Annotated in this window: 49 protein-coding genes and 1 pseudogene (2 of these 50 cut by a window edge); 27 read left to right on the plus strand and 23 right to left on the minus strand. The window is 71.0% G+C overall.

Annotated elements, in window-relative coordinates; all coding sequences use genetic code 11:
* Window positions 1-1,278, minus strand: partial view of a TAT-variant-translocated molybdopterin oxidoreductase gene (locus tag LGR69_RS04255; protein ID WP_230365282.1) — the 5' end (the start) only. It extends 1,689 nt beyond the left edge of the window; only the first 1,278 of its 2,967 coding nucleotides appear in the window; it begins with the start codon at window positions 1,276-1,278; its stop codon lies off the left edge, out of view.
* On the minus strand, window positions 1,275-1,934 hold the full coding sequence (locus tag LGR69_RS04260; protein WP_007562804.1) for a cytochrome c3 family protein: 660 nt from the start codon (window positions 1,932-1,934) through the stop codon (window positions 1,275-1,277). The genes LGR69_RS04255 and LGR69_RS04260 overlap by 4 nt, the downstream gene beginning before the upstream one ends.
* 379 nt (window positions 1,935-2,313) lie before the next feature.
* On the opposite strand from LGR69_RS04260, the gene LGR69_RS04265 reads away from it, so the two are divergent.
* The 3 genes and pseudogenes from LGR69_RS04265 (at window position 2,314) to LGR69_RS04275 (ending at window position 7,369) form a co-directional block, all read left to right on the plus strand.
* Window positions 2,314-4,902: a P-loop NTPase family protein gene (locus tag LGR69_RS04265; protein ID WP_230365283.1), complete on the plus strand. Its 2,589-nt coding sequence runs from the start codon at window positions 2,314-2,316 to the stop codon at window positions 4,900-4,902.
* A 116-nt stretch (window positions 4,903-5,018) separates the two neighbouring features.
* Window positions 5,019-6,222, plus strand: a pseudogene (locus LGR69_RS04270) (L,D-transpeptidase family protein).
* A gap of 205 nt (window positions 6,223-6,427) precedes the next feature.
* Window positions 6,428-7,369 carry an MBL fold metallo-hydrolase gene (locus LGR69_RS04275; RefSeq protein WP_007562798.1) on the plus strand — a complete coding sequence of 314 codons (942 nt, stop codon included), beginning with the start codon at window positions 6,428-6,430 and terminating at the stop codon, window positions 7,367-7,369.
* Window positions 7,370-7,378: 9 nt separating this feature from the next.
* Here the strand turns inward: LGR69_RS04275 and LGR69_RS04280 are convergent, their stop codons facing one another.
* Complete coding sequence (locus LGR69_RS04280) at window positions 7,379-7,561, minus strand: hypothetical protein (RefSeq protein WP_230365285.1); 183 nt, start codon at window positions 7,559-7,561, stop codon at window positions 7,379-7,381.
* A 257-nt stretch (window positions 7,562-7,818) separates the two neighbouring features.
* On the opposite strand from LGR69_RS04280, the gene LGR69_RS04285 reads away from it, so the two are divergent.
* Both LGR69_RS04285 and LGR69_RS04290 read left to right on the plus strand, forming a co-directional pair.
* Window positions 7,819-9,006 (plus strand): complex I NDUFA9 subunit family protein, encoded by a 1,188-nt coding sequence (locus LGR69_RS04285; RefSeq protein ID WP_039902840.1) that lies wholly within the window; start codon window positions 7,819-7,821, stop codon window positions 9,004-9,006.
* A 248-nt stretch (window positions 9,007-9,254) separates the two neighbouring features.
* On the plus strand, window positions 9,255-10,214 hold the full coding sequence (locus LGR69_RS04290) for an NAD-dependent epimerase/dehydratase family protein (protein ID WP_007562792.1): 960 nt from the start codon (window positions 9,255-9,257) through the stop codon (window positions 10,212-10,214).
* Window positions 10,215-10,221: 7 nt separating this feature from the next.
* Here the strand turns inward: LGR69_RS04290 and LGR69_RS04295 are convergent, their stop codons facing one another.
* The 4 genes from LGR69_RS04295 to LGR69_RS04310 all read right to left on the minus strand — a co-directional run bounded on the left by LGR69_RS04295 (window position 10,222) and on the right by LGR69_RS04310 (window position 14,169).
* The gene (locus LGR69_RS04295) at window positions 10,222-11,424 is read right to left on the minus strand and encodes a CaiB/BaiF CoA transferase family protein (protein ID WP_007562790.1); all 1,203 of its coding nucleotides are present in this window, start codon (window positions 11,422-11,424) and stop codon (window positions 10,222-10,224) included.
* A gap of 161 nt (window positions 11,425-11,585) precedes the next feature.
* Window positions 11,586-12,422 (minus strand): IclR family transcriptional regulator, encoded by an 837-nt coding sequence (locus LGR69_RS04300; protein WP_007563151.1) that lies wholly within the window; start codon window positions 12,420-12,422, stop codon window positions 11,586-11,588.
* Complete coding sequence (locus tag LGR69_RS04305) at window positions 12,419-13,156, minus strand: enoyl-CoA hydratase-related protein (protein WP_007563153.1); 738 nt, start codon at window positions 13,154-13,156, stop codon at window positions 12,419-12,421. The genes LGR69_RS04300 and LGR69_RS04305 overlap by 4 nt, the downstream gene beginning before the upstream one ends.
* Window positions 13,153-14,169 (minus strand): NAD(P)H-dependent flavin oxidoreductase, encoded by a 1,017-nt coding sequence (locus LGR69_RS04310; protein WP_230365286.1) that lies wholly within the window; start codon window positions 14,167-14,169, stop codon window positions 13,153-13,155. Before LGR69_RS04310 ends, LGR69_RS04305 begins: the two co-directional genes overlap by 4 nt.
* A 301-nt stretch (window positions 14,170-14,470) precedes the next feature.
* Between LGR69_RS04310 and LGR69_RS04315 the strand changes: the two genes are divergently transcribed.
* The 4 genes from LGR69_RS04315 (at window position 14,471) to LGR69_RS04330 (ending at window position 20,652) form a co-directional block, all read left to right on the plus strand.
* A complete protein-coding gene (locus LGR69_RS04315; protein ID WP_230365287.1) occupies window positions 14,471-16,543 on the plus strand; it encodes a 3-hydroxyacyl-CoA dehydrogenase NAD-binding domain-containing protein in 2,073 nt (690 codons plus the stop codon).
* A gap of 373 nt (window positions 16,544-16,916) precedes the next feature.
* The gene (locus LGR69_RS04320) at window positions 16,917-18,101 is read left to right on the plus strand and encodes an acetyl-CoA C-acyltransferase (RefSeq protein ID WP_230365288.1); all 1,185 of its coding nucleotides are present in this window, start codon (window positions 16,917-16,919) and stop codon (window positions 18,099-18,101) included.
* Between the two features lie 2 nt (window positions 18,102-18,103).
* The gene (locus tag LGR69_RS04325; protein ID WP_122160274.1) at window positions 18,104-19,300 is read left to right on the plus strand and encodes an acyl-CoA dehydrogenase family protein; all 1,197 of its coding nucleotides are present in this window, start codon (window positions 18,104-18,106) and stop codon (window positions 19,298-19,300) included.
* 197 nt (window positions 19,301-19,497) lie between these two features.
* Window positions 19,498-20,652, plus strand: a complete 1,155-nt coding sequence (locus LGR69_RS04330; RefSeq protein WP_230365289.1) for an acyl-CoA dehydrogenase family protein — start codon at window positions 19,498-19,500, stop codon at window positions 20,650-20,652.
* Window positions 20,653-20,959: 307 nt separating this feature from the next.
* On the opposite strand, the gene LGR69_RS04335 is transcribed toward LGR69_RS04330, so the two are convergent.
* The 4 genes from LGR69_RS04335 to LGR69_RS04350 all read right to left on the minus strand — a co-directional run bounded on the left by LGR69_RS04335 (window position 20,960) and on the right by LGR69_RS04350 (window position 24,151).
* Window positions 20,960-21,832 (minus strand): tetratricopeptide repeat protein, encoded by an 873-nt coding sequence (locus LGR69_RS04335; protein WP_007563163.1) that lies wholly within the window; start codon window positions 21,830-21,832, stop codon window positions 20,960-20,962.
* A gap of 281 nt (window positions 21,833-22,113) precedes the next feature.
* Window positions 22,114-23,223 carry a 5-(carboxyamino)imidazole ribonucleotide synthase gene (locus tag LGR69_RS04340; protein WP_230365290.1) on the minus strand — a complete coding sequence of 370 codons (1,110 nt, stop codon included), beginning with the start codon at window positions 23,221-23,223 and terminating at the stop codon, window positions 22,114-22,116.
* On the minus strand, window positions 23,220-23,717 hold the full coding sequence (gene purE, locus LGR69_RS04345; RefSeq protein ID WP_007563167.1) for a 5-(carboxyamino)imidazole ribonucleotide mutase: 498 nt from the start codon (window positions 23,715-23,717) through the stop codon (window positions 23,220-23,222). Before purE ends, LGR69_RS04340 begins: the two co-directional genes overlap by 4 nt.
* Window positions 23,718-23,890: 173 nt before the next feature.
* Window positions 23,891-24,151 carry a YdcH family protein gene (locus LGR69_RS04350; RefSeq protein WP_007563169.1) on the minus strand — a complete coding sequence of 87 codons (261 nt, stop codon included), beginning with the start codon at window positions 24,149-24,151 and terminating at the stop codon, window positions 23,891-23,893.
* A 131-nt stretch (window positions 24,152-24,282) separates the two neighbouring features.
* Here LGR69_RS04350 and LGR69_RS04355 point away from each other — a divergent pair, with 131 nt between their 5' ends.
* Window positions 24,283-24,465 carry a YdcH family protein gene (locus LGR69_RS04355; RefSeq protein WP_007563171.1) on the plus strand — a complete coding sequence of 61 codons (183 nt, stop codon included), beginning with the start codon at window positions 24,283-24,285 and terminating at the stop codon, window positions 24,463-24,465.
* Between the two features lie 185 nt (window positions 24,466-24,650).
* On the opposite strand, the gene LGR69_RS04360 is transcribed toward LGR69_RS04355, so the two are convergent.
* Window positions 24,651-24,971 (minus strand): GIY-YIG nuclease family protein, encoded by a 321-nt coding sequence (locus LGR69_RS04360; protein WP_230365291.1) that lies wholly within the window; start codon window positions 24,969-24,971, stop codon window positions 24,651-24,653.
* 337 nt (window positions 24,972-25,308) lie between these two features.
* Between LGR69_RS04360 and LGR69_RS04365 the strand changes: the two genes are divergently transcribed.
* From LGR69_RS04365 to LGR69_RS04375, 3 genes are all read left to right on the plus strand, one after another.
* Window positions 25,309-27,234 carry a propionyl-CoA synthetase gene (locus LGR69_RS04365; RefSeq protein ID WP_230365292.1) on the plus strand — a complete coding sequence of 642 codons (1,926 nt, stop codon included), beginning with the start codon at window positions 25,309-25,311 and terminating at the stop codon, window positions 27,232-27,234.
* Window positions 27,235-27,469: 235 nt separating this feature from the next.
* Window positions 27,470-27,889 (plus strand): hypothetical protein, encoded by a 420-nt coding sequence (locus tag LGR69_RS04370; protein ID WP_007563174.1) that lies wholly within the window; start codon window positions 27,470-27,472, stop codon window positions 27,887-27,889.
* 125 nt (window positions 27,890-28,014) lie between these two features.
* Window positions 28,015-29,265, plus strand: a complete 1,251-nt coding sequence (locus LGR69_RS04375) for an extracellular catalytic domain type 1 short-chain-length polyhydroxyalkanoate depolymerase (protein WP_370881375.1) — start codon at window positions 28,015-28,017, stop codon at window positions 29,263-29,265.
* 40 nt (window positions 29,266-29,305) lie between these two features.
* Here LGR69_RS04375 and LGR69_RS04380 read toward each other — a convergent pair whose 3' ends face one another.
* Window positions 29,306-29,788 carry a hypothetical protein gene (locus LGR69_RS04380; protein ID WP_230365294.1) on the minus strand — a complete coding sequence of 161 codons (483 nt, stop codon included), beginning with the start codon at window positions 29,786-29,788 and terminating at the stop codon, window positions 29,306-29,308.
* Window positions 29,789-29,992: 204 nt separating this feature from the next.
* On the opposite strand from LGR69_RS04380, the gene LGR69_RS04385 reads away from it, so the two are divergent.
* Entirely contained in the window at window positions 29,993-31,111 is a 1,119-nt protein-coding gene (locus tag LGR69_RS04385) for an NADH:flavin oxidoreductase/NADH oxidase (protein ID WP_230365295.1), read from the plus strand.
* A 45-nt stretch (window positions 31,112-31,156) separates the two neighbouring features.
* Here LGR69_RS04385 and LGR69_RS04390 read toward each other — a convergent pair whose 3' ends face one another.
* Together LGR69_RS04390 and LGR69_RS04395 are read right to left on the minus strand one after the other, a co-directional pair.
* The gene (locus LGR69_RS04390; protein ID WP_230365296.1) at window positions 31,157-33,256 is read right to left on the minus strand and encodes a beta-galactosidase; all 2,100 of its coding nucleotides are present in this window, start codon (window positions 33,254-33,256) and stop codon (window positions 31,157-31,159) included.
* Between the two features lie 198 nt (window positions 33,257-33,454).
* The gene (locus tag LGR69_RS04395; RefSeq protein WP_091863426.1) at window positions 33,455-34,210 is read right to left on the minus strand and encodes a phosphodiester glycosidase family protein; all 756 of its coding nucleotides are present in this window, start codon (window positions 34,208-34,210) and stop codon (window positions 33,455-33,457) included.
* A gap of 221 nt (window positions 34,211-34,431) precedes the next feature.
* Between LGR69_RS04395 and LGR69_RS04400 the strand changes: the two genes are divergently transcribed.
* The 3 genes from LGR69_RS04400 to LGR69_RS04410 all read left to right on the plus strand — a co-directional run bounded on the left by LGR69_RS04400 (window position 34,432) and on the right by LGR69_RS04410 (window position 37,268).
* Window positions 34,432-34,962, plus strand: a complete 531-nt coding sequence (locus LGR69_RS04400) for a hypothetical protein (protein ID WP_007563180.1) — start codon at window positions 34,432-34,434, stop codon at window positions 34,960-34,962.
* 129 nt (window positions 34,963-35,091) lie between these two features.
* The gene (locus LGR69_RS04405; RefSeq protein WP_007563181.1) at window positions 35,092-36,396 is read left to right on the plus strand and encodes an MFS transporter; all 1,305 of its coding nucleotides are present in this window, start codon (window positions 35,092-35,094) and stop codon (window positions 36,394-36,396) included.
* Between the two features lie 2 nt (window positions 36,397-36,398).
* Entirely contained in the window at window positions 36,399-37,268 is an 870-nt protein-coding gene (locus LGR69_RS04410; RefSeq protein ID WP_230365297.1) for an amidohydrolase family protein, read from the plus strand.
* A gap of 6 nt (window positions 37,269-37,274) precedes the next feature.
* Here LGR69_RS04410 and LGR69_RS04415 read toward each other — a convergent pair whose 3' ends face one another.
* Window positions 37,275-37,472 carry a hypothetical protein gene (locus tag LGR69_RS04415; protein ID WP_007563183.1) on the minus strand — a complete coding sequence of 66 codons (198 nt, stop codon included), beginning with the start codon at window positions 37,470-37,472 and terminating at the stop codon, window positions 37,275-37,277.
* Between the two features lie 207 nt (window positions 37,473-37,679).
* On the minus strand, window positions 37,680-38,240 hold the full coding sequence (locus LGR69_RS04420) for a cupin domain-containing protein (protein WP_007563185.1): 561 nt from the start codon (window positions 38,238-38,240) through the stop codon (window positions 37,680-37,682).
* Window positions 38,241-38,391: 151 nt separating this feature from the next.
* On the opposite strand from LGR69_RS04420, the gene aptA reads away from it, so the two are divergent.
* Window positions 38,392-39,726 (plus strand): omega-aminotransferase AptA, encoded by a 1,335-nt coding sequence (gene aptA, locus LGR69_RS04425; RefSeq protein ID WP_230365298.1) that lies wholly within the window; start codon window positions 38,392-38,394, stop codon window positions 39,724-39,726.
* 318 nt (window positions 39,727-40,044) lie between these two features.
* A complete protein-coding gene (locus LGR69_RS04430) occupies window positions 40,045-41,106 on the plus strand; it encodes an SDR family oxidoreductase (protein ID WP_230365299.1) in 1,062 nt (353 codons plus the stop codon).
* Between the two features lie 400 nt (window positions 41,107-41,506).
* Here LGR69_RS04430 and LGR69_RS04435 read toward each other — a convergent pair whose 3' ends face one another.
* Window positions 41,507-42,808 (minus strand): ArgE/DapE family deacylase, encoded by a 1,302-nt coding sequence (locus tag LGR69_RS04435; protein WP_007563188.1) that lies wholly within the window; start codon window positions 42,806-42,808, stop codon window positions 41,507-41,509.
* A 280-nt stretch (window positions 42,809-43,088) separates the two neighbouring features.
* On the opposite strand from LGR69_RS04435, the gene LGR69_RS04440 reads away from it, so the two are divergent.
* The 3 genes from LGR69_RS04440 (at window position 43,089) to LGR69_RS04450 (ending at window position 45,066) form a co-directional block, all read left to right on the plus strand.
* Window positions 43,089-43,730, plus strand: a complete 642-nt coding sequence (locus tag LGR69_RS04440) for a L,D-transpeptidase (protein ID WP_230365300.1) — start codon at window positions 43,089-43,091, stop codon at window positions 43,728-43,730.
* A 284-nt stretch (window positions 43,731-44,014) separates the two neighbouring features.
* A complete protein-coding gene (locus LGR69_RS04445; RefSeq protein WP_007563192.1) occupies window positions 44,015-44,500 on the plus strand; it encodes an SRPBCC family protein in 486 nt (161 codons plus the stop codon).
* A gap of 218 nt (window positions 44,501-44,718) precedes the next feature.
* Entirely contained in the window at window positions 44,719-45,066 is a 348-nt protein-coding gene (locus LGR69_RS04450; RefSeq protein WP_091863417.1) for a hypothetical protein, read from the plus strand.
* Between the two features lie 207 nt (window positions 45,067-45,273).
* Here the strand turns inward: LGR69_RS04450 and fdhE are convergent, their stop codons facing one another.
* The 5 genes from fdhE to LGR69_RS04475 form a co-directional block, all read right to left on the minus strand.
* The gene (gene fdhE / locus LGR69_RS04455; RefSeq protein WP_230365301.1) at window positions 45,274-46,263 is read right to left on the minus strand and encodes a formate dehydrogenase accessory protein FdhE; all 990 of its coding nucleotides are present in this window, start codon (window positions 46,261-46,263) and stop codon (window positions 45,274-45,276) included.
* A 3-nt stretch (window positions 46,264-46,266) separates the two neighbouring features.
* Window positions 46,267-46,989, minus strand: a complete 723-nt coding sequence (locus LGR69_RS04460) for a formate dehydrogenase subunit gamma (RefSeq protein ID WP_091863415.1) — start codon at window positions 46,987-46,989, stop codon at window positions 46,267-46,269.
* 258 nt (window positions 46,990-47,247) lie between these two features.
* The gene (gene fdxH, locus LGR69_RS04465; protein ID WP_007563200.1) at window positions 47,248-48,183 is read right to left on the minus strand and encodes a formate dehydrogenase subunit beta; all 936 of its coding nucleotides are present in this window, start codon (window positions 48,181-48,183) and stop codon (window positions 47,248-47,250) included.
* Between the two features lie 14 nt (window positions 48,184-48,197).
* Window positions 48,198-51,278: a formate dehydrogenase-N subunit alpha gene (gene fdnG / locus LGR69_RS04470; RefSeq protein ID WP_081496973.1), complete on the minus strand. Its 3,081-nt coding sequence runs from the start codon at window positions 51,276-51,278 to the stop codon at window positions 48,198-48,200.
* A gap of 162 nt (window positions 51,279-51,440) precedes the next feature.
* Entirely contained in the window at window positions 51,441-51,779 is a 339-nt protein-coding gene (locus tag LGR69_RS04475; RefSeq protein WP_007563207.1) for a hypothetical protein, read from the minus strand.
* A gap of 145 nt (window positions 51,780-51,924) precedes the next feature.
* Between LGR69_RS04475 and LGR69_RS04480 the strand changes: the two genes are divergently transcribed.
* The 5 genes from LGR69_RS04480 to LGR69_RS04500 all read left to right on the plus strand — a co-directional run.
* Complete coding sequence (locus tag LGR69_RS04480) at window positions 51,925-52,110, plus strand: hypothetical protein (RefSeq protein WP_007563209.1); 186 nt, start codon at window positions 51,925-51,927, stop codon at window positions 52,108-52,110.
* A gap of 320 nt (window positions 52,111-52,430) precedes the next feature.
* The gene (locus LGR69_RS04485; RefSeq protein WP_370881372.1) at window positions 52,431-53,468 is read left to right on the plus strand and encodes a sulfate ABC transporter substrate-binding protein; all 1,038 of its coding nucleotides are present in this window, start codon (window positions 52,431-52,433) and stop codon (window positions 53,466-53,468) included.
* 10 nt (window positions 53,469-53,478) lie between these two features.
* Window positions 53,479-54,333, plus strand: a complete 855-nt coding sequence (gene cysT, locus LGR69_RS04490; RefSeq protein WP_050733610.1) for a sulfate ABC transporter permease subunit CysT — start codon at window positions 53,479-53,481, stop codon at window positions 54,331-54,333.
* Window positions 54,326-55,207, plus strand: a complete 882-nt coding sequence (gene cysW, locus LGR69_RS04495) for a sulfate ABC transporter permease subunit CysW (RefSeq protein ID WP_007563215.1) — start codon at window positions 54,326-54,328, stop codon at window positions 55,205-55,207. Before cysT ends, cysW begins: the two co-directional genes overlap by 8 nt.
* A gap of 58 nt (window positions 55,208-55,265) precedes the next feature.
* Window positions 55,266-55,572: the 5' portion of a sulfate/molybdate ABC transporter ATP-binding protein gene (locus tag LGR69_RS04500; protein WP_050733640.1), read on the plus strand. It continues 677 nt past the right edge of the window; the window shows 307 of its 984 coding nt (coding positions 1-307); the start codon lies at window positions 55,266-55,268; the stop codon falls past the right edge of the window.

Below are 55,572 nucleotides of genomic sequence, written 5' to 3' on the forward strand. Positions count from 1 at the left end.
GGCGTCGTAGACCGGGTTGGCGCCGAGCACGATCAGCACCTTGACGGCGCCGCGCTCCATCGCCTCCGCCAGTTCCGCCAGCGTGCCCGCGCCGTGCTCGACGACAGGCGCCGCGTGCCGCAGGGTCGCGCCGGTATTGCCCAGCGCGCCGTTCAGACGGTGGACCAGGGCGTGCAGGTCGGGGCTCGCGGTGAGCCCGGCGGTGACGATGCCGGCGCCCCGCGCCTCGGTCAGCGCCTTGGCGGCCCCCCGGACCCAGCGGGAGACCGGATCGTCGCCCCCGGGCGCCGCGCCGCCCCCGGCCACGCCCAGAAGATCATGCGCCAGGGCTTCGAGGCGGCCCTCCGGCACGGCCACCGCGTGATCCGCCTTGGCGCTGGTCAGCGTCGGGGTCGGCGCCGCGGCATGGAGGCTGAGGAGGCGGCCCTCGGCATAGGCCGCGCGGCGGCCCGCGCTCCAGCGCCCCGACAGGCCGACCTGGCCGGGGCCGAGATCGAGGAAGTCGCCGTCCAGGGCCACGATGGTGCGCGCCCGGCCGAAATCCGGAATCGTCTCCAGCGGCCGTCCATAGGCGCGGCGCGCGCCCTCGTAGATCGCCTCGCGGCCCGCCCCGCCGCCGACGAACCAGCGCGAGGCCGGATAGGCGGCCCGCATCCGGGCGATCTGCGCCGCCACGGTGGGCGAGGTCACCGGCCCGGTCAGCACCGCGATCCCCTCGCCCCCGGCCGCGTGCCAGGCCGGCATCTGCGCCTGGAGCTCCGCCCGGAACGCCGCCCAGGAGCTCGGCTTGCCGAGATGCTGCACCGCCTGGGAGCGGAACGGATCGTAGAGGCCGAGCACCGAGGCCTGCGCCAGCACGTCGGTGCCGCCGAGGCTCCAGGGATGCTCGGGATTGCCCTCGATCTTCAGGGGCCGCCCGTTGCGGGTGGTGACCAGGATGCCGTTGCCGAACCCGTCGAACACGGCCGAGGAGGCGTAGGACAGGTCCGTGCCCGGCACGATCCGCTCGGGCTGGTTGACGTAGGGCACCTCGTAATCCCGGCTCGCGCCGCCGCCGCAGGCGGTGAGGCCGCCGAGCGCGAAGGAGGCGGCCATCAGCTTCAGGAAGCCGCGCCGCTCCGGGGAGGCCGCGAGCCGGGCCGCGGAGGGGAACTCGGCCGCGAGGTAGTCGCGGAATTCCGGGCTGTCGGCGACGGCGTCGAGGCTGCGCCAGAAGCGCGGGCCGTCGCTGCCGGCGAGCTTCTCGCGCAGGGACGCGATGTCGGATCCGCTGGTCATCGGTGGCAGATCCCGCACTCGGTCAGCCGCGAACCGCCGCGGATATGGTACTCGGCCACCAGCTTCGGCCCGAGCGTCGCCTGGTCGGCCGGCGGCTTCCAGGTCATGTTCCAGACCTGGTCGGGCGTGCGGACGTATTTCTCCGGCGCCTGATGGCAATCGAGGCAGAACTGCATCTCAAAGGCGTTGGCTCGGTAGGTCATCTGCATCGACGTGACATCGCCGTGGCAGGTCGAGCAGCCGATCCCCTTCGTCACATGCACCGAGTGGTTGTAGTAGACGTATTGCGGCAGCTTGTTCAGCCGGACCCATTCCAGCGGCTTGTCCTGCGCGTAGCTGTCGCGCACCGGCTTGAGCATGTCCGAGCCGGTCCAGATCTGCGAATGGCAGGTCATGCAGGTATGGGTCGGCGGGATGCCGGCCGAGGCCACCTTGTCGACGGTGGTGTGGCAGTAGCGGCAATCGATGCCGAGCTCGCCCGAATGGTGCTTGTGGCTGAACGGCACCGGCTGGGCCGGGGCGATGCCGACCCCCGTGACGTAGTTCGAGCGCACGATCCCGGCCGCCAGAACCGGCAGGCCGACCAGGCAGGCCACGCCGGTCATCAGGGCGAGCCGGTAGACCGCGTCCGCGCCGGGCGTGAACAGCTGCGCCATCAGGTGCGCCCGCCGGACAGGCCAGCACGCCCGGAAGGCGCGAAGGTCCGGTCGTCGGGTTCGATCTGCTCAGCCTCGCGCCGCAAGCGTCGCCCCACCATTGGTCCCGGGTTGAAGTGTGCGGTGCACCGGATCGCTCGCGCAATGCGACCAAAGCGGCCGGGCCCCGGGGCGGCCGCACCGCGACCGTCCCGGATGCCTCGCTGCCGAACCTAGAGCTTTTCCAGACGAGGGCTAGAACATGGATCAGAATGCCGGCCGCCGCGTGCGCCGGCTCCGCGCCACTTCCCGCCGGCGGCGCGAGGGCCTATGCGCTGCCTGACCAGGATCCGGCGGCCCGATCCCGCCGCCGCCCAAACCGGACTCGCCCCGGAGCCCTATGGATTCCGATCCCATCGTCCTGACCTGGCGCGCGGCCCGCCGCCTGCACGCTTCCGCGGCCGCCCTCGCGGTCGGCATCGGCGCCCCGCTCTGCGCGCTCGCCCTCCTGTGCCTGCGGGATCTGGTCGCGGTGCTGCCGCACGACGAGGCGCCGACGCTGCGGTTCCTGCGGCTCGCCCTGTCGCTGCCCGGCCGCGAGATCGTGCTGGCCCCCGGCTTCCCGATGCGCCCGGTCGACCTGGAGCTCGCCGCCTTCCTGTGCATCGCCGTCTGCGCCCTGGCCCTGGCGGGGATCGGCTGGGTCGTGGCGCGCCTGTGCTTCAAGGCCCAGAACCGGGCCGCGGACGCGGTCCGGGAGAACGTCCTGCGGGCGATCCTCGACGCGCCGGCCGGGGCCCGGGACGAGGCCCGCAGCCTGGCGCGCCTCGTCGGCGAGGTTCTGGGCCGGGGCGACCGGCTGCTCGCCGCCGGGATCGTCGTGCCGGCGATGACCCTGGCCGCCCTGCTCCTGGCGCTCGGCTTCGCGGGGCTGGCCGCGCCCCGGCTGATCCCGACCGCGGCGATCGGGCTGGCGGCGATCGGGCTCGCCTACGGGCTGGTTCTGGAGCGCGCCCGGGACCGGCAGGACCTGCGGCTGCGCACGAGCACCCGCGCCGAGACGAACCTGAACGACCTGGTGCGGCGGCTGCCGGCGGTCCGTGTCCACGGGGCCGCCGCCCTCGAGCGGACGCGCATCGCCGCCCGGGTCGCGGCGATGCGCACCAATGTGGCCCGGGCCGAGGCGCGGCTGGCCTATGCCCGGGCGCCGGCGCTGGCCCTGGCGGTGATCCTGCCGGCGATCGCCGTCGGCACGGCCCTGTGGCGCTCCGCGACGCCGGGCGCCCCGCCGGCACCGCCGGTCGATCCCGCCGCGCTCCTGGCTGCCACCGGGGCGTTCGGCCTCGCCGGCTGGCTCGCGGCGATCTGTGCCCGGCTCTGGACGGTGCGCAAATCGGTCCGCCCGCGCTTCCGGGACGTCGCGCGCATCATCGCCCAGCTGCAGGGACGGCAGGCGCGGGCGCCCCGGACCGGGGTCGCGCCGCCGCTGCCCCGCTCCGGAATCCTGGCGACCCAGGGGGTCGGCGCCTTCGATCCGGCCACGGGCGAGCGGCTGACCGGCGTCGACGTCGCCGTCACCATGCCGGGCCACGTGGCGATCACCGGCAGCCGGGGCAGCGGCGCCCGGGTGCTGGCGGCCGTGCTGGCCGGCCAGGTCGAGCCGACCGCGGGCGCCGTCACCTATGCGGGCTCCGACCTGCGCGGCTTCGACGCCGCCGAGCGCGCCCGCCGCATCGCCTTCGCGGCCGGGGAGGCGATCCTGATGGAGGGCTCGCTCCGCCAGAACCTGCTCTACGGCACCGAGCCGGCCAACGCCCCCGACGACATCGCGCTGATCGGGATCTGCCGGCTCGCGGGGCTCGACAGTTTCGTCTACGCCCGCGGCCTCACCGGCCGCCTGGACCCGGCCAGCCAGCCCCGTCTGGCGGCGGCGATCGTCGCCGCCCGCCGGACCATGCGGGCAGCCCTGGCCGCCAAGGGGGCCGAGCGGCTGGTCGAGCCGTTCGACCCGGACCGCTACAACCACCAGGCCAGCATCGGCGAGAACATCCTGTTCGGCGAGCCGGTGGGCGGCGCCTTCGCGCCCCTGCGGTTCGCCCGCCACCCCTACCTGCGGGCGGTGCTGGAGGCCGAGGAGCTGGTGCGCCCCCTCACCGAGATCGGTCTGGCGGTCGCCCGCAGCACGGTGGAGATCTTCGCCGACCTGCCCAACGACCATTCGCTCTTCGACAATTACTCGCTGTTCCAGGCCTCGGAGCGCGGCTACTTCGAAGACCTCGTCGTCCGCCTGCCGAATGCCGCGAGCCTGCGCCGCGGGCCCGCCGGCCAGCGCGATCGCACGCGGCTGATCGGCCTCGCCCTGCGCTACAGCGAATCCCGCCACCGCTTCGGGCTGATCGACGCCGCCTTCGAGCAGCGCCTCGTGCAGGCGCGCCGCTCGTTCGCCCGGATGCTGCCGCCGCATCTCGCAGGCGCCGTCGAGTTCCACGATCCCAGCCGGGTCAATCCGGCGGCGAGCCTGGAGGAGAACCTCTTGTTCGGCCGGATCAGCCTCGGCGAGGCCAATGCCGAGCCGCGGGTGCGGGCGCTGGTGCAGCGCGTTCTCGCCGACGAGGGGCTCGAAGCCTCCGTCTACAGCCTCGGCCTGGACAGCAAGGTCGAGATCCAGCCCAGCACCGGCGCGCTGACGGACGGCGCCATCAACGCCCGGGAGCGCGTCGCGATCGAGCTGGCCCGCTGCCTCGCCCGCGAGCCCGACATCCTGGTCGTCGCAGTGGCGCTCGAGGACCGCACGGTCGAGGGCGTGCGCGAGCGCCTCGCCCGGCTCCGGCAGGCGAGGGCCGGCCGCGGCTTCATCGTCTGCCTGCCCGAAGCGGGCGTGTCCGACGGGATCGAGCCGTTCGACGCGGTGATCGCGGTGGAGAACAGCGCCCTGGCCGCGCCCCCGGTCCGCGAGACGGCCGAGGAAGCGGAGCCTGCCCTCGCCTGAGCGGCGGGCCGGCGACCGCGCCGGCCTCACGACGGCCGCAATGGCCCGTCAGGTCGGGACGCCGTGCTCGACCGGCACGCCACGCCTTCGCCCGGCCGATCCAGCGCGGACGGTTCATGCCTCTCCCGATCCCGAGATCCTTCGCCGCCGGCCTCGTGCTCCTGACCGTCTGCGGCCCGGTCGCGGCGCAGGCCGGGAAGGCCGACGCGCCGATCCCGGCCGCGACGCTCGCCCTGATGGCGCAGAAGGGCACCACGGCCGCCGCCCCGGTGCTGTTCCGGGCCTACAAGAAGGAATCCGAGATCGAGGTCTGGAAGAAGGGCCCGGCCGGGTTCGTCCACATCAAGACCTTTCCGATCTGCCGCTGGTCCGGCCAGCTCGGGCCCAAGCGCAAGAGCGGCGACCGGCAGACCCCGGAGGGGTTCTACATGGTGCCCAAGCGCCAGATGAACCCGAACTCGCATTACTACCTGTCCTTCGACGTCGGCTATCCCAACGCCTACGACCGCGCCCATGGCGGCACCGGCTCGGCCGTGATGGTCCACGGCATCTGCTCGTCGATGGGCTGCTTCGCCATGACCGACGCCACGGTCGGCGAGATCTACGCCATCGCGCGCGAGGCCCTGAACGGCGGGCAGGCGGCCTTCCAGTTCCAGTCCTACCCGTTCCGGATGAGCGCCGAGAACATGGCCCGTCACCGGGCCGACCCGAACATCGCGTTCTGGCGCGAGCTGAAGGCCGGGTCCGACCGGTTCGAGGCGAGCCGGGAGGAGCTTCAGGTCTCGGTGGTCGCCGGCCGCTACGCCTTCGCGCCGTCCCGGGATCCCGCCCGGGAGGCCGCCGTCGCGACCTATCACGCCGTCGAGGAGGCGCGCATGGCCGCGCTCGCGGAAGCCGGCGAGCCGGCCGTGCGCACCACCTATTCCGACGGCGGCCAGCACGCCTTCTGGGCGGCCTACACGGCCCGGGGCGGCGCCGTCGGCGACATCAGCCGGCCGGAGGCGCTGGCCTATGCCGGCCAGGAGGTGGTGGTCGTGCCGGGCCACCGGGCGCCGCGCCCGGTGCCGGAATCCGTCTGGGCCGCCTGGGCCGCGCCGGATTCGGGGCTGGCGCTGCGGCAGATGGCCGGCTTCGTCCCGTCCTACGAGCGCGCGCCCGACCCGTTCGGGGCCCTGGCAGGGCCGCCTCCCGGCGCGCTACAGCGACGCCCTGCCGTCCCTGCTGGCGGCGGGCCTGGCCGATTCGCGCGGCGCCGTCGCCGGACACCCGATTCCCGCCGGCGCGGGGGCCGGCCTGATCGCCTCGGCCGAGCGTCTCTAGGGGTGGCGCCGCCCCGAAGCGCGGCCGGTTCGTGTGCGCGGCCGCACATCACGGCCGCCTGCGACCCCCCAATTCATTGTCAGGCAGGGGATGAGCGGTACTCCTGTCCCGTCGGCCGGCCCTATTCAGCGCTACCTTCCCGGAACGGCGACGGGGTTTCGATCGTAACGGATTGGGACCGACTGTCCGCAGATTCGTGATCGCCATGTCCAATTGTTCCGAGCCGACTATCCGTGCGGCCGACGAGGGCCTCGTCCTCCGCTTCTGGGGCGTCCGCGGCTCGACCCCGGTCAGCGGCCCGCAATACGCCGAATTCGGCGGCAGCACGCCCTGCATCGAGGTGCGCTGCGGCGAGCGGATGTTCGTGGTCGATGCCGGCTCGGGCATCTACAATCTCGGCCAGGGCCACCGCACCGATCTGCCGCGGGAAGTCGACCTGCTGTTCAGCCACCTGCACCTCGACCACACCGCGGGGCTGCCGTTCTTCAAGCCGGCGGTCCTCGATTCCGACCGGGTGATCAACACCTATTGCGGAAATCTCGGCGGCGAATCGGCCGGCCCGACCCTCGACCGCCTGTTCGCGCCGCCGCTGTTCCCGGTTACGCTCGACAAGCTGTGCTGCACCTTCAACCACCACGGCTTCGAGGCCGGCCAGACCCTGACCTTCCCGGACGGCACCCGGGTCGACACGATCCTGCTGAACCACCCGCAGGGATCGGTCGGCTACCGGTTCGAGCATGCCGGGCGGCGCCTGTGCCTGATCAGCGACATCGAGCACAGCGATCCGTGGCCGGAGCCCGAGCTGGCCCGGTTCGTCGCCGGCGCCGACCTCATGGTCTATGACGGCATGTTCACCGACGGCGAGTACCCGACCTGCCGCGGCTGGGGGCACTCCACCTGGCAGAAGGGCGTCGAGCTCGCGCAGACCGCCGGGGTCAAGGCGCTGGCGATCATCCACCTGCACCCGGCCCATTCCGACACGGCCTTGCGCGATATGGAGGCGGATCTCCAGGCCGAGATGCCCACCGCCTTCATCGCCCGGGAGCTTCAGAGCATCACGGTCGGCGCGCCGCGCTCGGTGGGCCGCCGCGCGGGCGGCCGCCCCACGGTGGCGCGCGAGGTCCGCCGCCGGATCAGGGTCGCCTGATCCCGTAGGTCAGATGGAGCGTCCGCGCCGCGTCTGGCCGAACCGGCGATAGGCGAACAGGACGAACAGCGCGACACCGACCGTCAGGATGCTCCAGCCGTAGGTGGTGACGAGCTGCGCATCGATCGGATGGCCGATCTGGCCCAGCGCGACGAGCAGGCCGAAGACGGCGATCAACGCCGAGACGAGCATCCCTAGAATCATCGTGGTCCCCGGCGCGTCCCGGCCGGCACCCCGGCCCGGCGAATTCGTCCGTGGAAATGCGCGGGACCGGCCCCCGTTCCCGGTCGCTTCCGGCGCTGCGAAGCGCTAATCGCGCCCCGACGCGCATGGGCGGCTCCCAAGGCGCCGAACTTAGGCTAAGTAGGCGCGCACGACGGCGCCCCGGGGCGCGCGAGGAGCCCGAGACCACGGCGATGACCGGCCCACAGAACACGCCTCAGGACAGCATGCCCGCAACCACCGCCGCTTCGGGCCCGCTGCGCCCGCAATCCCAGCTCGTGACCATCTTCGGTGGCTCCGGTTTCCTGGGCCGCCACGTGGTGCGGGCGCTCGCCAAGCGCGGCTACCGGATCCGCGTCGCGGTGCGCCGGCCGGACCTGGCGCTGTTCCTGCAGCCGCTGGGCAAGGTCAACCAGATCGTGGCCGTCCAGGCCAACCTCCGCTACCCCGAATCGGTGGCCCGCGCGGCCGAGCGCTCGGACGTGGTGATCAACCTCGTCGGCATCCTCCAGGAGACCGGGTCGCAGAGCTTCGCGCGGCTTCAGGTCGACGGCGCCGCGGAGATCGCCCGCGCCGCCGCCCGGCAGGGCGCCCGGATGATCCACGTCTCGGCGATCGGGGCGGACCCGGCCTCGCCGTCGCTCTACGCCCGCACCAAGGCCGAGGGTGAGGCCCGGGTCTTCGCCGCCTGCCCGGATGCCGTGGTGTTCCGGCCGTCGCTGGTCTTCGGGCCGGGCGACAGCTTCTTCAACCGCTTCGCCGGACTCGCCCGGGCGCTGCCGGTCCTGCCGCTCGCGGGCGGCCAGTCGCGCTTCCAGCCGGTCTTCGTCGGCGACGTCGCCGAGGCGATCGCCCGGGCGGTGGACGGCGTCGTGCCGGGGGGCAAGGTCTACGAGCTCGGCGGCCCCGAGGTGGCGACGCTGGAGCACCTCGTGCGCTACATGCTGAAGACGATCCAGCGCAAGCGCGCCGTGATCGACCTGCCGCTGCCCGTGGCCAAGATCCAGGCCCGGCTCCTGGAGGTCGCCGACACGCTCACCTTCGGCCTGCTGCCGGACAGCCTGAAGCTGACCCGCGACCAAGTGATCCTGCTCCAGAACGACAATGTCGTGTCCGAGGCCGCCAAGGCCGAGGGCCGGACCATCGAGGCGCTCGGGATCACCCCGACCGCCGCCGAGGCGGTGGTGCCGGGCTATCTCTGGCCGTTCCGCAAGGCCGGCCAGTTCGCCACCGACCGGGACGAGGAATACCTGGCCGAGGTGCCGGATTCGATCGCACCGACGCCCATGGCGGCGGGCTCCCAGCACAGGCCGCAGACCGCGTCCGGGCCGGCGATCGGCGCCGATGCCGGCAGCTCCCCCGGCAGCGCCCAGAGCCGCATGGGTACCCGCTGGGGCACCCGGACGATGAGCTGAAGAGTCAGGGTTTCAAAAGGTCTTCGACCTTTTGCGGGTCCAGGGCGGAGCCCTGGGTCAAGCGAAGCTCGATGCCATCGGGGCTCCGCCCCGATACCCCGCCAAAGGGCCGTGGGCCCTTTGGAAACCCGTTTCCTTGCCGGTGTGCGGCTTTATATGCCTGCGTTCTCCGAGAAGGAGACAACGCCTGACCTCGTCCGGGACTGCACGATGATGACGACCCCGTGGAACGGATCGGCAGGCTCGGCGTGAGGCGCATCCTCGTCACCGGCGCGGCGGGCTTCGTCGGCGGCCATGTCCTGCCGCTGCTGGCGGCGACAGGCGCCCGCGTGGCCGGGATCGGCCGCGGAGCGCCCCGGGGCCTGCCCGAGGGGGTGACCTACGAATCGATCGATCTCCTCGACGAAGCCGCGCTGACCGCCTTCGTGGCGCGCTTCCGGCCGACCGAGATCCTCCACCTCGCCGGCCTGGCCTCAGTGGGCCAGTCCGCCACCGGGCCGGGCCAGACCTGGCGGGTGAACGTCAACGGCCTGATGAACCTCGTGGCGGCGGTCGCGGCGGTGCCGGGCTGCACCTTGTTCTTCGTCAGCTCAGGCGAAGTCTACGGCAGCGCCTTCCTGGCCGGGCACGCGCTGACCGAGGAGGCCGAGCCCCTGCCGCGCAACACCTACGCCCGGTCGAAATGGGTCGGCGAGCAGGTGCTGCACGACCTGCTGCCCCGGATCGGGGTGAAGCTCGTGGTGCTGCGGCCGTTCAACCATATCGGCCCGGGCCAGGACGAGCGCTTCGTCGTGGCCTCCTTCGCCGGGCAGATCGCCCGGATCGAGGCCGGCCGCGCGCCGCCCGTCCTCGAGGTCGGCAATCTCTCCTCGTACCGCGATTTCCTCGATGTCGCCGACGTGGCGGGCGCTTACGTCGACCTGATCGGCCGGTCGGAATCCTTGGCGGACGGGAGCGTGTTCAACATCAGCTCCGGCGTGCCCCGCACGATCGCCAGCGTCCTCGACGGGCTGCGCGCCCGCGCCCGGGTGCCGTTCGAGATCCGCATCGCCCCCGAGCGGGTGCGCCCGAACGAGATCCCGCTGGCGGCGGGCGATGCCAGCCGCTTGCACGAAGCCACCGGCTGGCAACCCCGGGTCGCCTGGGACGACGCCCTGACCCGGGTGCTGGACGATGCCCGCGCCCGGCTGGCGCCGGCCGAGGGCTGAGCAGCCCTTACCGGACCACCCCGCTCGCCGCGAGCGCGTCCAGCGCCTCCGCCGAAACATCCAGCCGCTCGGCCAGGATCTCCCGGCTCGAATCGCCGAGGCCCGGCGGCATGCGGCGGACCGGCAGGCGGCGTCCGTCGAGGCGGTAGGGCGGGGCGATGACATGGGCGTTGCCGGGCGCCTCGACCACGAGGCCGGCCTCCCGCGCGCGGTCGCAGGTCAGCGCCTCGCGCAGGCCCATCACCTCCCCGCAGGGGATGCCCGCCGCCCGCAGGCGCGCGATCAGGGGCGCCCGCTCCCACTTGGCCAGTTCGGCATCCAGGATCGGGATGAAGGCGGCCCGGTTCTTCGAGCGGTCGAGATTGGTAGAAAAGCGCGGGTCGGCGCAGAGGTCCGGCCGCTCAAGCACCTGCTCGCAGAAGCGGCGGTACTGGGCGTTGTTGCCCACCGTGATCACCACAGGCCCGTCGCTGGCCTCGAATACCCCGTACGGCACGATCGACGGATGGGCGTTGCCGTAGCGCGGCGGGTCGATCCCTCGGGCAAGCGCCTCCAGCCCGTAATAGGAGGTCAGCGCCACGCCGCAATCGAACAGGGCGAGGTCGATGGTCTTGCCGCGCCCGGTGCGCTCCCGCTGGAACAGGGCCGCCAGCACCGCCTGGGCGGCGTATTGCCCGGTGAACAGGTCCACCGCCGCGACCCCGAACTTCAGGGGCGGGCCGCCGGCCTCGCCGTTGAGCGCCATCACGCCGGATTCGCCCTGCACCACGAGGTCGTAGCCGGGCCGCCCGGCCTCCGAGCCATCCGAACTGTAGCCGGCAATCGAGCAGTAGATCAGCCGCGGGTTCTCGGCCGAGAGGGCCGCGTAGCCGAGCCCGAGCTTGTCGGCGCCGCCGGTCTTGAAGTTCTGGACCAGCACGTCGCTCTCGCGGGCCAGCGCCTTGACGATCGCCAGCCCCTCCGGCGTGGCGAGGTCGACCCCGATCGAGCGCTTGTTGCGGTTGACGCTGTCGAAATACGAGGTGTTGCCGGGGCTGGTCGCCACGCCCCAATCGCGCGTGTCGTCGCCGCGCTCCGGATGCTCGACCTTGATCACGTCGGCGCCGAGATCGCCCAACACCTGCGCGCACCACGGCCCGGCCAGGACCCGGGACAGGTCGAGGACGCGGATCCCGGCGAGGGGCAAGTCGGATGTCGGCTCAGATTCCATCGCTAAGATCCTCAGAGCGCACGCATCGCCTCTTGAAAAGTCCTGGTTTCAAAAGGTCTGCGACCTTTTGCGGGTCCAGGGCAGAGCCCTGGTCACTCGGGGGCTCCGCCCCCGAACCCCGCCCAAGGGCACGCCCTTTGGAAACCCCATCCCATGAGCCTTCAGGCGCCCATCACGCCGTCGAGGCCGCGCACCGCCGCGACGAGTTTCGGGCGGACCACGTCCATCAGGAACCGGGCGTCGGTGATGACGGTCGGGCCGCCGCAATTGACCGACATCGGCGGCAGGCCGCCGCCGGGATGGAAGCCCACGCCGATGGCGCAGACCGTCTCCTGCCACTCGCCGAACGAGGTGCAGCAGCCGATCTCTCGATGCTCGGCCACCGCCCGGTCGAGGCCGGCGCGCAGGGCGGGCCAGGCCACCGGGTCGAGGGCCTTCAGGTCCTCGTAGATGCTCTCGCGCTCGCGCTCGGGGCAGACCGCCACGTAGGCGCGGCCCATGGCGCTGCGGGCGAGCGAGATCCGCGAGCCGGTATCGAGGTTCAGCGAGATCGCGGCGGGGCCCCGCTGGCAATCGACGTAGCGCATGCTCAGGCGGTCGCGCACCCCGAGCCCCACCGAGGCGTTCGCCGCCTCCGCGACCGCCCGCAGCACCGGCCGGGCGATGCCGCGCACGTCGAGCCCGCCGAGGGCCGCCGAGCTCAGGGCGATCGTCGCATTGCCGAGCCGGTAGCGGCCGGTCTCGGCGGTGTGGTGCAGGTAGCCGAGCTTGGTCAGCGTGTAGGTCAGGCGCGAGACGGTGGAGCGCGGCAGGCCGCAGGCCGCAGCCAGGTCGTGGTTGGCGAGGCTGGTCCGCCCCGGCCCGAAACAGGCGAGCACCGCGAGGCCGCGGGCGAGCGCCGTGACGAAGTGGCGATCCTCCTTGGCGCCGTCCTCCTTGGTGCCGTCGCCCGGCGCGGCCTCGGGATCGGCGAGCAGGGCCTCGTCCGCGGCGTTCATCGGCGCAGGAACGCCGCGAAGGCCGCCTGCGCCTCCGGGCCCCGGCGGAGCGCGTGGAACACCTCCGCCTCCTCGGCCAGGGCATGGGCGACGCTGGCGTCCTGGCCCCGGCGCAGGGCCCGCTTGGTCGCCGCGATCGAGACCGGGGGCAGGGCCGCGAGGGAACGGGCCCGGGCGAGGGCAACCTCCAGGGCCGTCCCCTGCGGGACGGCGGCGTTGACGAGCCCGGCCGTCACCGCCTCCGCGGCGCCGAACGGCTCGCCCAGCATCAGCAACTCGGCCGCCCGCTTGGTGCCGGCGATGAGCGGCAGGAGGTAGCTCGACCCGCCTTCCGGGCTGAGGCCGAGCGCCGTGAACGGCAGGCGGAAGCGGGCGCCGTCCCCGGCATAGGCGAGGTCGCAATGCAGCAGCAGCGTCGTGCCGATGCCGACCGCGTGCCCCTCCACCGCCGCGACGACGGGTTTCGGGCAACCGCGCAGGGCCTTCAGGAAGGTCAGGCCCGGGCTGTCGCCGGCGGCCTCGACATCCTGGAAGTCCTTGAGATCGTTGCCGGCGGTGAAGCAGCCCCCCGCCCCGGTGAGCACCACGGCGCGCAGGGTCGCGTCGGCCCTGGCGGCGTCGAAGGCGGCGGCGAGGCCCGCATAGGTCGCCCGGTCGAGGGCGTTACGGCGCTCCGGCCGGTCGATGGTGACCAGCCGGATCCCGGGCTCTGGATCGGCGACGCGGACGCTCAAGAGACGGCCTCGCCGGCATAGTCCTCGGAAACGCCCGCGAGCCCGGCCCGGGCGGCGGCGTATTCCCGGGCGAGCCGGGCGACGAGGTCGGCGGTGGCCGGGGCGTCCGCGATGGTGCCGACACCCTGGCCGGCGCCCCAGACGTCCCGCCACGCCTTCACGCCGGCGCTGCCGAAATCCATCGCGGTCTTGTCGCGCGCCGGGAGCCCCTCGGGATCGAGCCCGGCGGCGCGGATGCTGGGCGTCAGGTAATTGCCCGGCACGCCGGTGAAGTAGGGGGTGTAGAGGATGTCGGCGGCGGCGCTGCCGGCGATCATGTCCTTGTAGCCCGACGCCGCGTTGGCCTCCCGGGTGGCGATGAACCGGGTGCCCATATAGGCGAGGTCGGCGCCCATGGCCTGGGCGGCGAGGATCGCCGAGCCGGTGGTGATCGCCCCCGACAGGATCAGCGGCCCATCGTAGAAGCGGCGGATCTCGCCGACCAGGGCGAAGGGGCTCAGCGTGCCGGCATGGCCCCCGGCGCCGGCGCAGACTAGGATCAGCCCGTCGACCCCGGCCTCCAGGGCCTTCTCGGCGTGGCGAACCGTGGTGACGTCGTGGAACACCACGCCGCCATAGGCATGGACCGGGCGGATCACCGCGTCCGGGGCCCGCAGCGAGGTGATGATGATCGGCACACGGTGCCGGACGCAGGCCTCGACATCCTGGGCCAGGCGGTCGTTCGAGGCGTGGACGATCTGATTGACCGCGAAGGGCGCGATCTTCCGGGCCGGATCCTTCGCGCGCGCGTCAGCGAGCGTGCGCGTGATCGTCGAAAGCCATTCGTCGAGCAATTCGGCCGGCCGCGCGTTCAGCGCCGGGAACGCGCCGACCACGCCGGCCAGGCATTGCGCGATCACCAGCTCCGGTCCCGAGACGATGAACATCGGCGCGCAGATCACCGGCAGGGCGAGCCGGCCGCGCAGGACGTCCGGCAGGCGGCTGGCCGGACCCTGTTCGGGGCCGTCGCTCATCGGAGGCTGCCGGGTTGCTGGCCGATACCGCGCAAAGCGATCCTCCCTGATCGGTCGGGCGGCCCGACCCTTGGAACCCGCCAGGACGGGTTCGAGCCGGATTCGCGCCCGGGGCGGGCCTGAATGGCATGGCGCCCGGCACCGGTCAAACCGTCCGGCCGGATCGCGTCTGCAATGCGGAACGCGCTGCGGGACGTCATACGCGACGCCGTCACATCCTTGACGGGCCGGCCACCGCAGATCAACATCCCGCAAAACTGCGAACGACAATTCTGCATTGCAGAACAGGGAGAAAACCGCTTTGGTTCGTTACGAGGTCGATGGCGGCGTGGCCGTGCTCACGCTCGCCAACCCGCCGGTCAACGCGCTGGGCGCCGCGCTGCGGGCTGCCCTCGACGGCGCCCTGGCGCGGGCGGAGGCCGACGAAGCGGTCCGGGCGATCGTGCTGGCGGCCGAGGGCAAGGTGTTCGTCGGCGGCGCCGACATCTCGGAATTCGGGAAGCCGCTCCAGGCGCCGAGCCTGCCGGACGTGCTGAAGCGGCTCGATGCCGGGCGGAAGCCTGTGGTGGCGGCGATCGGCGGCGCGGCGCTGGGCGGCGGGCTGGAACTGGCGATGGCCTGCCACGGCCGGGTCGCGGCGCCCGCGGCCAAGCTCGGCCTGCCGGAGATCAAGCTCGGCATCATCCCGGGGGCCGGGGGCACGCAGCGCCTGCCGCGGCTGATCGGGCCGGACACCGCCTTCACGATGATGCTCACCGGCGAGCCGGTCTCGGCGGAAATTGCCGCCAAGCTCGGGATCGTCGACGCCGTGGTGCTGGGCGATCTCGTGCCGGCCGCCCGCATCCGGGCCCTGGAACTGGCCGATTCCGGCGCCCTGCCGCGGGTGCGCGACCGGGCGGACATGCTGACCCCGGAGGCCCGCCAGGCCTTCGAGGCCAAGGCCGACGCGGCGGTCAAGCGCGATCCCGAGGCGACAAACGTCCACGCCCTGGCCCGGGCGGTGCGCGCCGGCCTGGACCCGGACGCGTTCGACGCGGCGGTCGCCGTCGAGCGGGCCGAGTTCCGAACGCTGGTGGAGGATCCGCGCTCCAAGGCCCTGCGCTACGCCTTCTTCGCCGAGCGCGAGGCCGCCCGGGTGCCGGGCCTGTCGAAGGACACGCCCCGCCGCCCCGTCGAGACGGCCGCGGTGATCGGGGCCGGCACCATGGGCGGCGGCATCGCGATGTGCTTCGCCAATGCCGGCATCCCGGTCACCGTGATCGAGACCGAGGCCGGCGCCCTGGAACGCGGCCTCGACCGGGTGAAGGGCCTCTATGCCGGCTCGGCCAAGCGCGGCTCGATCACCGAGGCCCAGCGCGACGAACGGATCGGCCGGATCACCGGGGCGATCGGCCTGGAGAACGCCGGAGAGGCCGACATCGTGATCGAGGCGGCCTTCGAGGACATGGCGGTCAAGCGCGAGATCTTTTCCAAGCTCGACGGCATCGCCAAGCCGGGCGCGATCCTGGCGACCAACACCTCCTATCTCGACGTCGACGCCATCGCGGCGGTGACCGGCCGGCCGCAGGACGTGCTCGGCCTGCATTTCTTCAGCCCGGCCAACGTCATGCGCCTCGTCGAGGTGGTCCGCGCCGGCAAGACCGCCCCCGACGTGCTCGCGACGGCGCTGGATCTGGCCAAGCGCCTCAACAAGCTGCCGGTGACGGTGGGCGTCTGCTTCGGCTTCGTCGGCAACCGCATCCTGGAGCGCCGCAGCCGCGCCGCCGAGCGCCTGCTGCTGGAAGGCGCCCTGCCGCACGCGATCGATGCCGCCGTGACCGGCTTCGGCTTCCGGATGGGCCCCTTCGCCATGAGTGACCTCGCCGGCCTCGATATCGGCTGGCGCTCCCGCAAGGATTTCGGCGGCCGGGCCCCGGTCGCCGACGCGCTGGCCGAGATGGGCCGGTTCGGCCAGAAGACCGGCCGCGGTTTTTTTGTTTACTCGGACGGCGCCAGGACCGGGACACGCGATCCCGAGGTGGAAGCGCTGATCGAGAAGACCGCCGCCGAGCACGGCATCGCGCGCCGGAGCTTCACGCCGGACGAGATCATCGCCCGGCTGATGTACCCGATGGTCAACGAGGGCGCCCGGATCCTCGAGGAGGGGATCGCGGCGCGGCCCGGCGACATCGATACGATCTGGATCAACGGCTACAACTGGCCGGCCTGGCGCGGCGGCCCGATGCACTGGGCCGACACCGTCGGGCTCAAGACCCTCGCCGAGGCGCTGACGCGCTTCGCCCGGGAGACCGGCGACGACAGCCAGGAGCCGGCGCCTCTGCTGCGCAAGCTGGCGGAATCGGGCGGACGCTTCGCCGACTGGAAGGCGCGCTGATGCCCTGTCGGTTTCGCCGGGCCAAGTTCCGGTTTCGAAAGGTCGGGGACCTTTCGCGGGTGCAGGGCAGCGCCCTGCTGCCGGCCTCCGTCCCGCGCAGCGTCGGGGCGTCGCCCCGACACCCCACCAAAGGGCGTGACGCCCTTTGGGAACCCCAACTCGCCTGCGTCAGGCGACGCCGCTCCGGCTGGCCGCGACAGGCCCCCTCTCCCGTGCGGGAGAGGGTTGGGGTGAGGGACCAGGGTCTTCCGGAAAGGTCGCACCCCTCACCCTGTCCCTCTCCCGCACGGGAGAGGGGACCCGCGCCGTATCCGGCCAATGCTGCGCTCGCACCCGACCTGAACACCCGTACGGACCCGAAGAGGAGCCCGGCATGACCGACGCGGTGATCGTTTCGACTGCCCGCACGCCGATCGGCAAGGCCCATCGCGGCGCGCTGAACCTCACCCGGGGCGCCGACCTCGCCGCCCACGCGATCCGGGGTGCCCTGGATCAGGCCCGGCTGGAGCCGGAGGCTGTGGAAGAGGTGGTGCTCGGCTGCGGCTATCCGGAGAACGCCACCGGCGGCAACGTCGCCCGCCACGCGGCCCTGGTGGCAGGGATCCCGGTGAACTCGGCGGGCGTCACGGTCTCGCGCTTCTGCGCCTCGGGCCTGGAGGCGATCGCCAGCGCGGCCCGGCGGATCATCCTCGACGGCGTGCCGGTGGCTGTGGCCGGCGGGGTCGAGTCGGTCAGCCTGGTCCAGCCGAAGGTGCAGCGGGAATTGACCCGCAACGCCTGGCTGGAGGCGCACCTGCCGGCGATCTACATGCCGATGATCGAGACCGCCGACATCGTCGCCACGCGCTACGGCATCTCCCGGGAGGCGCAGGACGCCTTCGCGCTGGAGAGCCAGCGGCGCACCGCCGCCGCGCAGGCGCGGGGCCTGTTCGACGACGAGATCGTCCCGATGAGCGCCGTGATGGCGGTGACCGACAAGGCCACCGGCGAGACCCGGGAAATCGAGACGCGGCTCGCCAAGGACGAGGGCAACCGGCCCGACACGACCCTCGAAGGCCTCGCGAAGCTCAAGCCCGTGCGCGGGGAGGGCGCCTTCATCACCGCCGGCAATGCCAGCCAGCTCTCGGACGGCGCCGCCGCCAGCGTGCTGATGTCGGCCGAAGAGGCCGCCCGGCGGGGACTGACGCCGCTGGGCACCTTCCGGGGCTTCGCCTCGGCCGGCTGCGGCCCGGACGAGATGGGCATAGGCCCGGTCTTCGCGGTGCCGCGCCTGCTGGAACGGCAGGGGCTCACGGTCGCCGATATCGACCTCTGGGAGCTGAACGAGGCCTTCGCCTCTCAGTCGGTCTATTGCCGGGACAAGCTCGGGATCGATCCGGACACGGTCAACGTCAACGGCGGCGCCATCGCGGTCGGCCATCCGTTCGGCATGTCGGGGGCGCGGCTCGTGGGCCACGCCCTGCTGGAAGGCCGCCGCCGCGGGGCGCGCTACGCCGTGGTGACGATGTGCGTGGCCGGCGGCCAGGGCTGCGCCGGCCTGTTCGAGATCGGAGGCTGACGATGGATCTGCGCTTTACGCCGGAAGAAATCGCGTTCCGCGACGAGGTCCGCAGCTTCTGCCGGACGGAGATCCCGGCCGAGATCCGAAAAAAGGTCTCGGAGGGGCGCAGCCTCTCGAAGGAGGATTACGTCACCAGCCAGCGCATCCTCAATGCCAAGGGCTGGGCAGTGCCGCACTGGCCGCAGGAATGGGGCGGCCGGGATTGGACCTCGATCCAGCGCTACATTTATACGGAAGAACTGTTCCAGGCGGCGGTGCCGCTGCCGCAGCAATTCAACTGCTACATGTTCGGCCCGGTGCTCGCGACCTTCGGCCGGCAGGACCAGAAGGCGCGCTTCCTGCCACGTGCGGCCAATCTCGACGATTGGTGGTGCCAGGGCTTCTCCGAGCCCGGCGCCGGCTCCGACCTGGCCTCGCTCAAGACCAAGGCGGTGCGCGACGGCGACCACTACGTGGTGGACGGCCAGAAGACCTGGACGACGCTGGGCCAGCACGCCGACTGGATCTTCTGCCTCGTGCGCACCGATTTCGAGGCCAAGAAGCAGCGCGGCATCTCCTTCCTGCTCATCGACATGAAGAGCCCCGGCATCACCGTGCGGCCGATCCTCACGCTGGAGGGCCGCCACGAGGTCAACGAGGTTTTCTTCGACGCGGTGCGGGTGCCGGTCGAGAACCTCGTCGGCGAGGAGAACAAGGGCTGGGACTACGCCAAATTCCTGCTCGCCAACGAGCGCACCGGCATCGCCCGGATCGGCCTCACCAAGGAGCGGATTGCCCGGATCAAGCGCCTCGCCAAGGAGATGCCGGCGGGCTCCGGCACCATGTGGGACGACCGAGACTTCCGCGGCCGGGTCGCCGAGGTCGAGGTCGAGCTGAAGGCGCTGGAGATCACCCAGATGCGGGTGGCGGCCAAGCAGGGCCGGGCGGATTCGGTGGAGCCCGATCCCGCCTCCTCGCTCCTCAAGATCCGCGGCTCGCAGCTCCAGCAGGCGGCGACCGAGTTACTGGTCGAGCTCGCCGGCCCGTTCGCCCTGGCGGCGCCGGCCCGCGGGGCCGGGGGCAACAACCTGCCGGGCGGCTTCGACTGGGTCGATGCGGCGGCGCCGAGCTACTTCAACAACCGCAAGGTCTCGATCTACGGCGGCTCCAACGAGATCCAGCACAACGTCATCGCCAAGGGGATTCTGGGGTTGTGAGGGCAGGCGGCCTCCCCCGCCGATCCCACCCACCCCTCATCCTGAGGTGCGGCGCAGCCGCCTCGAAGGAGCCCTCCAGGGATCGCGCGGCCGGCTGGAGGGCTCCTTCGAGGCCTCCGCTGCGCTCCGGCACCTCAGGATGAGGGGAGGGGTGGGATGAACGCCGCGACCGTGACCTTCCGCGAGAGAACACCGACATGGATTTCGACCTGAACGAGGACCAGTCGCTCCTGCGCGACAGCGTCGAGCGGCTGGCGGCGGACCTGTACCCGTCGCTGGAGAGCCGGCAGGCGCGGCTGAAGGCGCCGCTGGGCTTCCCCGAGGCGGGCTGGGCGGCCTTCGCCGAGCTCGGCGTCACCGGCCTGCCCTTCTCCGAGGAGCAGGGCGGGCTCGCCGGCGGCCCGGTGGAGACCATGCTGGTCATGGAGGCGGTGGGGCGCAACCTCGTGGTCGAGCCCCTGTTCGCGAGCCTGGTTCTCGGCGCGACGGCGCTCCGGCTCGGCGGCAGCCCGGAGCAGACGGAGCGGATCCTGCCCGGCGTGATCGACGGCAGCCTGCGGCTCACCCTTGCCCATACCGAGCGCCAGTCGCGCTACGACCTCCACGACGTGGCGACCACGGCCCGGCGTTCGGGCGAAACGTTCGTGCTGAGCGGGGTCAAGAGCGTCGTGCCCAATGCCGACGCGGCCAGGCTGATGGTGGTCTCCGCCCGGGTCTCCGGGGCGCGGCGCGACCCGCACGGGATCGGGCTGTTCCTGGTGCCGACCGATGCCGCGGGGGTGGCGATCGAGGCCTACCCGACCCAGGATGGCGGGCGCGCCGCCGAGGTGTCGTTCTCCGACGTCGCGCTCCCGGCCGACGCGGCTCTGGGCGATCCCGAGGGGGGCCTGACGCTGCTGGAGCGGGTGGTCGAGCACGGCATCGCGGCGCTCGCCGCCGAGGCGGTGGGCTCCATGGACGCGCTGCACAAGCTGACGGTGGAATATCTCAAGACCCGCACGCAATTCGGGGTCAGCGTCGGCTCGTTCCAGGCGCTGCAGCACCGGGCCGTGGACATGCTGATCCAGCTGGAGCAGGCGCGGTCGATGGCGCTCTACGCCGCCATGATGGTGGAGGCGGAGGATCCCGCGGCGCGGGCGGCGGCGCTGGCGGCCGTGAAGGTGCAGATCAACAAGGCCTGCCGCTTCGTCGGCCAGGAGGCGGTGCAGCTCCACGGCGGCATCGGCATGACGCTCGAATATCTCGGCGCCCACCACTTCAAGCGGCTCGCCATGATCGAGTACCAGCTCGGCGACACCGCCCACCATTTGCGCCGGATCACGCAGAGCGAGAACGGCTTGCTGGCGGCGTGAGGGGCGATTTTCATCTCACCCCATCCCATCCTACCCAGCCCCCCCATCCTGAGGTACGCGCGCAGCGAGCCGCGAAGGAGCCTTCCAGGGATCGCGCGGCTGGCTGGAGCCCTCCCTCGAGGCCTCCGCTTCGCTCCGTCGCCTCAGAGGCTGTGAGTTCTACGATCCTTCGCGGATGGAGCGCGACACGCCCCCTCTCCCGTGCGGGAGAGGGGGCCCGCGCCACGTCCTGGCGTTGCAGGCCCGCCTATCGATCGAACGATCACAGCCGGCCAGGATGAGAGAGGTGGGTGGACCGGGCGGGATCCTAGTTGAACAGCGAGCCCACCCCGCCCTGCACGCGGCCCAACCCGGCGCGGGCGACGGCGTTGTTGGGGTCGATCACGGCGGCGCGCTGGTAGTTCTCGAGCGCCTCCTTGCGCTGGCCCGACTTCTCGTAGGCGAGGCCCCGATAGGCCCAGGAGGTGGCGTCCTTGTTATTCACGTTGAGCGCCGCGTTGTAGTCCTCGATCGCCTTCGGGTACTGGTTGGTGGCGATCAGGCTCTGGCCGCGGGCCGCGTAGGGCGCGGACACGAACGGGTTGCGGTCGATGGCGGCGTCGAAATCGGCGATCGCCTGGGTCTCCTGGCCCTGCTTCTGCCGGACCAGGCCGCGGGCGTGGTAGGCCTCGGCCGATTCGGGCATCAGCCGGATCGCGACGTTGAGGTCGGAGAGCGCCTGGTCGAGGTTGCCCTGGGCGCGCTCGACATTGGCGCGGCCGATATAGGCCGGGCCGTAATTCGGATCGATGCTGATCGCCTTGCTGAAATCCTGGAGCGCGGCGGCGTCGCGGCCGACCTGGCGCTCGGCCAGCGCGCGGTTGTTGTAGGCCGAGCCCGAATTCGGGTCGATGCTGATCGCCTTGGTGAAGTCCGCGATGGCGTCGTTGAACTGGCCGGCCCGGGCATAGGCGGCGCCGCGGGTGTTGTAGGCGGCGGCGTCGTTCGGGTTGCGCTGGATCACCTCGGTGAGCGAGGCGATGTTGACGTTGGTGGCGCCCGTGGTGTCGGTCTCCACCACCGCGTATTGCCGCGGGCTGGCGGCGCTGCCGACGGTTTCGCAGCCCGCAAGCGCCGCGGCCGAGAGCGTGGCCGCGCCGATCAGCGCGATCTTGTGTGCCAGCCCGTTGCGTACGATCATCGCCCCACTCTCCCCGGGGCGCGGCCCGCATCCCGCGTGCCCACCCCGCCCCCGATTTGTCCGTCGCCCGGCCCGCGCCGCGCCCCTGGTCTCCGGGGCACCGTCGCGCATCGCGGTGAATGCCGGCTTAAGGATGCGCGGTCCCGCGACCGGTCACGCCGTGGTGGAAGCTTTGGGATGTGGCGAAGGTATGGCTTGGGGCCGCGCCGGCCGGGCCGCGCGGCATCCGGCCTGCGCGCGGCCCGGCCGGTGTGTTCCCGAAGCCGCAGAACCGGCCCCGGTCAGGCCTCCGGAACAGGCCCCAGCCGGGTGACGTGGCCCATCTTGCGGCCGGGCCGGGCCTCGCCCTTGCCGTAGAGGTGGAGGTGGGCGCCGGGCTCGGCGAGCAGCGCCGACCAGTCGTCCGCCTGGGCGCCGATCAGGTTGCGCATCTCCACCGACAGGCCGCCGACCCGGGCCGAATCGCCGAGGGGCCAGCCGGACACCGCCCGGACGTGCTGGGCGAATTGCGAGGTTGTCGCCCCCTCGATGGTCCAGTGCCCGGAATTGTGGACCCGCGGCGCGATCTCGTTGACCACCAGCCGCTCCGCGCCGTCCTCGCGCACCAAAAACATCTCGACGGCGAGCACGCCGACATAGTCCAGGGCGTCGGCGATCCGCCTGGCGATGTCGAGGGCGGCGCGGGCGGTCGCGGGGGTGAGGCCCGGGGCCGGCACCCGGGTCAGCGCCAGGATGTGGTCGCGGTGCTCGTTCTCGCACAGGTCGAAGGCCGCGAAGCCGCCGTCGCGGCCGCGGGCGGCCACCACCGAAACCTCGCGCTCGAACGGGACGAAGCCCTCCAGGATCAGCGGCGCGCCGCCGAACTCGGCGAACAGGGCGTTGCGGTCGCCCTCGGCGCGCTCGCGCAGGATGCGCTGGCCCTTGCCGTCGTAGCCGAACCGGCGGGTCTTGAGCACCGCCGGCAGGCCGAGCGCCGCGATCGCCCGGTCGAGGTCGTCGGGCGTGTCCACCGCCTGGAACGGCGCGGTCGGGATGCCGAGCCGGTTGATGAATTCCTTCTCGGTGAGGCGGTCCTGCGTCGTGGACAAGGCCTCGGCATTCGGGTGCAGGGGCGCGTGCCGGGCCAGGATGTCGGCGGTGGCGCGCGGGATGTTCTCGAACTCGTAGGTCACCGCGTCGACGCTCTGCGCGAAGCCGGCCAGCGCGGCGGCGTCGTCATAGGCCGCGCAGGTGGTGCGGGCGGCGACGTCGAAGGCCGGGCTGTCCCGGTCGGGCGCGTAGACATGCACCTTCAGCCCGTAATTGGCCGCCGCGAGCGCGATCATGCGCCCGAGCTGGCCACCGCCGACGATGCCGAGGGTGGAGCCGGGCTTCAGAGCTGTATCCGTCACGAAAGCTTGTCCGTCTCCGGCCGTTCGGCCACCGATGCGGTCTGGGCCGCGCGCCAGGCCTCCAGGCGTTCCGCCAGGTCCGAGTCGGCGAGCGCCAGCACCGCGGCGGCGAGCAGGGCGGCGTTGACCGCGCCGGCCCGGCCGATCGCCAGCGTCCCCACCGGGATGCCGGCCGGCATCTGCACGATCGACAGCAGGCTGTCCTGGCCGGACAGGGCCTTGGATTCCACCGGAACGCCGAAGACCGGCAGGCGGGTCATCGCGGCGGCCATGCCGGGCAGGTGCGCGGCCCCGCCGGCGCCCGCGATCACGACCTTGAACCCGGCCGCGACGGCGCCCTTGGCGAAGGCCACGAGCCGGTCGGGGGTGCGGTGGGCCGACACGATGCGGGTGTCGTGCGGCACGCCGAGCGCGTCGAGCGTCTCGGCGGCGTGCCGCATGGTCGCCCAATCGGACTGACTGCCCATGATGATCGCGACCGGAGGCGACGCCATCGTTGATCCCGGCAAAAGAGGCCGCTTACAGGCGGGGCGGGCCGGCGGCAAGGCGTCGCGCCGGCGCGTCCACCAACTTCGATGCCCGATCCCGAAGGATGGTTGCCGGCTCTGAGAGAACGAGGACGCACGCCAAGCCGTGGCCGCGCGGGATCGAGGTCCCGGACGAGGCCCTAGGCGATGATGTCCGGGGTCAGCGCGTCCTCGATGTGATAGATCCGGTCGCGCAGGGTCAGCTTGCGCTTCTTCAGGCGCTGGATCTGAAGCTGGTCCCCGGCGACGCTGCGCTCCAGCGCCTCGATGGCGCTGTCGAGATCCCGATGCTCCTCGCGCAGCCGATTCAGCTCGGACTCGAGGTCCGACTGCCCGCTCTCACCCGACTCGTCCGCCATCATCACCCGCGGGATCGAAGACCGTTCCTTGTCGAAGAGCATGCGTCACGCCCCGCCGCGGGACAAGCCGGCCGGGCCGGCATTCGTCAGGCTTAGCCGGAGAAAAGGCTTCGACAGGTGTGGCATCCTGTGCCAGTCTCCGTGTGTCGGAACAATGACAGGAGATTCGACTCATGTCGCTGCAGACGCATCTGAGCCAACTCGCCCGGAAGCACGAAGCCCTCGAGCGTGAGATTCACGAGGCGATCCACAGGCCTTCGGCGAACGACCTCCACATTGCTGAACTGAAGCGACGGAAACTTCTCCTCAAGGACGAAATCAACAGGCTGCAGGCCGGCACGGACACGCTGCACTGAGCCGCGCCTGAGTCCCTCCCGGACATAGACGCAAGACGGCAGCCGCCGCGTCGGGCCGCCCGGCGCGGCGGCTTCTTTTGGGGGGGACAGACCGTACTGTCCTACCCTGTCTTTCATCTTGAGCTGCCCGCGTCAGCGAGCCTCGAAAGAACTCGCCTTCGAGGCCTCCGCTTCGCTCCGTCGCCTCAGGATGAGGGGGATGGTTCGGAGAGGCGTTGAGCGGCTGGGCGCCTGGCCAGCATCCGCAGATCATCCCAGTCGCCGCGGATCAGTGCCTCTTTCTTGGCTCTGCTCCAGCCCTTGATGCGCCGCTCCGCCGCGACCGCGTCCGCGATGCGCTCGAACTGCTCGGCATAGACCAGCGTGACCGGCCGCCTCCGGCTGGTGTAGCCCGGATACGTTCCGGCCTCATGCTCGCTGAGGCGCTTGTCGAGGGACGCCCCGCGGGCGGAGCCGACATAATAGCTGCCGTCCGAGCACCGCAGCATGTACACGAACGCATTCACGGCCCGACTCAGTCCGTCGCGGGACGCCGAGCCTAGCGGTTTCTACCGCCCCTCCAACCCCCCCCCTCATCCTGAGGTGCCGGAGCGCAGCGGAGGCCTCGAAGGAGCCCTCCAGCCGGCCGCGCGATCCCTGGAGGGCTCCTTCGAGGCCGCTGCGCGGCACCTCAGGATGAGGGGATTGGGTGGGAGGAGCGAATTCCCCCGCTGAGCCGGGCCCCACTCCATCCGGCGTCACCCGCAGCACCGACAAGCACCCACCCGCGCGCGCAACAAACCAGAATCAGCTAATCTCCCCGAGATGCCGCCGGAGAGCGGCTCTCGAGGACACGCCGCGCCGATGACCACCGCCAGCCCGCCGGGCCGCTATCCCGAGATCTACGACGCGGCGCGCCGCGACCCGGAGGCGTTCTGGCTGGAGGCGGCCGGGGCGCTCGACTGGGCTCGGAACCCGGCGCAGGCCTTCGCCCCCGAATCCGGCCCCTATGGCCGCTGGTTCCCGGACGGGACGCTCAACGCCTGCCACAACGCGGTGGACCGGCACGCCGAGGGGGCGCGGGCCGACCAGGCGGCGATCCTGTACGATTCCCCCGTCACCGGGACCAAACGGAGCATCAGCTACCGGGCGCTGCGCGATTCGGTGGCGGCGCTGGCCGCGGTGCTGGCCGAGCTCGGCGTCGGCAAGGGCGACCGGGTCGTGCTGTACATGCCGATGGTGCCCGAGGCCCTGTTCGGCATGCTGGCCTGCGCGCGGCTCGGAGCCGTGCACTCGGTGGTGTTCGGCGGCTTCGCGGCCAACGAGCTGGCGGTGCGGATCGAGGATGCGGCTCCGAAGGTGGTGCTGGCCGCCTCGTGCGGCCTCGAGCCGAACCGGGTGGTCGCCTACAAGCCGCTGCTGGACCTCGCGATCGCCACCTCCCGCCACAAGCCGGAAGCCTGCCTGATCCTGCAGCGGCCCCAATGCGCCGCGAGCCTGGTCGCGGGGCGCGACCACGACTGGGCCGAGACCGTCGCGGTCGCTCAAGCCGCGGGCAAGCGGGCCGCCTGCGTGCCGGTGGCCGCCACCGACCCGCTCTATATCCTCTACACCTCCGGCACGACCGGCAAGCCGAAGGGCGTGGTCCGGGATACCGGCGGCTACCTCGTCGCCCTCGCCTGGTCGATGCCGAACCTCTACGGCGTCCAGCCGGGCGAGACCTATTTCTGCGCCTCCGACATCGGCTGGGTGGTCGGCCATTCCTACATCATCTACGCGCCGCTGCTGCACGGCTGCACCACGGTCCTGTACGAGGGCAAGCCGGTGGGCACGCCGGATGCCGGGGCGTTCTGGCGGGTGGTCGCCGAGCACGGCGTCGTCTGCCTGTTCACGGCCCCGACGGCGCTGCGCGCCATCAAGAAGGAGGATCCGGCCGGGTCGCTGATCGGCGCTTACGACCTCTCGGCCTTCCGCAGCCTGTTCCTGGCCGGTGAGCGGGCGGACCCGGATTCGGTCGCCTGGGCCGAGCGGGTGCTGGGCCGGCCGGTGATCGACCATTGGTGGCAGACCGAGACCGGCTGGCCGATCGCCGGCAATCCGCTGGGCCTCGGCCTCCTGCCGGTCAAGCACGGCAGCACCTGCGTGCCGATGCCGGGCTACCGGGTCGAGGTCCTGGACGAGGGCGGCAAGCCGGTCCCGCCCGGCACGATGGGCACGATCGCGATCCGCCTGCCCCTGCCGCCCGGCTGCTTGCCGACCCTCTGGGGCTCGGACGCGCGGATGCGGTCGAGCTACCTCGCCACCTTCCCGGGCTATTACGACACCTCGGATGCCGGGGTGATCGACGCGGACGGCTACATCACCGTGCTGGGTCGGACCGACGACATCATCAACGTCGCGGGCCACCGCCTGTCCACGGGCGGCATGGAGGCGGTGCTGGCCGGCCACCCGGATGTGGCCGAATGCGCGGTCATCGGCATCCGCGACGCGCTCAAGGGCGAGGTGCCCTGCGGCTTCGTGGTGCTGAAGGCCCGGGTCGACCGCGCCCCCGAGGACATCGAGCGCGAGCTGGTCGCCAAGGTGCGGGACGAGATCGGCCCGGTGGCGGCGTTCAAGCTGGCGCTCACCGTGCCGCGGCTGCCGAAAACCCGCTCCGGCAAGATCCTGCGCGCCACCATGAAGCGCATCGCCGACCACGAGCCCTGGACCATGCCGGCGACCATCGACGACGCCACCGCCCTGGACGAGATCGACGCCAGCCTGAAGGGGCGGGGGATCGGCGCCGGCTGATCACGCGTCGCGATCCGGGTTCCCGAAGGGCCTGAGGCCCTTCGGCGGGGTTCGGGGCGCGCAGCCCCGATCTCGGGCGAAGCCCGACACCAGGGCTCCGCCCTGGACCCGCAAAAGGTCCCGGACCTTTTGAAACCGCGACGGTTTCGAGGCTCGCCGCAGCCGCCCCTTGCGCCCCGACATCCGCGTACCATCTCTAGACCATCCAACCGGATGGCCTGGGGATGGCGGGGCGATGAGCGACACTGTGCAGGATCTCCGGCCGAAGGTGCCGGACAGCGAGAAGATCACGATCAATCTCGGCTTCGTCGATCTCGGCCGAGTCGACCTGATGGTCCGCGACGGATTCTACGCCAACCGCGCCGACTTCATCCGCACCGCCGTGCGCAACCAGCTCGACCGGCAGGAGGAGGCGGTGCGCCAATCCGTGGCCCGGCGCCAGCTGCGCCTGGGCGTCTCGCACTATTCGCGGGCCACCCTCGAGGCCGCCCGCGACGCCGGCACGCCCCTGCACATCCAGGTTCTCGGCCTCGCCACCGTGGCGACCGACGTCACCCCCGAGCTCGCCCGCGCCGCCATCGCCTCCGTCGAGGTGCTGGGCGCGTTCCAGGCGAGCCCCGCCGTCAAGGCCGCCCTGGCCGACCGGATCGCCTGAACCGCCCCGACCACCCCTACCGCACAGTCGGGCCAAGCAGCCGGCCGTGTCCGACCCCACCCGCAAGGAACGGCCCGATGAAACACTTTCCCAAGATGGATTTCTTGAACCTCGATCTCTCCAAGATGAAGCTCGGCGGCTTCGGTGCCGCCGGCTCGGCCGAAGCCGAGGGCCAGCGCGCCGCCCGGGCGGCGCGGATGACCGCCGCGATGGGCCGGTTCCAGCGCCGTCAGGCCGATGCCTTCGCCCGCTGGGCCGGGGCGCGCGACCGTCCGGCCGAGCCCGCCGGGACCGCCACCATCGACATGGAGGCGCCCAGATCCCCGGACGGCGCCTGGACGGCGCCGGACCCGGCCGCCGCGCGCCCGCATGCCGCGCCCGGCGGTGCCGACATCGCTGCGGCGGTGATGCGCACCGTGCGCGACAGCCTCGCCAAAGGCGGCATTCCCGCCGGCGGCTTCGCGGAGGGGTTTGCCGGCGGCTCCGTCCAGACGGGCAAACCCGCCGCCCCCGTGCCGGAGGGCGCCCGGTTCGAGGACCGCGTGTTCACCGGCGCCGCGGGCAGCCGCCGCTACAAGGTGTTCGTGCCGAGCGGGTATACGGGCCAGGCGCTGCCGGTCGTCCTGATGCTGCACGGCTGCACGCAGAACCCGGACGATTTCGCCGCCGGCACGCAGATGAACCGGCTGGCCGAGGACGAGACCTTCCTGGTCGCCTATCCGGAGCAGCCCCAATCGGCGAACATGCAGCGCTGCTGGAACTGGTACGCCGCCGGCGACCAGGTGCGCGACGGCGGCGAGCCGGCCCTGCTCGCCGGCATCGCCCGGGCGGTGGTGGACGAATTCTCCGCGGATCCGGACCGGGTCTACGCGGCCGGACTCTCGGCCGGAGGCGCCGCGGCGGCGATCCTGGCCGCCACCTATCCGGACCTGTTCGCGGCGGTGGGCGTCCATTCCGGCCTGGCCTGCGGCGCGGCCCGGGACGTCGCCTCGGCCTTCGCGGCGATGAAGGGGCAGGGGGGAAAGCCCGGCCCCAACCGACAGGCAGTCCCGACCATCGTGTTCCACGGCGACGGCGACCGCACCGTGCATCCGGCCAACGGCGACCAGGTGGTCGCCCAGGCCAGCGCGGCGACGGGCCTCGCCGAGACGGTCGAGCGGGGCAGGAGCCCGGGGGGCGTGGCCTACACGCGAACCGTCCGCAGCGACGGGACCGGCCGGACGCAGCTCGAATACTGGGTCCTGCACGGGGCCGGCCATGCCTGGTCGGGCGGCAGCCCGGACGGGTCGTTCACAGACCCCCGCGGCCCGGATGCGAGCCGCGCGATGGTCCGGTTCTTCCTTGAGCATGCGCGGGCCGCGTCCGCCCGCACATGAGGATCGGATCCGGGCCGGGGTTACGCGCCCCGGCTCAGCCTCACTCGTCGTCCGGCTCGTCCTCGGACGAATCGACCGACGGCGCCGGCCGGGACAGGGTCGGGGCGTAGGCGCCCGGCACCGCGTCCGTGGAGACCGAGGCCGGCAGGCGCTGCGGCCCGGACTCGGTGGGGATCAGGGTCGCGCTCGCGGCGACGAAGCCCGCCAGGGCCCGGAGATCCTGGGGCTGGCGCGGGTCACGCGAGATCAGGGTCGCCTCCTGCTGGAGCCGCAGGTTGCAGGCCTGGGACGGCAGGCCGCCATTCGGGGTGCAGGCGTCGTGGCGGGCGCAGGCCGCGTCGAGGGCGTCGATCGGCGGCAGCGGGGCGTTGTTGCCCGGGCCGCAGTAATTGCCGTGGATCAGGATCTTGGGGCCGCCGAACGCGGCCGGCTGGGCCTCGGCCGGGACGGCCAGGAACGCCGCCAGGGCAAACGGGGCGGCCGCAAGGGCGGCGAGTCGGGTGGAACGGGTCGGGTGAAACATGGAGAGGACCTCACGCGATCACGCCCCCTCAGGCGGTTCGCATCGGCGGCTTCGAGCCGTCGTCCTGCCAAAAGTTAACGAACCGGCGCTCGGTTCCCGCGGCGCCGTGCCGGAGCCGCCTGGCGGGTGGGCTACCGCACATGCCGGCGCTGGCCGCGGCCGCGCCGCTGCGCCACATTGGCCCGGCCCGTAACGGAGCCGCCCATGACCGCCCGCCTGTTCGAACCGCTCGCCCTGGATGCCCTCACCCTCGAGAACCGCATCCTGATCGCACCGATGTGCCAGTATTCGGCCCGGGACGGCGAGGCCACCGACTGGCACATGATCCATCTCGGCCAGCTCGCCCAATCGGGCGCCGGCCTGCTGACCCTGGAGGCCACGGCGGTCTCCCCGGAGGCGCGGATCACCGCCTGGGATCTCGGCCTGTACTCGGACGGCTGCGAGCGGGCGCTCGGCCGGGTGCTGGAGGCGGTGCGCGAATACGCCCCGATCCCGATCTGCATCCAGATCGCCCATGCCGGCCGCAAGGCGTCGAGCCAGGCGCCCTGGGAGGGCGGCCAGCAGATCCCGCCCGAGCATCCCTATGGCTGGCGCACGGAGGCGCCCTCGGCGGTCCCGCACGGCGAGGCCGAGGTGCCGCCCCACGCCCTGGACGCCGCCGACCTGAAGCGCGTCCGCGACCAGTTCGTCGCCACGGCCAAGCGCGCCGTGCGGCTGGGGATCGAGGCCGTCGAGCTGCACGGCGCCCACGGCTACCTGCTGCACCAGTTCCTGTCGCCGATCGCCAACAAGCGCACTGACCAGTATGGCGGCAGCCTCGAGAACCGGATGCGCTTTCCCCTCGAAGTCTACGACGCCGTGCGCGACGTCGTGCCGGCCGGCAGCCCGGTCTGGCTGCGGGTCTCGGCCACCGACTGGGTCGAGGACGGCTGGGACCTCGACGAGACCGTCGCCCTGGGCCAGGCGCTCAAGCAGGCCGGCTCGCCGGCGCTGCACGTCTCCACCGGCGGTGTCTCGCCCAAGCAGGCGATCAAGCTCGGGCCGGGCTACCAGGTGCCCCATGCCGAGCGGATCAAGGCCGAGACCGGGCTGACCACCATCGCGGTCGGCCTGATCACCGAGGCGCAGCAGGCGGAGGCGATCCTGGCCGAGGGCAAGGCCGACGCGATCTCGCTCGCCCGGGCCATGCTGTACGATCCCCGCTGGCCCTGGCACGCGGCGGCCGAGCTCGGCGCCCAGGTGCGGGCGCCGAAGCAGTACTGGCGCTCCCAGCCGCGGGAATACAAGGACCTGTTCAAGGACACGGCGTTCGGGCAGCGCTAGAGCGCCCTCCGGTCGCCCTCGGCCCCCAAGCCGAGCGCGATCCGATCAGGGCGTTGCGGACTCGCCTTCGAGGATCGCGACGCCCCAAGCCGGTAGGTCGATCGGCTTGCCGCGCGTGACCGCCCGACCGCTCAGGAGCTCGGTGCCGCTCACCATCGCGGGCGTGGCCTGGGCCGTCGCGGAGTAGTTCAGCACGTAGCGGACCGGATGCCCGTTCGTCAGCGTGCCCCCGCGCACGATGATCGGCCAGTGCACCGCGGGAACATCGATCCCGGCGCGCTTGGCCGCATCCGCCAGGATCTTCTCGGCCAGGGCATCGGTCGGCATGAAGCCGACATAGGTCACCGCGCCCGAGCCCCAGCTGTTGCGCGTCACCGCGGCGGCGGCGGGCCAGGACGGGCTCTGGTAGCGCGCCACCACCGTCGCGGTGGTCGGGGTCAGCATCTCCATCCACCAGCGGGCCTTGTTGTCTGCCGCGCCGACGCCGAACGGGTCGCCCGCGAGCGACACGCCCTCGGGCACCGTGAACAGCTGATAGGTCACCCCCGCCGCCTGCGCGATCCCGCCCGGCTGCGCCGCGAAGCGCACCTTCGTGTTCTCGTCGGAGAAGCCGCTCTTGAAGCTGTAGAGCACGTGGGCGCCCGCCTTGGCGCAGTCATTGAGCTTGGCGATCTCCGCGTCGCTCGCCGCGTAGAGCGCCGGCACCACGATCAGCTTGTATTGATCGAGCGGCACCGTGGAAGACGGAGAGATCAGATCCACCTCGATGTTCTGCCGGTACAGCGCATCGTAGAACCCGCGCACCACCTCGTTGTAGGTCACGGGCGTCCGATCGGCATTGCCCTTGAAGTCGTGCGTGTTGATCTTGAACGAATCGAAGGCGCTCAACGCGGCGTTGCTGACGTAGAGGGCGACGCGGTTCGTCTTCTTCATGTCGGCGAGCTTCGGCCCGAGCCGCTTGAGGTCGGCGCCGATCGTCTTCGCCTCGTCGTAGACCGGGTTGGGCTTGTAGTCCTGCGTCAGCAGCCCGCGCCAGTAGGTCTCGAACGAGTTCGTGGTCGTGGCCCAGTGCCAGTACTCAACCATCTTCGCACCGGAGGCGAGGTGGCTGAAGGCCTGCAGGCGCAGCTGGCCGGGGAAGGGCGTCCATTCCGGGAACCCCTGCGCCTGCGTCTCGATCACCAGGTAATTCGCGCCGCCGCGCATCGAGCGGGCCACGTCGCCGCCGAAGGCGATCTCGGTCCCGGTCAGCTTCTCCTGGCTGGGATGGTAGATGTCGATGCCGGCCACATCGAGCGCCTTGGCGGCCTCCCAATGGTTGACGTCCGGCTGGATGCCGTAGGAATAGCCGCGCCAGTCGAGGTCGAAGTTCTGGGTGACGAACTGGCCGGGCCGGGCGTGCCGACGGACCAGACCCGCCTGCCACGCGAGGAAGTCGGTCACGAGCCCGCGCTGGAACGCCTGGAAGGCGTTCGTCATACTGGCGTTGATCGACGCGTTGACCGACGGGAAATCGTCCCAGCTGTTGATCCGGTTGCTCCAGTAGTCGAGCCCCCAAGCCTTGTTGAGATCGTCGAGGCTCGACCATTTGGTCTTCATGGCCGCAACGAAGGCGGCCTGGACGTTGGGGCCGCTGGTCCCGAACGGTTTGGTCTCGTTGTCGACCTGGTAGCCGATGACCGCCGGATCGTCCTTCACGTGGTCGATCAGGGCCACGATGACGCGCTCGGCGGCCGCGCGGTAATGGGGATTGGTGATGTCCATGTTCTGCCGCGGACCGTAGGCGCCCGGCTGCAGCAGGATGTCGGGGTGCTGGCGCACCAGCCAGGTCGGCACGGCATAGGTCGGCGTGCCGATGATGACCTTGATGCCCTCGCGATTCATCGCCGCAAGGGTCCGGTCGATATGGCTGAAATTGAAGACGTTCGGCTGGGGCTCCAAGGTGCCCCAAGTGGATTCGGCGATCCGGACGACGGTGATGCCCGCCGCCTTCATCATCCGGGCGTCCTCGTCGACCCGGTCGACCGGCGTATACTCGTCGTAATAGGCCGCGCCGTACAGGATCGTTTGCGGGACTTGCGCCCCCGCCGAACTCGTCGCGAGCACCATCGCCGCAACGCTGGCGGCAAGCTTCGACCGAGCCATGATTCCCCCCTTTGTTTTGTCTGAGTATATCGGGGGCGGTGCGCGCGTCCAAGCGCTAACGGCAGTTCCGAACCGCAGGGCGACCGACCTCGCGGCCCCGGGCCGGATGCCGATCCTTGGCCGGTCCGCGGCCGCATGGTCGTTCGATGGTGAGATCCGGGATCGGGCCCGCTGTGATGCGGGATGCCGAGCGCGCCTTCAGCGCACGAGCGCCCCGATCAGCGGCCCCAGCGGCCGGCTGATGTCCGAGCGGCCGAGATTCGGCGCGTAGAGGCTCGAGACCGTGCCGTCGAGGAACAGGGCGTCCCGGCAGCCGAGGTCGTCTCGGAACAGGCGGGCGAAGGCTCCGAAGGTCACCGGGCGCTCGGAGATGGCGAACACCGCCACGCGCCCGTCCTCCTGCACCCCGACGCCGTTGCGGATCTTCTGGCTCGGACCGTCGGTGGAAATCTTGGGGTGGATCTGGCCGTCGATCACCAGCATCGGGCCGGATTGCGTGGCGAAGTCGGGCCGGATCTTCGCCCGGAGGTAATGGCCGGTGTCGAGCACGCCGGCCTTGTCGCCCTTCACCCAGAACACGCCGTTGGGCTTGAGGTGGAAGTTGCCCGGCCCGTCCGCGGTCGAGACCCGCTTCATCTCGCGCCCGTCCTCGACATAGAGGCCCACCGGCGCCTGCTCCTTGTCGTACATGCCGGCATTCATCGCGAAGGCGAGGCGCCCGCCCTGCTTCTCGGCAAGGGTCCCCAGGGCGCCGTAGGGCCGGCCGTCCTCCTGGAGCCAGAACAGCCGCAGCCGCTGCCGGCGCAGGTCGATCGTGCAGACCGTGAATGCCTCGCCCTGCGCCTGGACGGCGCGGCAGAGATCCGGCGCGGCCGGGGCCGCCACGGCCGCGCGGGCGACCGCGAGCGTCATCGCGAGCGCGATCAACAGAGCGTGAACCGGGCGCGTCGTCATCGGTGGTTCCGTGGGCCCGAAGGCGGGGGCGAGGGCAGGCGCAGCGCCTTTCGCCTGGGAAAACGGCGATTTTCGTGTCCGGGACCGGAGCTTCGCGGCTCAGGATGGCGCCGGGCTTGCGGCTCCGCCAGCGGCCGCGCGCCGCGGGCGGCACCTGAACTGTTTTCAATACTCAGGCGTTTCTGGCTCACGAGGGCGGTTAGAATCGACGGAGATACAAGATGAAGGGTGCAGTGCTCGGCTCGGCCATGCTGGCGGCGGGTGCCCTGGTCGTGATGCCGGCCACCGCCGATGCGCGCGGCTTCGGCGGCGGCGGGTTCCACGGTGGCGGGTTCCACGGTGGCGGGTTTCACGGTGGTGGATTCGGCGGCGGCTTCCGGGGTGCCGGATTCGGCGGCTTCCGGGGCGGCGGCTTCGGCGGGTTCCGCGGCGGCTATGGCGGGTTCCGCGGCGCCGGCTTCCACGGCGGCTACGGCCGGGGCTTCTACGGCCGCGGCTACGGCTATCGCGGCGGCTACGGCTACGGCCTCGGCGGCCTGGGTCTCGGCGTCGGCCTGGGTCTGGCGGCCGGCGGCCTCTACGGCGGCTACGGTGGTTACGGCTATCCGGGTTACGGCTACGGCTACGGCGGCGGCTACGCCCCGGTCGGCTATGCCGGCGATTACGGCTACGGCGGCGGTTGCTACACGGTCCCGCGGGTGCGCTGGACCCCCTACGGCTACCGCCGGGTCCTGGTCGAGCGCTGCTACTGAGCGGCGCCTGAACCGGACCGCATTGGGAAAGGCCGCCTCCGGGCGGCCTTTTCCTTGCGTGGCGCCTCCCCACGGTTGCACAGCTCGGCTATTGGCGCCGATACTGGTACCCGGTGGTGGGAGAGTGTGATGCGTACGGAATCCGGGCCGGGGAATACGGGCGTGGAGGCGGTGGAGATCCGCGACGCCAGCCTCATGGCCTTCTACCGCTCCATGACCTCGACGGAGCGGCACACTTTCTGGGCATGCGCCGCCGGCTGGTGCCTCGACGGCATGGACTTCATGATCTACCCGCTGGTGATCGGGACGATCATGGCCCTCTGGCACGTCGATTCCGGCACGGCCGGGCTCGCCGCCACCGTGACGCTGCTCGCCTCGGCGCTGGGCGGCTGGCTCGCGGGCTTCATCGCCGACCGGATCGGCCGGGTGCTCACCCTCCAGATCACCATCCTGTGGTTCTCGGTGTTCTCGCTGCTCTGCGCCTTCGTGCAGAATTTCGAGCAGCTGCTCATCGCCCGGGCGATCCTGGGACTCGGCTTCGGCGGCGAGTGGGCGGCCGGCGCCGTACTGATCGGCGAGACCATCCGGGCCGAGTATCGCGGCCGCGCCGTCGGCTCGGTCCAGTCCGGCTGGGCGATCGGCTGGGGCATGGCGGTGCTGGCCCAGGCAGTGACCTTCTCGCTGCTGCCCCCCGAGATCGCCTGGCGCTGGATGTTCGCGATCGGCGCGCTGCCGGCCCTGCTGATCTTCTACCTGCGCCGCTACGTCCAGGAGCCGCAGGTCGCCGCCGAGACCCGGGCCCGGGCCATCGCCACCGGCGACCGGCCGAAGATCTGGGAGATTTTCTCGGGGCCGATCCTCAAGACGACCCTGCTCGCCTCGCTGGCGGCGGCGGGCTGCCAGGGCGGCTATTACGCGATCACCACCTGGGTGCCGCGCTTCCTCACCACCGAGCGGGGCCTGTCGGTGGTGTCCTCCACGGGCTATCTCGCGGCGCTGATCATCGGCTCGTTCGCCGGCTATCTCGTGGGCGCCTGGCTCGCCGACCGGCTCGGGCGGCGGCCGCTGTTCCTGATCTTCTCGCTCGGCGCCATCGCGGTGATCGTCGCCTACACGCAGATCCCGCTCTCCAACAGCGTGCTCTGGGTGCTGGGCTTCCCGCTCGGGTTCTTCGCCTCGGGCTACTTCTCCGGGATGGGCGCCTTCCTGACCGAGCTCTACCCGACCCGCCTGCGCGGCTCGGGGCAGGGCTTCTGCTACAATTTCGGCCGGGGCGTGGGCGCCCTGTTCCCGGCGCTCGTGGGCTATCTCGCCGAGCGCGCCGGCCTCGCCTCGGCCATCGCGATCTTCGCGGCGATCGCCTACGGGATCTTCTTCCTGGCGGCCTTCGCGCTGCCCGAGACCCGCGGCCGGGTCCTGCACGCGGACACCTGACCATGCCGGAGATCCGAGACTGCCCCGCCCCGGATCCGCATCCGGGCGGGCCGACCCGCTACCGGGTGCCCGCCGGCGCGGTCGACACCCACGCCCACGTGATCGGCCTGCCGCCGGCCTATCCGCTGGTGGCCGACCGCAGCTACACGCCACCGGCCGCCCCGGCGGACCGGTATCTGGCGATGCTCGACGCCACCGGCATGGCCAACGGCGTGCTGGTTCAGGTCAGCGTCCACGGCACCGACAACCGCCTGATGGTGGAGACGCTCCGGGCCAACCGGCAGCGCCTGCGCGGCATCGCGGTGATCCCGCTGGGCCTGCCCGACGCGGAGCTCGCCGCCCTGAAGGAGGCCGGGGTGGTGGGCCTGCGCCTCAACGTGCTGTTCGGCGGCGGGGTCGGTCTCGACGCGGTCGAGGCCTACGGGGCGCTCGCCCGGGAGATGGGCTGGCACCTGCAGTTCCTGCTGGACGCCCGCGACCTGCCGCCCATCGCCACGCGCCTGGCGCGGCTGCCGGTGCCCCTGGTGTTCGACCATATGGGCCACATGCCGGCCTCGGCGGGGGTGGAGCATCCGGGCTTCCAGACCCTGCTCGGCCTCGTGCGCGACGGCAACTGGGTGAAGCTCTCCGGCGCCTTCCGGGATTCGGTCGCCGGCCCGCCCTACGCCGACACGATCCCGTTCGCCCGCGCCCTCAACGACGCCGCCCCCGAGCGCTGCCTCTGGGGCTCGGACTGGCCGCACGTGGCCGCCTGGGACGGGCCGCCGCGCCTGGCCGATCTGCTCGACCTGATGGCCGAGTGGGTGCCGGACGCGGAGCGCCGCCGCCGGCTCTTCGTCGACAACCCGCGCCGCCTCTACGGTTTCGACTAGGGGATGTCAGACCCGCAGGTCGACGCGCTGGCCCTGTCCGGAAGGCGCCGGCGGGCCGGAGGCGGCGGCGCCCTGGGCGGTCTCCGCCACGAGCCCGGCCACGGCCTTCTCAGCGTTGATCTGCTGGCGCGCGACCGCGGTGCCGATCGCCTGGTTCTGGGACGAGGCCAGCATCCGGCTGGCGGTGGCGGCGAGAGCGCTCATGCACCCCTCCTACGCGCCGCCCGTGAATCCGGCGTTAGCCGGATCCACCGCTTTTGAGCGAATGCGGGCTCGGACCGGGTTCCCAAAGGGCTGAGCCCTTTGGCGGGGTTCAGGGGCAGAGCCTCTGAAGAGAGCAGGGCCCCGCCCTGCACCCGCAAAAGGTCGACGACCTTTTGAAACCAGGACTTCCAGCCGTTTCGTGCAGCGCTAAAAACTCGGCGGCGTGCAGGCGCTGACCAGCTCGCACGGGTTGGGGCCGACGCAGCGGAAGCGGTGCGGGCGGCGGCTGTCGAAGCTGTAGGCGTCGCCGGGGCCGAGGATGCGCCGCTCCTCGCCGACCGTGACCTCCAGGCGCCCGGAGAGCACGATGCCGCCCTCCTCGCCCTCGTGGGAGAGGGGCACCCGGCCGGTATCGGCCCCGGGCTCGTAGCGCTCCTTGAGGATCTGCAGCTTGCGCCCGAACAGGCTGTCGCCCACCTGCCGGAACGAGATCGCCCCCTTGGCCGCCTTGCGGCCGATCTCGGTGAGCTCGTCGGCCGCGAAGAACGCCTTGCGCTCAGGCTCCGGTTCGAGCGCGAAGAACTCGGCCATGCCGATCGGCACCCCGTCGAGGATCCGCTTCAGGGCGCCCACCGAGGGGTTCACCCGGTTCGCCTCGATCAGCGAGATCGCCGAGTTCGTCACCCCGGCCCGCTTGGCCAGCGCCCGCTGCGACAGGCCGTGGCGCGCCCGCACGAAGCGCAGGCGCGCGCCGACATCGATGCTCATTCGCCCGGGCCCCGTTTCAGGTGTTGAGGATCCCGCAACGGTGGCGCCCGCGGCCCCGATTCTGCAAGGGCTTGGCGGCGATCAGAAAAGGACTTGTTGCCCGATCCGCCAGGGTGTCCCCTGCAGAAACCTTCGCCCCGGAGCGCCGCCCATGACCGACCATCCCCTGCGCAACACGCCGTCGCTTGACGCCTTCTGGATGCCGTTCACGGCCAACCGTCAGTTCAAGGCGGCGCCGCGGATGCTCGTGGCCGCCGAGGGCATGCACTACACGGCCGATGACGGCCGCACGGTCCTGGACGGCACCGCCGGGCTCTGGTGCGTCAATGCCGGGCACGGGCGCCGGGGGATCGCGGCGGCGGTGGAGCGCCAGCTCGCGACGCTCGACTTCGCCCCGACCTTCCAGATGGGCCACCCGATCGCCTTCGAATTCGCCGAGCGCCTCGCCGAGATCGCCCCGGGCGGGCCGGACCAGCGCCTCGACCGGGTGTTCTTCACCAATTCCGGCTCGGAATCGGTCGACACCGCGCTCAAGATCGCGCTCGCCTACCAGCGGGCGATCGGGCAGGGGACCCGGACCCGGCTGATCGGCCGGGAGCGCGGCTATCACGGGGTCGGCTTCGGCGGATTGTCGGTGGGCGGCATCGTCTCGAACCGCCGGGTCTTCCCGCAGCTCAACGGCACCGACCACCTGCGCCACACCCACGACCCGGCCCGCAACGCCTTCGTGAAGGGCCAGCCCGAGCACGGGGCGGAGCTGGCCGAGGATCTTGAGCGGCTGGTGGCGCTCCACGGCGCCGAGACCATCGCGGCCTGCATCGTCGAGCCGGTGGCCGGCTCCACCGGCGTGCTGATCCCGCCGAAGGGCTATCTCGAGCGCCTGCGCGCGCTCTGCACCAAGCACGGCATCCTGCTGATCTTCGACGAGGTGATCTCCGGCTTCGGCCGCCTCGGCGCACCCTTCGCCACCGATTATTTCGGCGTGGTGCCGGACCTCGTCACCAGCGCCAAGGGCCTGACCAACGGCACGGTGCCGATGGGCGCGGTATTCGCGAGCCGCCCGGTGCACGACGCGCTGATGAACGGCCCGGACGGGATCGAGCTGTTCCACGGCTACACCTATTCCGGCCACCCGGTGGCCTGCGCGGCCGGCCTCGCGACGCTCGACATCTACCGGGAGGAGGGGCTGCTCACCCGCGCCGCCGACCTCGCCGACGATTGGGCGGCGGCGATGCACGACCTGCGCGGGCGCAAGAACGTCATCGACATCCGCACCATCGGGCTGATCGCCGGCATCGAGCTGGCGCCCCGGCCCGACGCCCCCGGCAAGCGCGCCTACGAGCTGTTCGTGGATTGCTTCCAGCGCGGCCTGCTCACCCGCGTCACCGGCGACATCATCGCCCTGTCGCCGCCGCTGATCCTGGAGCGCGGCCAGATCGGCGAGATCGTCGAGGTGCTGGGCGCGGCGATCGACCGGGTGGCGTGAGGGGCGGGGGTTGGCGGCCGCTGGATCGCGATCGAGCCTGCCGTACCGGCCCCTGACGTTCTAGCACCGGCCTACGGGCCGCGATCCCCTCGCCCCGCGTGCGGGGAGAGGGGGAACCCGCGCAGCGCCTGGAAAGTCGTGAGCACCGTCTCCCGCAGAGGGATGACACCGGGTGTGCCTAGTCGCTGACCTCTACCCATCGACACCCCGCCAATACCCGCGACGCGGGGGAGGGCGGCGCCGGTTGGCCTTGAAGCCTGTGGGTGACGGCCGCATCTGCCGCTCAACCTGGATGTGAGCCAGGTCGAGAGGATGTGCATGTCGAACACCGCCCTGATCGTCGGCGCCAGCGGGATCGTCGGGAGCGCCACCGCGGCGCGGCTCACCGAGGAGGGCTGGCGCGTCGCGGGCCTCGCCCGCAAGCCGGTGGCGATGGCGGGGGTCGAGCCCGTCGTGGCCGACCTGCAGGACCCGGCCTCCCTGGAGACGGCCCTGGCCGGCCTCGCCCCGAGCCACGTCTTCCTGGCGACCTGGCAGCGGCGCCCGACCGAGGCCGAGATGATCCGGGTCAACCGGGCGATGATCGAGAACCTGCTCGACGCCCTGCGGCCGATGGGTAGCGTCCGCCACGTCGCCCTGGTGACCGGGCTGAAGCACTATCTCGGCCCGTTCGAGGCCTACGGGAAGGGCGCCCTGCCGCAGACGCCGTTCCGCGAGGACCAGGGCCGGCTCGACATCGAGAATTTCTACTACGCCCAGGAGGACGCGGTGTTCGACGCCAGCGCCCGCGACGGCTTCGCCTGGAGCGTGCACCGCCCGCACACGATCATCGGCAAGGCGGTGGGCAACGCCATGAACATGGGCACGACGCTGGCCTGCTACGCCACCCTGTGCCGCGCGCTCAACCGGCCCTTCACCTTCCCGGGCTCGGCCGCCCAGTGGAACGGGCTGACCGACATGACCGATGCCAGGCTGCTCGCCCGCCATCTGCTCTGGGCCTCTACCGAGCCGAAGGCCGCCAACGAGGCGTTCAACGTCGTCAACGGCGACGTCTTCCGCTGGAGCTGGATGTGGGGCCGGATCGCCGACTGGTTCGGGATCGAGGCGGTGCCGTTCGACGGCACGGTCCGGCCGCTGGAGGAGCGGATGGCCCAGGACGGGCCGGCCTGGGCCGAGATCGCCAAGCAGCACGGCCTGGCCGAGCCGGACCTCGCGAAGCTCGCCTCGCCCTGGCACACCGACGCCGATCTCGGCCGGCCGATCGAGGTCGTCACCGACATGAGCAAGAGCCGCCGGCTGGGTTTTTCAGCGTATCAGCCGACCGACGACGCCTTCTACGACCTGTTCACACAGCTCCGGGCGGACCGGCTGATTCCTTAAGGGGGAACGCATCGCCGGATGGGGGACAGGTCCCCTTCCGCGCGAGTTAGCCGATTCACAGGATGCGGTCCGGACGGTTCTCGGCCACAAGAGACGTCTCTCCGAGGCCGACACCCGCTTTCCCTCCCCCCCCCTCTGTGGGGGAGGGTGGCCCCCGAAGGGGGTCGGGAGAGGGGAGCAACGTGGCAGAACAGGGCTTCGCCCGTCATGCCGGCCACGCCTTCTCCTGAACCCGGGTCCCCCCTCTCCCGACCCTCGCTCACGCGAGGCCCACCCTCCCCCCTCCACGGGGGAGGGAGGCGCGCTTGGGGTTGGCCTTGGTTCTCGTCCGGCAGCGATGTGTGAACATCGTAGCCCGCACGGAAGAGGGGACCTGTGCTCCATACGAAGGACCGAACCCTCAGCCCGGTCGCCGCTCCGTCCCGCACCATTCGGCCACGAACAGCGCCATCGCGGTGGTGCAGCGCTTCACCGAGGCGAGGCTGACGCGCTCGTCGAAGCCGTGGACGTTCTGGGCGATCGGCCCGTAGCACAGGGCCGGAACCCGGTCGTAGAGGGCGTGGACCCGGGTATCGAGATAGCTCGGCGACATGAAGCTCTGCAGCTTGGTGCCCATCGCCCGCTCATGGGCGCGGCCGAGCACGGCCTCGGCCTCCGAGCCCTCCTCGAGCACGTAGCCCTCGGCGAAGAACCCGTTGAAGGCCACGCGCGGCGGGCTGTTGCCGAGGAACGGGTCGGTGCGGGCGAAATTCGCGACCGCGGCCTCGATCTCGGCGGCGGCCTTCGCGGCCGGGACGCCCGGATAGAGCGCGACCCGGCAATCGATCCGGCACCAGGCCGGCACCGAGGAGGCCCAGTCGCCGCCCTCGATCTTGCCGATATTCAGGTTGATCGGATGGTCCTCCGCCGCGAAGTGGCGGTGCGCGGACTTCTCGGCGTTCCAGCGCGCCTCGAGCTCCCGCAGGGCGCCGATCACCCGGTAGGTCGCGTCGATGGCGTTGGCGCCGGCCCCCATCTCGCGGACATGGACCGGCACGCCCCGGACCTCGACCGTGAACCACAGCACGCCGGTATTGGCGCGCACGAGCTTCTCGTCCTCGGGCTCCGGGATCAGCACGGCGTCGGCCCGGTAGCCGCGCAGATGGGTCGCGAGCGCGCCGTTGCCGGTGGATTCCTCCTCCACCACCGACTGGATCGTCACCGCGGCGGCGGGCTGGAGGCCGAGGCGGGCGAGCGCGTCGAGGGCGAACAGGTTGGCGGCGTGCCCCGCCTTCATGTCGCCGCCGCCGCGGCCGTAGAGCCAGTCGCCCTCGATCACCGGGTCGAAGGGCGGATGGGTCCACAGGTCGAGAGGCCCTTCCGGCACCACGTCGACATGGGCCTGCAGGATCAGCGAGCGCCCGGTCTCGGTCTGCGGACGGTGGTGGCAGACCACGATCGGGGCATCCGAATGCCGGTCATCGATCTTCGAGCCGCCCGGATGGGCCGCGATGGCGGCCCGGTCCATGGCGAAGCGCTCGGTGGCGTAGCCCCGGGCCCGGAACGCCCCGAACACGTAATCCTGGCAGGCATGCTCGGCCCCGCGCAGGGAGGCGAACCGGATCAGCGCCTGCGTGTGCGCGACCTGGTCGGCGAAGCCCTCCGCCACGGAGGCTTCGATCTCGGCGGCGAGGGCGGGGTCGAGGGTGGATGGGAAGACCATGGGATCTCCGGGTTCGGGACGGGGAGGAGGCGCCCGGCCGCGGGCGCGTGTCAACGGCCGCATCTTCCGTGCCGAATCGAACCTGCGCGGTCGTCGTGCGCGCAGCACCACACCCGTGGCGTACGCCACGGTCCGGGATCGCGCGCTGTCCTGGGTTGCCTCGCGGGGCGCGCTCTGCGCAGTCGAGCCCCGCGGCCGCCGGCCTGCGCCCAGGAACCTTGGCGTTGCCAATGGCTTAGCCTATCTGAAAGCTGTCTTCGCCCATCTATCGAGGTCGTACATGCGTATCGGTCTGGTCTCGGTCCTGTCGGGGCTCATTCTCTGGACCGCCGCGCCGCCGGCGGCGCGGGCGGATGTGCTCATCAGCGTCGACAAATCCTCCCAGCGGATGGAGGTCTCGGTCGACGGGCAGCCGCGCTACACCTGGCCGGTCTCTACCGGGGTCGAGGCCTACGACACCCCGTCCGGCTCCTATCGGCCGTTCCGGATGGAGCGCACCCACTTCTCGAAGGAGTGGGACGACGCGCCCATGCCGTTCGCGATGTTCTTCACCACCCAGGGCCACGCGATCCACGGCACCAACCACGTCCGCAGCCTGGGCCGCGCGGCGTCGCATGGCTGCGTGCGCCTGTCGGTGCGCAACGCCGCGACCCTGTTCAACCTGGTGAAGGCGCAGGGCATGAACCGGACCCGCGTCCAGATCGAGGGCGCGGATGCCGTGGTGGCGGAGCGCGCCGTGCGCAGCCGCCGGGTCGCCCGGAGCCGCGATCCCTACGCACCGGACGACAGCCTGGCCGATCTCGACCAGATGGGCCGGCGCACGCTCCCGGCCACCTACGCCCGCACCGTCGTGCGCCCGGCCTACGTGCCGGTCCCGGGCTATGGGTATCCCGTCGAGGTCGATGTGGTGGATGGCTGGTAGGGTAGGGGCTCGTCAGGCCCTTCCCACCCACGCCCGCATCGCGACGCAGCGCCCTCGACGGAGCCCTTTCGCGCAGCCGAGCGATCCTGGATCGCCCGGCGCCTCAGAATGAGGGGAGGGTTTGGGATACGCGCGGCCGCCCGACACACCGCGTCGTCTGGGCGCGGCCGCCCACCCCCTCCATCCGGGCCATTGCCGAGGCGGGCATCCCGGCCTAGCTCAAGCGCGGCCCTCAGAGGCTGCGCGGCGCCCGCCGCGATCGTCATGGATGGAGACTCCCCCCGATGCCCTTCGCTTTCAGCCGGCCCCTGCCTCTCGCCGCCCTGGCGCTGGCCGCTTCCACCGTGGCGGGTCATGCCCTGGAGGTGACGCGCTCGGCCGACATCGCCGCGCCGCCGGCCAAGGTCTGGCAGACGATCGGCGAGTTCTGCGGCATCGGCGACTGGCACCCGGCCATCGAGAAGTGCGTCCTGTCCGACAAGGACGGCATGAAGGTCCGCACGCTGAGCCTGAAGGGCGGCGGCACCCTCAAGGAGGAGCAGGTCTCCCGCGACGACAAGGTGATGAGCTACACCTACACGATCCTGGAAGGCCCGCTGCCGGTCGCCGACTACAAGTCGACGCTGGCCGTCGCCCCCGAGGGCACGGGCTCCAAGGTGACCTGGAGCGGCACCTTCAACGCCAAGGGCGCCCCCGACACCGTGGCGGTCGACGCCATCCAGGGGATCTACGAATCGGGCCTGAAGGCGCTGTCGGACAAGGCCAAGTAGCCGCGCCCACCCGCGCGGGCCGAAGGCTCGACGCGCCCCCTCTTCCGCACGGGAGAGGGGACCTGCACCCTCTGCGGGAAGGTCAGGGCATCTCAGCCCCGGATCACACCGAGCGCGATGCGTGATCATCACAGCGCACAGCCATGCCGCCGGGGCGATTGACCCACTGCCAAGCTCGGCTCAAAACCCCGGCGGCGCAGCCCGTGCGCCGCAACAGGATGATCGCCGTGCCCGCGTCCCGTCTCCCGATGCGTCTCAGTCTCGTCGTTCTCGCCGCCGCGACTTTGGGTGCCTGCCAGCAGCGCGCCGCCGCGCCCAAGGTCTCCGAGCCCTCGCCCGTCGTGCCGGCGCCGCTGGCCCTGCCGACGGGCAGCGGCTGCGGCCCGGAGATCGCGCGCACCAAGGCCATCGTCGACAGCGATGTGGCGACCGGCAACCTCAACAAGCCGGTAGGCGACCGCTTCAACGCCGACCTCAGCCAGGCCGCCGCGGAATGCGCCGCCGGCAAGTCCGGCGAGGCGCTTCACCTCCTGGCCGCCGCCAAGAGCCGCTACGGGTATCGCTAGAGCATCATCCCGAACGGTGGACGCCGGCTTTCGAAAACGATGACGCGAAGCGCAGTCTGAGCGCGGGACTTAGAGCACCTCACAAAACTCCCGGTTCCCGGGAGCTCTCCCTTCGCACGCGACGGTGCGGCGGGAGTTTTGTGAGAGGCTTTTAGCAGGGCTCCGCCCTGCACCCGCACAAGGTCCCGGACCTTGTGGATCCGGGACTCAAACAATGAACAGCAAGTTCAAGCCCGCCCGGCGAAACCCGTCCTCGGTGATCTTCAGGTCGAGGCCGTAGGACGCGATGTCGTCCGCCACCGGGTCGAGCGCCGGCGCCCGATGCTGGTGCAGGTGCTTGATGTAGCTGTGGCAGGTCGTGCAGGTCTCGACCTGGACGTCCTTCGACACCTCGTCGAGCCCGTAATAGCTGATGCCCTCGCCGGAGCCGCAGGCGGTGCAGCGGATCCGGACATGGTTCCACAGGGTGCCGCAGACCGAGCAGCTCAGGTACCGGGCCTTGTCGGCCGGGGTCCAGCTGACCACCACGCTCGCCACGGGCGCGCCGCCGCAGCACGGGCAGACGCCGTCGGCCACGGGCTTCAGGGCGGATGCGTCGAGCCGCGCCGCATCCTGGGCGAACCGGACCTGCAGGGCCGCCCCGACGAACACGCATTCGGCGATCCGCTCCACCGGCAGCGCGCCTTCGACGACCTGCACGGCCAGGTCGAGCCGGTCGGCCGGGGACGCCGCCAGCAGGCTCGCCCGCGCCGCCTGGGACGCCTCGGGCGACACCGACAGGTCGAGCTGTTCCAGGAGGGCAATGAGGCAGGCGTCGAAGCCGGCATCGGTCTCGAGCCGCTGGCGTGACAGGGGCGGCATGCCGTGCTCGGCGCGCAGGGCCATGTCGGCCGCCGCTGGGGCCTCGGCGGCCGGGAACGCCGCCTGGACCGAAGCCTGCGCCCGGGCGACCTCGGCCACGAACAGCAAGTAGGCCTCGAGCGGATGCCCCGGCGCCGCGGCGGTCAGGCGCGCGGCTCGGTCGGCGAACAGCGTTCCGGGATCGGGCAGCCGCACGAACGGGACCGAGCCCGAGATCCCGATCTTGTCGGGATCGGGCTTCAGCTCGCTGAAATCCCGCCGCCGGGGCTTCGGCTCGGAAGCGGCTTGCGTCGTCTCGGCCGGGACCGCGGGCTTGCGCCGGAAGAAATTGGCCACGCCTCAGGATCCGCGCTTGTCGACCGAGCCCCGGCGCACCTTGGCGCCGGCGATCTGCCGGAACCACTTGCGGTGATGCCGGTAGGCCCAGCCACCCGTCACCGTGCCGCGCACCATCGCCCGGCCGGTGCCCCGCACCCAGATGCCGGCATAGATGTGGACCACGATGATCGCGATGGCGATCACGGCGGCGAGCGAGTGGGCGAGCAGCGCCCAGCGCTGGGTCTCGATGGTGGTCAGCCCGCCAAAATAGGTGTTCCAGATCACGAGGCCGGTGACGAACATCACCCCGATCAGCGCGGTCTGACCCCAGAACACGCCCTTCTGGCCGGCATTGTACTTGCCGAGCTCCGGCAGGCGATCCTCCCGGTTGGTGACCACGTCGCCGATATGCTTGGTCCACTCGACATCGTCCTTGTTGGGGATGTTGAGCTTCCAGAAGCGCACGAACAGGAAGAAGAAGCTCACCGCCAGGGCGACGCCGAACCAGGGATGGATCGCCCGGGTCGCCTGCCCGCCGCCGAACAGGCCGGTCAGCGAGAACAGGTAGGGCGTGAACATCGCCAGCCCCGAGAGGGTCAGCAGTGTGAACAGGATCGCGGTGATCCAGTGGTTCACGCGCTGAACCCCGGTGTAGCGCGGGACGTACATCACCTCCGGCGCCTCGGACCTGGCGTGATGCAGCGGGCGGGAATCACCGTCCCGGATATCGTTCTGGCTCGTCATCGGCCTTCTCGCGCCTGACGTGGCGCCGGCCCTGCGCCGCAGCGGCGGCGAGGGCTGGCTCTGGAATTTTAGATCGGGCGGCCCGTCGGATCTACGCGATCGCAGGACCGGCCGCGGGTCCACTCTCCCGTACGGAAGAGGGACAGGGTGAGGGGTGCGACCTCTCCGGAAGACCCGGGTCCCTCACCCAACCCTCTCCCGCACGGGAGAGGGGGCATGTCGCGTCTCTCGGGCCACCGTGCCGGCCCGAAAGACGTGTCAGTGCGGACGGGCCTCGTCGCCGCCGCTCTCGCGGCGCTTGGCCTCGTCGAACTCGACCGCCTCCTCCTCTTCCTCCGGCACGACCTCGTTCGGGCCGGCCGTCACGTAGTGGAAGAAGCCCGCCACCGCGGCAAAGCCCATCGCGGCGAGCCCGAACACCTTGGCGCCGCCCTTCCAGAAGGCGACCAGCGGCGAGATCTTCGGGTCGTTCGGCAGGCCGGCATAGAGGCTCGGCTGGTCTGCGTGGTGCAGCACGTACATGACGTGCGTGCCGCCGACGCCGGCCGGGTCGTAGAGGCCGGCATGCTGAAAGCCGCGCGACTTCAGGTCCTCGACGCGGGTCTCGGCCTGCTCGATCATCGCCTGCTTGGTGCCGAACATGATCGAGCCGGTCGGGCACGCCTTGGCGCAGGCCGGAGCCTGCCCCACCGCGACCCGGTCCGAGCACAGGGTGCACTTATACGCCTTGTGGTCGGTCTGGCTGATGCGCGGGATGTTGAACGGGCACCCCTTCACGCAATAGCCGCAGCCGATGCAGTTCTCCTCGATGAAGTCGACGATGCCGTTGGAATACTGCACGATCGCGCCCGGGGACGGGCACGCCTTGAGGCAGCCCGGCTCGGTGCAGTGCATGCAGCCGTCCTTGCGGATCAGCCATTCGAGGTTCTGGGTCTCCGGGTTCTCGTACTCGGTGAACCGCATGAGGGTCCACGACTTCGGCGTGAGGTCGTGGGGGTTGTCGTAGACACCGCGATTGATGCCGATGTCGTCGCGCAGGTCGTTCCACTCTTCGCAGGCCGACTGGCAGGCCTTGCAGCCGATACACTTCGACACGTCGATGAGCTTGGCGACCTCCACCTGGCGGCGGATCTCCGGCGGCGTCTCCGTGGAGGCGGAGCGCTGACGGATATCGAGGGAGCTGTAATCGGCCATGATCTCAGCTCCCCTCAGGCGACCGCGTCGGACGGCGGCGTGGTCGGCTCGATATTCACGAGCCAGGCCTTGAACTCCGGCGTCTCGGTATTCGCGTCACCCACCACGGGCGTCAGCGAGTTCGGGTGCCATCCTTTCTTCGTCAGGCCCATGAAGCCCCAGTGCTGCGGGATGCCGACGACGTGGACGGGCTTGCCGTCGCAGATCAGCGGCTTGATCCGCTTGGTCACCACCGCCTTGGCCTTCAGCGAGCCGCGCTTCGACCAGACGCGGACCCAGCCGCCCTTGGTGATGCCCTTCTCCTTGGCCAGCTCCTCCGAGATCTCCACGAAGGCCTCCGGCTGGAGGATCGCGTTGATCCGGGCGTGCTTGGTCCAGCCATGGAAGTGCTCGGTCAGACGGTAGCTCGTCGCCGCGTAGGGGAACTCCTTCGCGTCGCCGAGATCGGCCAGGTCGTCCTTGAAGATCCGGGCCGCCGGGGCGCCCTTGATCTTTGGGAACGGGATGTTGGCCATCGGCGACTCGAACGGCTCGTAATGCGTCGGGAACGGCCCGTCGCGCATGAGCCCCCGGGTCCACAGGCGGGCGACGCCCTCCTGGTTCAGGATGAACGGCCCGACGCCCTTATCGGGGGCGACGGTGACGCCGTAATCCGGCACGTCGAAGCCGATCCACTGCTTGCCGTTCCACTCGATGAGCTTCTTCTTCTCCGACCAGGGCTTGCCCTCCGGGTCGCAGGACGCCCGGTTGTAGAGCACGCGCCGGTTGGCCGGCCACGCGAAGGCCCAGTTCGGGGCGATGCCGCGGTCGCCGGGATCATTGTTGTCCCGGCGGGCCATGGTGTTGCCCTTCTCGGTGTAGCAGCCCGAGTAGATCCAGCACGCGCAGGCGGTGGTGCCGTCGTCCTTGAGCTGGGCGAAGCCGTCGACCTGCTTGCCCGCCGGGATGATCGTCCCGTTGAGGTCGGGCGTCGGCGCCACCGTGTAGCCGTTGAGCTCGCGGGCGAGCTCGGTCGGCGTCGGCGACTCGGCGATGGCGTAGTCCCATTTCAGGTTGACGATCGGGTCCGGGAACGCGCCGCCATCCTTCTTGTAGGCCGCCTTCACGCGGAGGAAGATCTCCGACATGATCTCGATGTCCGAGCGGCACTCGCCCGGCGCTTCCTGCGCCTGCCAGTGCCATTGCAGCCAGCGGCTGGAATTCGACAGCGAGCCTTCCTCCTCCACGAACAGGGTGGTCGGCAGCTCGAACACCTCGGTCTGGATCTTGGTCGGATCGACGTCGTTGTACTCGCCGTGGTTCTCCCAGAACCGGGCGGTCTCCGTCTTGAGCGGATCCATCACCACGATGAACTTCATCTTGGAGAAGGCTTCCGTCATCTTGGCGCGATTCGGGAACGACAGCAGGGGGTTGAAGCCCTGGATGACGTAGCCGGTCATCTTGCCCTGCTTGGCGAGCTCGAACCCACGGATCACGTCGTAGGTCGGCACGTCGAGCTTGGGCAGGTAATCGTACGCCCAGTCGTTCTCCTTCGTCGCCTTGTCGCCCCACATCATCTTCTGGAACGAGACGAAGAACTTGTTGTAGTTCTGCCAGTAGCTGGTCTGGCCCGGACGCAGCGGCTTGAACTGCCGCTTGGCGATGTAGCTCGCGTAGTCCGGCTCCTTCTCCACGGGCAGGTTGAGATAGCCCGGGATGAGGTTCGACATCAGCCCGAGATCGGTCAGCCCCTGGATGTTGGAGTGACCGCGCAGGGCCTGCATGCCGCCGCCGAGCATGCCGATATTGCCCAGCAGCGTCTGGACGATGCACATCGACCGGATGTTCTGCGAGCCCTTGGAGTGGTGCGTCCAGCCGAGCGCGTAGAGGGAGGCCATCGTCCGCTCAGGGGAGGACGTGGTCGCCATCAACTCGCAGACCTTCAGGAAGGTCTCCTTCGGCGAGCCGCAGATCCGCTCCACCATCTCGGGCGTGTAGATGGCGATGTGCTTCTTCAGCAGCTGCATGACGCAGCGCGGATGCTGCATCGTCTCGTCGACCACGGCGTAGCCGTCGGGACCGATCTCGTAGTCCCAGGTGGTCTTGTCGTAGTCGCGCTTGTCGGCGTCGTAGCCGGCGAACAGGCCCTCGCTGAAATCGTAGCCCTCACGGACGACGTAGCCCGCGTTGGAATAGGCCGCGACGTAGCGGTGCTGCAGCTTGTCGTTGTCGATCAGGTACTTCGCGACACCCGACAGGAACGCGATGTCGGTCCCCTGCCGGATCGGGCAGTATAGATCGGCCACCGACGCCGTGCGGGTGAAGCGCGGGTCGACGACGATGAGCTTGGCGTTGTTATGGGCCTTCGCCTCGACGACCCACTTGAATCCGCACGGATGCGCTTCGGCGGCGTTGCCGCCCATCACGGTAATCACGTCCGCGTGCTTGATGTCCATCCAGAGGTTGGTCATCGCACCGCGTCCGAAGGAGGGCGCCAAACTGGCGACCGACGGACCGTGTCAAACCCTGGCCTGATTATCGAAGACCAGGGCCCCCATGCTTCGGACTGTCTTGTAGGTCAGCCAGGCCGTCTCGTTGGTGGTGGCCGAGGCGCCGAGGAAGCCCGTCGTGGTCCAGCGGTTGACCGTGAGCTCTTCGTTCTTGGCCAGGAAGTTCTTGTCCCGATCCTCCTTGAGGAGGGTCGCGATCCGGTCGAGCGCGAAGTCCCAGGAGACGCGCTTGAACTCGGAGGTGCCGGGGGCGCGGTAAAGCGGGTACTTCGTGCGGGTCTCGGAATGCACGAAGTCGAGCAGCGCCGAGCCCTTCGGGCAGAGCGTGCCGCGGTTGACCGGGTGATCGGGATCGCCCTCGATATGCATCACCGAGGAGCGCGCGTTCTTCGAGCGGTCCCCCAGGCTGTACAGGATGACGCCGCACGCCACCGAGCAGTACGGGCACGTGTTGCGCGTCTCGCGCATCTGCGCGAGCTTGAAGGGCCGAACCGCGGCCGCCATGGCCGGCTGAAGTCCGCCGAAGCCGAGTGCGCCGAGCGAGCCGCCCGCGAGGCCGGCGCCGGCCCCTTTGAGCAGGCCACGCCTAGAGACCTGGACCGTCATCTCCGCTCCTAAAGCGATCTGGTATAATTCCAGGGTGTCCCAAAAAAGCGTGCACGAGGCAAGTGCGATTGGGTGACACAGCGCGCGGCGCCGTCGTCTTTTAGCCGGCACGTTCGAATGCCGGCTATCATCCTGGGAAACCAGATCTTTTCGGACGGCGGATTATTTGGCGGGCGCGGCCGGGTTGTGGCCGGAGGGGCCGCCCGTGCGGTGGTCCAGCGGCGCCTGCGGCTCGGTCCCGGTGGAGTTGCCGGTATCGGCGCCGGGGACCGGCCGGTTGGCGTTCTCGCCGATCGACTTGCCGCCCGGATTCGGCGCGTCCTTGGCCGCCGACTGCTCCCGGGGCACCGGCGCTTGGCTCCAGCCGTCCTGGGCGCTGCGTGACTTGTCGCCCATCGCGTCAATCCCCTTGATCTCGCCGGGCTTGGTCTGCGCTAGGGCGGGGCTTGCCGCCGCGACCGCCAGGAACGCCGTCAGGGTCAGGGAAAGTGAGCGGGACAAGGGGCGGATCCGATCTGTGTGAGAAGTCATGCCCGCCAACGTAGCCCCGGGGCGGCCAGTTCCGGTTCGCTGCGGCGGCCGCGTGACGGCTTCTTAACCAAGCCTTGCCACTCTCGAAGCAGGGATGTGCGGAGGAGTCGGGATCATGACGAAGACGCACCCGGAGCGCCCGTCCGAGACGGCAGCCTCCACGAACGCGGGAGCGCTCGGCCCGAGCGTGCGGCGCCATCTCGGCCAGACCCTGCGCTCGGCCTATGCCGACACGCTGGCGGCCCCGATCAGCCAGCGCCTCGAAGCGCTGGTCCAGCAGCTCGCCAAGCCCAAGCCGTAAGGCGCCCCGCGACCCAGCCCGGCGGAGCCCTGGCGGATGAAATGTGCGCCAGCGCACGCCAGTTCGTTCTTTCTAAGAGACCCGGAAACACGCCGACATTCTTCTCCCTGCGCCGCGCGCGAGAGAAGATCCATGCCCTCTGCCAGGAGCGGGCTCTGAGCACGCTTGTGTTCCGGGCGATTCCGCCGATCCTGCACCGCGACGACGCTGACGCAGACACGTCCGGACGGCTTGACTTCGTTCGATAAAACGAACGATCCAAGGCGTTCCGGGCGCGTCTTCGTGTGGCGCGGCCGTCGGCGGCTGGGGGAGCGGACGTGATGAAGAACGGTGCGGCACGGAACCGGGCCTTCCGGGCGGTCGGGCTGTCGATGCTGGTCGGCGCCGGCCTGCTGAACGGCTTCCTGCCGGCCGCGGCCGAGACCGCTCTGCTCAACGTGTCCTACGACCCGACCCGGGAACTCTACCGCGAGATCAACGCCGTCTTCGCCGAGGAATGGAAGGCCAAGACCGGCGAGCCGATCACGGTGCGCGCCTCGCATGGCGGCTCGGGCGCCCAGGCCCGCACGGTGATCGACGGCGTCGATGCCGACGTGGTCACGCTGGGCATCCCGTCCGATATCGACGCCATCGCCAAGCTGACCCGCAAGATCCCCGAGGATTGGCGGACCAAGCTCCCGAACGAGGCCGTGCCCTACACCTCGACGGTGGTGTTCCTGGTCCGCAAGGGCAACCCGAAGGGCGTCAAGGATTGGGCCGACCTGACCAAGCCCGACGTGAAGGTGATCACCCCGAATCCGAAGACCTCGGCCGGCGGCCGCTGGAATTTCCTGGCCGCCTGGGGCTACGCCTACGCCCAGGACAAGGACACCGCCAAGGCCGACGCCTTCGTGGGCCAGATCTACAAGAACGTGCCGGTGCTCGATACCGGCGCCCGCGGCTCCACCGTGACCTTCGCGCAGCGCGGGCTCGGCGACGTGCTGCCGACCTGGGAGAACGAGGCCTACCTGGTCCTCCAGGAATTCGGCGCCGACAAGTTCGACATCGTGTCGCCGCCGACCTCGATCTACGCCGAGCCGCCGGTAGCTCTGGTGGCCGCCAATGCCGAGCGCAAGGGCACCACCAAGGCCGCCCAGGCCTATCTCGACTTCCTCTACAGCGACCGCGCGCAGGCGATCTTCGCCAAGCACCATTACCGGCCGATCCGCCGCGAGGCGGCCGCGGCCGCCGACCTCGCGCAGCTCCCCGAAATCAAGCTGTTCAAGATCGAGGACATGCAGGGCTCCTGGGACGACATCCAGAAGCGGAACTTCGACGCCGGCGGCCTGTTCGACCGGTTGAGCCGGGCCGGCCGCTGAGGCGGGAATCATGGTCGAGACGCCGCGTCGCAAACGGACCTTCCGCCGTCCCAGCGTGATCCCGGGCTTCGGGCTCAGCTTCGGCTACACGCTGACCTGCCTGGGGCTCATCGTGCTGCTGCCGCTGGCCGGGCTCGTCGTGAAGGCGTCCGGGCTCGGCCTCTCGGGGATCTGGGACGTCGCCACCGATCCGCGCGTAGCCAGCGCCCTCAAGCTCAGCTTCGGCGTCTCGGCGCTCGCCGCGCTCACCGCCTCGGCCTTCGGCTTCCTGGTCGCCTGGGTCCTGACCCGCTACCGCTTCCCGGGGCGCAAGCTCGTGGACGCGGCGGTCGACCTGCCCTTCGCGCTGCCGACCGCGGTGGCCGGCATCGCGCTGGCCTCGCTCTACGCCCCCGACGGGCTGCTCGGCGCGCCGCTCGCCCGGCTCGGGATCCAGGCGGCCTACACGCCGGTGGGGATCTTCATCGCCATGGTGTTCATCGGGCTGCCCTTCGCGGTGCGGACCGTGCAGCCGCTGATCGCCGAGATCGACAAGGAGATCGAGGAGGCCTCGGCCACCCTCGGGGCCACCCGGTTCGCCACCCTGACCCGGGTGGTGCTGCCGCCGCTGATCCCGGCGGTGCTCACCGGCTTCGCCATGGCCTTCGCCCGCGGGGTCGGCGAGTACGGCTCGATCATCTTCATCGCCGGCAACCTGCCCTACGTCTCGGAGATCGCGCCGCTCCTGATCGTGATCAAGCTGTCCGAGTTCGATTACGGCGGGGCGGCGGCGATCGCCACGATCATGCTGGGCATCTCGTTCCTGACGCTCCTCGCCATCAACCTGATCCAGGCCTGGAGCCGGAGGCGATTCGGCTATGTCTGAGATCTTCTCCCCGACCTTCGCGCCCGCTGCGCGCACGGAGCCGGTCGCCTCGGAAGGGACCGGCACGCGCGTCGTCCTGATCGGGATCGCGATCGCGTTCCTGGCGCTGTTCCTGGTCCTGCCGCTGATCGCGGTGTTCACCCAGGCTCTGTCGAAGGGGCTCGACGCCTTCCTGGCGGCGTTCCGGGAGCCGGATGCCTGGAGCGCGATCCGCCTGACACTGACGGTGGCGGCGATCGCGGTGCCGTTCAACGTGGTGTTCGGCCTGGCGGCGTCCTGGGCGATCGCCAAGTTCGAGTTCACCGGCAAGTCGCTGCTGATCACCCTGATCGACCTGCCCTTCTCGGTCTCGCCGGTGGTCTCGGGCCTGATCTACGTGCTGCTGTTCGGCTCGCAGGGCCTGTTCGGCGGCTGGCTGCTGAACCACGGGATCCAGATCCTGTTCGCCCTGCCGGGGATCGTGCTGGCCACCGTGTTCGTGACCTTCCCGTTCGTGGCCCGCGAGCTGATCCCGCTGATGCAGGAACAGGGCTCCGCGGAGGAGGAGGCGGCCCTGACGCTCGGCGCCTCGGGCCTGCACGCGTTCCGCACGGTGACGCTGCCCAACATCCGCTGGGGCCTGCTCTACAGCGTGCTCCTCTGCAATGCCCGGGCGATGGGCGAATTCGGGGCGGTGTCGGTGGTGTCCGGCCACATCCGCGGCCTGACCAACACCATCCCACTCCACGTGGAGATCCTCTACAATGAGTACAACTTCGTCGCCGCCTTCGCCGTCGCTACGCTCCTCGCTGTCCTTGCCCTCATCACCCTCGTCCTCAAATCCATCCTCGAATGGCGCTTCGCGGGCGAGCTTGCGCACGGCCGGGCTCACTGATCGCCCGTCCACGGCGATCCGGGTCGAGGGCATCTCGAAGACCTTCGACACGGCCGCGGTGCTGCACGACCTGTCGATCGACGTGCGGGCGGGGGAGTTGCTCGGGCTGCTCGGCCCCTCGGGCTCGGGCAAGACGACGCTGCTGCGGATCATCGCCGGTCTCGACGCGCCGGACCGGGGCCGGATCCTGTTCGGCGACGACGACGCCACGGGGCTGGCCGTGCAGGAGCGGGCGGTGGGCTTCGTGTTCCAGCACTACGCCCTGTTCAAGCACATGAGCGTGGCCGACAACATCGCCTACGGGCTGAACGCGCGGCGGCGCGCCGAGCGCCCGGCCAGGGCCGAGATCAAGCGCCGGGTCGGCG

The organism is Methylobacterium brachiatum, assembly GCF_020523825.1.
GTDB classification, from domain to species: domain Bacteria; phylum Pseudomonadota; class Alphaproteobacteria; order Rhizobiales; family Beijerinckiaceae; genus Methylobacterium; species Methylobacterium brachiatum.

What these genes read in the sequence shown, in the direction of transcription:
- LGR69_RS04260 (WP_007562804.1), bottom strand. Translation starts at nt 1,934, where the DNA reads ATGGCGCAGCTGTTCACGCCCGGCGCGGACGCGGTCTACCGGCTCGCC.
- LGR69_RS04265 (WP_230365283.1), top strand. Translation starts at nt 2,314, where the DNA reads ATGGATTCCGATCCCATCGTCCTGACCTGGCGCGCGGCCCGCCGCCTG.
- LGR69_RS04275 (WP_007562798.1), top strand. Translation starts at nt 6,428, where the DNA reads ATGTCCAATTGTTCCGAGCCGACTATCCGTGCGGCCGACGAGGGCCTC.
- LGR69_RS04280 (WP_230365285.1), bottom strand. Translation starts at nt 7,561, where the DNA reads ATGCTCGTCTCGGCGTTGATCGCCGTCTTCGGCCTGCTCGTCGCGCTG.
- LGR69_RS04285 (WP_039902840.1), top strand. Translation starts at nt 7,819, where the DNA reads ATGCCCGCAACCACCGCCGCTTCGGGCCCGCTGCGCCCGCAATCCCAG.
- LGR69_RS04295 (WP_007562790.1), bottom strand. Translation starts at nt 11,424, where the DNA reads ATGGAATCTGAGCCGACATCCGACTTGCCCCTCGCCGGGATCCGCGTC.
- LGR69_RS04300 (WP_007563151.1), bottom strand. Translation starts at nt 12,422, where the DNA reads ATGAACGCCGCGGACGAGGCCCTGCTCGCCGATCCCGAGGCCGCGCCG.
- LGR69_RS04310 (WP_230365286.1), bottom strand. Translation starts at nt 14,169, where the DNA reads ATGAGCGACGGCCCCGAACAGGGTCCGGCCAGCCGCCTGCCGGACGTC.
- LGR69_RS04320 (WP_230365288.1), top strand. Translation starts at nt 16,917, where the DNA reads ATGACCGACGCGGTGATCGTTTCGACTGCCCGCACGCCGATCGGCAAG.
- LGR69_RS04325 (WP_122160274.1), top strand. Translation starts at nt 18,104, where the DNA reads ATGGATCTGCGCTTTACGCCGGAAGAAATCGCGTTCCGCGACGAGGTC.
- LGR69_RS04330 (WP_230365289.1), top strand. Translation starts at nt 19,498, where the DNA reads ATGGATTTCGACCTGAACGAGGACCAGTCGCTCCTGCGCGACAGCGTC.
- LGR69_RS04335 (WP_007563163.1), bottom strand. Translation starts at nt 21,832, where the DNA reads ATGATCGTACGCAACGGGCTGGCACACAAGATCGCGCTGATCGGCGCG.
- purE (WP_007563167.1), bottom strand. Translation starts at nt 23,717, where the DNA reads ATGGCGTCGCCTCCGGTCGCGATCATCATGGGCAGTCAGTCCGATTGG.
- LGR69_RS04350 (WP_007563169.1), bottom strand. Translation starts at nt 24,151, where the DNA reads ATGCTCTTCGACAAGGAACGGTCTTCGATCCCGCGGGTGATGATGGCG.
- LGR69_RS04355 (WP_007563171.1), top strand. Translation starts at nt 24,283, where the DNA reads ATGTCGCTGCAGACGCATCTGAGCCAACTCGCCCGGAAGCACGAAGCC.
- LGR69_RS04365 (WP_230365292.1), top strand. Translation starts at nt 25,309, where the DNA reads ATGACCACCGCCAGCCCGCCGGGCCGCTATCCCGAGATCTACGACGCG.
- LGR69_RS04370 (WP_007563174.1), top strand. Translation starts at nt 27,470, where the DNA reads ATGAGCGACACTGTGCAGGATCTCCGGCCGAAGGTGCCGGACAGCGAG.
- LGR69_RS04375 (WP_370881375.1), top strand. Translation starts at nt 28,015, where the DNA reads ATGAAGCTCGGCGGCTTCGGTGCCGCCGGCTCGGCCGAAGCCGAGGGC.
- LGR69_RS04380 (WP_230365294.1), bottom strand. Translation starts at nt 29,788, where the DNA reads ATGTTTCACCCGACCCGTTCCACCCGACTCGCCGCCCTTGCGGCCGCC.
- LGR69_RS04385 (WP_230365295.1), top strand. Translation starts at nt 29,993, where the DNA reads ATGACCGCCCGCCTGTTCGAACCGCTCGCCCTGGATGCCCTCACCCTC.
- LGR69_RS04390 (WP_230365296.1), bottom strand. Translation starts at nt 33,256, where the DNA reads ATGGCTCGGTCGAAGCTTGCCGCCAGCGTTGCGGCGATGGTGCTCGCG.
- LGR69_RS04395 (WP_091863426.1), bottom strand. Translation starts at nt 34,210, where the DNA reads ATGACGACGCGCCCGGTTCACGCTCTGTTGATCGCGCTCGCGATGACG.
- LGR69_RS04400 (WP_007563180.1), top strand. Translation starts at nt 34,432, where the DNA reads ATGAAGGGTGCAGTGCTCGGCTCGGCCATGCTGGCGGCGGGTGCCCTG.
- LGR69_RS04405 (WP_007563181.1), top strand. Translation starts at nt 35,092, where the DNA reads ATGCGTACGGAATCCGGGCCGGGGAATACGGGCGTGGAGGCGGTGGAG.
- LGR69_RS04410 (WP_230365297.1), top strand. Translation starts at nt 36,399, where the DNA reads ATGCCGGAGATCCGAGACTGCCCCGCCCCGGATCCGCATCCGGGCGGG.
- LGR69_RS04415 (WP_007563183.1), bottom strand. Translation starts at nt 37,472, where the DNA reads ATGAGCGCTCTCGCCGCCACCGCCAGCCGGATGCTGGCCTCGTCCCAG.
- LGR69_RS04420 (WP_007563185.1), bottom strand. Translation starts at nt 38,240, where the DNA reads ATGAGCATCGATGTCGGCGCGCGCCTGCGCTTCGTGCGGGCGCGCCAC.
- aptA (WP_230365298.1), top strand. Translation starts at nt 38,392, where the DNA reads ATGACCGACCATCCCCTGCGCAACACGCCGTCGCTTGACGCCTTCTGG.
- LGR69_RS04430 (WP_230365299.1), top strand. Translation starts at nt 40,045, where the DNA reads ATGTCGAACACCGCCCTGATCGTCGGCGCCAGCGGGATCGTCGGGAGC.
- LGR69_RS04435 (WP_007563188.1), bottom strand. Translation starts at nt 42,808, where the DNA reads ATGGTCTTCCCATCCACCCTCGACCCCGCCCTCGCCGCCGAGATCGAA.
- LGR69_RS04440 (WP_230365300.1), top strand. Translation starts at nt 43,089, where the DNA reads ATGCGTATCGGTCTGGTCTCGGTCCTGTCGGGGCTCATTCTCTGGACC.
- LGR69_RS04445 (WP_007563192.1), top strand. Translation starts at nt 44,015, where the DNA reads ATGCCCTTCGCTTTCAGCCGGCCCCTGCCTCTCGCCGCCCTGGCGCTG.
- LGR69_RS04450 (WP_091863417.1), top strand. Translation starts at nt 44,719, where the DNA reads ATGATCGCCGTGCCCGCGTCCCGTCTCCCGATGCGTCTCAGTCTCGTC.
- LGR69_RS04460 (WP_091863415.1), bottom strand. Translation starts at nt 46,989, where the DNA reads ATGACGAGCCAGAACGATATCCGGGACGGTGATTCCCGCCCGCTGCAT.
- fdxH (WP_007563200.1), bottom strand. Translation starts at nt 48,183, where the DNA reads ATGGCCGATTACAGCTCCCTCGATATCCGTCAGCGCTCCGCCTCCACG.
- LGR69_RS04480 (WP_007563209.1), top strand. Translation starts at nt 51,925, where the DNA reads ATGACGAAGACGCACCCGGAGCGCCCGTCCGAGACGGCAGCCTCCACG.
- LGR69_RS04485 (WP_370881372.1), top strand. Translation starts at nt 52,431, where the DNA reads ATGAAGAACGGTGCGGCACGGAACCGGGCCTTCCGGGCGGTCGGGCTG.
- cysT (WP_050733610.1), top strand. Translation starts at nt 53,479, where the DNA reads ATGGTCGAGACGCCGCGTCGCAAACGGACCTTCCGCCGTCCCAGCGTG.
- cysW (WP_007563215.1), top strand. Translation starts at nt 54,326, where the DNA reads ATGTCTGAGATCTTCTCCCCGACCTTCGCGCCCGCTGCGCGCACGGAG.